Below are 55471 nucleotides of genomic sequence, written 5' to 3'. Positions count from 1 at the left end.
CACGATCTCCCAGATCTTCGACGGACGGAAGTAGAACTCGCGATAGAACTGCTCGAGATGGTGATAGATCTCGTCGCGCGACAGGTGCGGATAGCCGATCGCCGCGAGCTGCACGCCTTCCTTGCTGACCAGGTTGATGGTCTTGTTCTCCTCCATCCAGCCGTTCTCGACGGCCTGCTTGTAGAGCGTCGTGCCCGGATACGGCGCGGCGAGCGACACCTGGATCGTGTGCGGATTGATTTCCTTCGCGTACTCGATCGTCTTCTTGATGGTTTCCTGCGTCTCGCCCGGCAGGCCGAGGATGAAGGTGCCGTGGATCTTGATGCCGAGCTTCTTGCAGTCCGCGCTGAAGCGGCGCGCGAAATCGGTGCGCACGCCCTTCTTGATGTTCACGAGGATCTGGTCGTCGCCGGATTCGAAGCCGACCAGCAGCAGGCGCAGGCCGTTTTCCTTCATGATCTTGAGCGACTTGTACGGCACGTTGGCCTTCGCGTTGCACGACCAGGTCATGCCGAGCTTGCCCAGGCCGATGGCGATGGCTTCGGCGCGCGGCAGGTCGTCGGTGAAGGTGTCGTCGTCGAACATCAGTTCCTTCACTTCCGGCATGTTGTCGCGGATCCACTTTGCTTCCGCGAGCACGTTCTCGACCGAGCGCGTGCGGTAGCGATGGCCGCTGACCGTCTGCGGCCACAGGCAGAACGTGCAGCGCGACTTGCAGCCGCGGCCCGTGTAGATCGACACGTACGGGTAGTTCAGGTAACCGATGAAGTAGTTGTCGATCTTCAGGTCGCGCTTGTAGACGGGCGCGACGAACGGCAGCTCGTCCATGTTCTCGAGGATCGGACGCGCTTCGTTGTGCTCGATCGAGCCGTCCTTCGCGCGCCAGCTCAAGCCCTTGATCTCGGGGAACGGCTTGCCTTCGGCGAGTTCCTTGCAGGTGTAGTCGAATTCCTCGCGGCACACGAAGTCGATTGCGTCGCTCGCCGTCAGCGAGTTGTGCGGATCGACCATCACCTTCGCGCCCACCATGCCGACCAGCATCGACGGCTTCATCTTCTTCAGGTCCTGCGCGAACATCGCATCGGTCGGGAACGACGGCGTGCTCGTGTGGATGATCACGAGATCGTAGTCGTTGGCGATCTTCAGCGTTTCCTCGACCGACAGGCCGTCGGCCGGCGCATCGACGACGCGGCTGCCCGGCACCAGCGCGGCCGGCTGCGCGAGCCAGGTCGGATACCAGAAGGAACGGATTTCGCGCTTCGCCTGATAGCGCGAGCCGGCTCCGCCGTCGAAGCCGTCATACGAAGGGGCCTGCAAGAACAGCGTTTTCATGAATGCTCCGGTAGCCTGCATAGTTCGATTCGATTCAACGATTCAGTCAAAAAAAACCGCGGGCCGCCGCTCGGGCGCCCGCCTCTCTGTCATGTCGTGCCGCAACGCTCGCGCGGCACGTCGCGGCCCGTCGGGCCGAATTCCGCCGGCGCACGGGCCCGCGCCCGCCATGCCGGCACGGAGCGGGCCTAACGGCCGTCGCCCCCTTCCACTGCGGCCGTCGCGCGTTCGCCGCCGACCACCGTCATCCTTGCGCCGCGCCACACGACGTGCGTGCCGAACGCGGCGACCAGCCATTCGAGCGCGAGCAGCGTGTCGCGCACCGCGACCAGCGGCAGGTCGCGCCAGAACGCGCGCCAGCCGTCCTCGCCGCGCGCGTGCAGCACGAGCCGGCCGAACGCGCCCGCGGCGGCAGCCCAGCCGGCCACCAGGCCCGCGACGGTGCCGTCCAGCGACAACGCCAGCGCCGCGCCGATCGCGAGCCACGGCGCGGTAAACGTGATGAACAGGAACGCGAAGCCGGCCGGGTTCAATGAACGGATCGTGCGCAGCCAGCGCGTCTCGCGGTGCCACAGCGGCCCGAACGACGCCTCGATCACGTCGGTCGCGACCTCGACCTCGGATAGCACGGTACGCCGCCCAAGGCGGCGCGGCAACTCGGCAAGCCAGAAATCGTCGGCCAGTTCGTCCTTCAGCGCCGACAGGCCGCCGATCCGGTCGAGCGTGTCGCGCGTGAGCGCCAGCGTCGCGCCGAAACCGAACCGGCTCGAACCGCCGAGATGCGTGATCCGCACCGACGGCGCGAACCAGGCATCGACGAACTGGGCGCCGATGCGCGTCCAGAAGCCGCCGACGCTGCGCGCATGATACAGGCAGGTGACGACGCCGACCGACGCGTCGGCGAGCGGCGCCGTCACGCGCTCCAGGTAGTCGGGCTTCACCGCGATGTCGCTGTCCGCGATCACGATGCGGTCGTACTTCGCACGCTCGGCGAGATTGATCAGGTTGCTGACCTTCAGGTTCTTGCCGTGCACGCGCGCGTCGATCACGAGCCCGATGTCGCACTCCGGATAGTCGGCGCGCAGCCGCTCGACGACCGCGATGGCCGGATCGGCCGCCGACGCGACGCCGAACAGCACTTCATGGCGCGGATGACGCTGCTCGCAGAAGGTCGACAGGTTCTCGTACAGATGCGGCTCCGCGCCGCACAGCGGCTTGAGCACGCTGACCGGCTCGAACCCGTCGCGCGCGGCCGTGCGCGGCGTGCGCGGGCGCGGCGCGAAAGCCGCGACGAGCGCATAGCCGGCCGCCGCCAGCGTGAACGCGATCAGGAGCCAGTCGAGCAGCGATACGGCAGGCGTCATGCGCAGCGCCCCCCGTCGACGCAGCCGAGCCGGCAGTCGATTGAGCGTGGTCCAGCTTGATTGGATGATCCGACAGCAACGAACGCGGGCACGACCCGACTCCTTGTTCCAGCAGCGTCTGTGTATTTGAGGGAGGCTCGGCCCATTTTCCCGACGGCGGCCATGCCCTGTTTCGGGCGGCGCGAGCCACTTCGCGCGGCACCCGGACGGGGCGCGAGAAGATCGAATGGTTGCCATCGGCACAACATGGACAGGCGCCGGATTTTAACAGTCCACGGCACCCCGCGCTTGGCACTGCGCGAAACGCACTGGTGCAATTCCCGCAAAGCTGTCCGGCCGGCGAATCCTTTCGACGCCACCACGTTCACGTTAGCGTAAGCGCTTTGCAGGCGTATTGCAGTCTTGAAAATCAAACGTTTCGTGCAATTTTGTATGTCGATGCGGATTCGCGTCCAATCCCGGTAAAGACTCGTAATAAACCGGCGATTGGATCGATTTTCGCAACAATCGCATCGAGCCACGCGGCAGCCCTGCGGGTCGCATGGGTATCGATGCGCCGCCAGCGCGTTCCGGAACCCTTTGGCAAAATCACACGCATCTGTTGCGTATGCGCATCACCGCACGCCCCTTCGAAGGCCATCCGATGACACCGTTCTCCGTACTCGACCTCGCCCCCATTCCCGCCGGCGCCGACGCCGCGCAGGCGTTCCGCAACACGCTCGATCTCGCGCAACATGCGGAACGCTGGGGTTACCGGCGCTACTGGCTTGCCGAGCACCACAACATGCCCGGCATCGCGAGCGCGGCCACCGCGGTCGTGATCGGCCACGTCGCGGGCGGCACGCGGACGATCCGCGTCGGCTCCGGCGGCATCATGCTGCCGAACCACGCGCCGCTCGTGATCGCCGAGCAGTTCGGCACGCTCGCGTCGCTCTATCCGGGACGCATCGACCTCGGCCTCGGCCGCGCGCCCGGCACCGACCAGACCACGTCGCGCGCGCTGCGCCGCGACCTGATCGGCAGCGCCGACTCGTTTCCGGACGACGTCGCCGAGTTGCTGCGCTACTTCGCGGAACCGGCGCCCGGCCAGCGCGTGCGCGCGGTGCCCGGTGCGGGGCTCGAGGTGCCGGTCTGGCTGCTCGGCTCGAGCCTGTTCAGCGCGCAGCTCGCCGCGATGATGGGCCTGCCGTTCGCGTTCGCGTCGCACTTCGCGCCGGACTACCTGATGCGCGCGCTGGAGATCTACCGCGCGCAGTACCGGCCGTCGGCCGCGTGGCCGAAGCCGCATGCGATGGTCGGCGTCAACGTGTTCGCGGCCGATACCGACGAGGAAGCGCGGCGGCTGTTCACGTCATTGCAGCAGCAGTTCATCAACCTGCGGCGCGGCACGCCCGGCAAGCTGCCGCCGCCGGTCGACCTGCTCGAGGCGAACGAGCTCGAACTCGCGAACGTCGCGCATTCGCTGTCGTTCGCGGCGGTCGGCTCGCGCGACACGGTGCGCGACAAGCTGCGCGCGCGGATCGCGCAGACGGGCGCGGACGAGCTGATCGTCACCGCGCAGATCTACGACCACGCGGCGCGGCTGCGCTCGTTCGAACTGACCGCGCAGATCCGCGACGAGCTCGCGAACGAAGCGCGCTGACGGCCGGGCCGCCGCCGCGCGTCGCGCAGCGGCGCCGCGTCACTGCGTCACTGCGGATGCACGGCCTCCAGCCCGTCGAGCAGCGCCTTGTGGAACGCGTCCGGATCCTGGATCTGCGGCGCATGCCCGAGCGTCGGGAATTCGACGAGCTGCGCACCGGGAATCGCGGCCTGCGTGCGCTTCGCGAGCTCCGGATAGTGGCCGAGCTTCGCGTGCACGTCGGGCGGCGACACGTCCTTGCCGATCGCGGTCGTGTCCTTGTCGCCGATCAGCAGCAGCGTCGGCACGCGGATCGCGCCGAGCTCGTAGACGACCGGCTGCGTGAGGATCATGTCGTAGATCAGCGCGGAGTTCCACGCGACGATGTCGCGGCCGGGGCCGCGGTACATCCCCGCGAGCATCTGCACCCAGCGCTCGTACGACGGCGACCACTTGCCCGCGTAGTAGGTCGACTGCTCGTAGCGGCGAATCCCGTCCGCCGTCGTCTTCAGCTCGCGCGCATACCAGTAGTCGACCGACAGCGGCGGCACGCCGAGCGCCTTCCAGTCCTCGAGGCCGATCGGGTTCACGAGCACGAGCTGCTCGGTCGCCTTCGGATACATCAGCGCGTAGCGCATCGCGAGCATCCCGCCGGTCGAGTGGCCGACGATCGTCGCCGACTTCACGCCGATCGATTCGAGCAGCGCATGCGTATTGCGCGCAAGCTGCTGGAAGCTGTACTGGTAGCGCTCGGGCTTCGACGACTTGCAGAAGCCGATCTGGTCCGGCGCGATCACGCGGTAGCCGGCGCGGCTCAGCACGCCGATGGTGTCTTCCCAGGTGCCCGAGCAGAAATTCTTGCCGTGCAGCAGCACGACGGTGCGGCCGTTCGGGTGCGCCGGCTGCACGTCCATGTACATCATCTCGAGCGTGTCGCGCTGCGACGTGAACGCGTAGCGGTGCACGGGCGCCGGATAGGTGAAGCCTTCCAGGCGCGGGCCATACTCGGGCCCGTCGTTGCCGGCGGCAGCCGGCGCGGCCGCCCCCGCGGGCGTCGCGGCGCAGGCAACGGCAACGCCCGCGCCGAGCAGCGCGGCGCGCACGACGGACAACATCTTGCAGATCGGAATCATGACGGTCACGGTAATTGAAGACGCTCGCGGGCAGCCGATCGGCGCCGCGCCCCGCGATTCTACGCGCCCGACGCTGACGACGGCGCGCAACACCCGGGCCGGCGCGACTTCCGCGCGCGCGGCGAACTCGGGTATCGTGTGACGTGACCCCTGAAACGCGTGCAGGCGAATTCCCATGAAAAACGTCCTCAGCATTCAGTCGCACGTCATCTACGGCCATGCCGGCAACAGCGCGGCCGTGTTTCCGATGCAGCGCCTCGGCGTCAACGTCTGGCCGCTCAACACCGTCCAGCTGTCGAATCACATGCAGTACGGCCACTGGGCGGGCAGCGCGATCGACGCCGCGAAGATGGAGCAGCTCGTCGACGGCATCGCCGCGATCGGCGCGCTCAAGCGCTGCGACGCGGTGCTGTCCGGCTTCGTCGGCTCGCCGGCGCAGGCGCGCGCGACCGTCGACATCGTGCGCGCGGTGAAGGCGATGAACCCGAACGCGTGGTACTTCTGCGATCCCGCGATGGGCCAGACGGGCGGCATCCGGCCCGAACCCGGCGTCGAGGAGTTCATCGTCCACGAAATGCCGGCGCTCGCGGACGGCATGTCGCCGAACCACACCGAGCTGCAGAAGCTCGCCGGGCGGCGCATCGAGACCGTCGCCGAAGCCGTCGACGCGTGCCGCACGCTGATCCGCCGCGGCCCGCAGATCATCCTCGTCAAGCACCTGCACGACCGCAACAGCCCCGCCGACCGCTTCAACATGCTCGCCGTCACCGAAACCGAGGCGTGGATCGGCCAGCGGCCGCTGTACGCGTTTCCGCGCCATCCGGTGGGCGTGGGCGACCTCACCAGCGCGATCTTCGTCGCGCGCCGGCTGCGCGGCGACTCGGTGCGCGCCGCGTTCGAGCACACGCTCGCGGCCGTGCACGCGGTCGTCAAGGCCACCTACGACGCGCGCCGCTACGAACTCGAACTCGTCGCCGCGCAGGACGAAATCGCCCGGCCGAGCGAATGGTTCGGCGCGTGGGTGACCGACGCCTGACGGATCCGCGCCGCGCGCGCCGCCGCCGCGCGCCCGTCTTCCGCCCCGCTTTCCGCCCGCTTTCCCGCCCGCTTCCCCGCCCGCGTTGCGCAGCCGACGTGCCGCGACCGCGCCGGAACGTTGCAAAAAGCCGCTCCCGGGGTCGCGCGTGCAAACGTTTTCGGACTTCACATGAATGACACCGATTCCTCGCTATGCTCGCGGCGGCACGACCCGGCGCAGCCGCATCCTGCGCCGCGGGCCGTCCATTCCCGCAGGTCCCGCCAATCGGCTCCCTCCTTTACCGCACGATAACGACCATGACCCGATCGAACCGTCGTGACTTCCTGCGCGTCGCCGCCGGCACTGCCGGCGCCGCCGCGCTGAACCTGTTCCCGCCCGTGATCCGCGATGCGCTCGCGATTCCCGCGAACCGCCGTACCGGCACGATCCGCGACATCGAACACATCGTGATCCTGATGCAGGAGAATCGCTCGTTCGACCATTACTTCGGCACGCTGCGCGGCGTGCGCGGCTTCGGCGATCCGCGCCCGCTGCGCCTCGCGAACGGCAAGTCGGTGTTCCATCAGCCGGTCGGCCCGGCCGAGGTGCTGCCGTTCCATCCGGGCGCCGACAAGCTCGGCCTGCAGTTCCTGCAGGACCTGCCGCACGGCTGGCAGGACATGCACGCGGCGTGGAACAAGGGCCGCTACGACCAGTGGGTGCCGAACAAGGGCACCACGACGATGGCCTACCTGAAGCGCGACGACATCCCGTTCCACTACCAGCTCGCCGACGCGTTCACGATCTGCGACGCGTACCACTGCGCGATCCCGAGCTCGACCGACCCGAACCGCTACTACATGTGGACCGGCTACGTCGGCAACGACGGCGCGGGCGGCGGCCCGGTGCTCGGCAACGAGGAAAAGGGCTACGGCTGGACGACCTATCCGGAAGTGCTCGAACAGGCCGGCGTGTCGTGGAAGATCTACCAGGACGTCGGCACGGGGCTCGACGCGAACGGCTCGTGGGGCTGGACGCAGAACCCGTACATCGGCAACTACGGCGACAACTCGCTGCTCTACTTCAACCAGTACCGCACCGCGCTGCCCGGCACGCCGCTGTACGACAAGGCGCGCACCGGCACCAACATCAGCGCCGGCGGCACGCTGTTCGACGTGCTGCAGCAGGACGTGAAGAACGGCACGCTGCCGCAGGTGTCGTGGATCTGCGCGCCGGAGGCGTATTCCGAGCATCCGAACTGGCCCGCGAACTACGGCGCGTGGTACATCGAGCAGGTGCTGCAGACGCTCGTGTCGAACCCGGACGTGTGGAGCAAGACCGCGCTGTTCATCACCTACGACGAGAACGACGGCTTCTTCGACCACGTGCCGCCGCCGTTCGCGCCGCAGTCGCGCGACAACGGGCTGTCGACGGTCGCGACGACCAACGAGGCGTTCCCCGGCGACGCGTCGCACATGGCGGGCCCGTACGGGCTCGGGCCGCGCGTGCCGATGCTGGTCGTGTCGCCGTGGACCAAGGGCGGCTGGGTCTGCTCGCAGACCTTCGATCACACCTCGCTGCTGCAATTCATCGAGGCGCGTTTCGGTGCGCCGGCCGGCAACGTGTCGCCGTGGCGGCGCGCGGTGTGCGGCGACCTGACGTCCGCATTCGACTTCGCGACGGCCGACGCCGGCGTGCCGACGCTGCCCGACACGAGCGGCTACGCGCCGCCCGATCGGCTGCGCCATCCCGACTACATCCCGGTGCCGCCGCTGCTGCAGACGCTGCCGAAACAGGAAGCCGGGCTGCGTCCGGCGCGCGCGCTGCCGTACGAACTGTTCGTGCACGGCCGCGTCGATACGCCCAACGGCCCGTTCCGGCTCAGCTTCGCGAATACCGGCCGCGTGGGCGCGGCATTCCAGGTGCAGTCGCGCAACCGTCTCGACGGCCCGTGGACCTACACCGTCGAAGCCGCCAAGCGACTCGCCGACACGTGGAGCGCCGCGGCCTCGCTCGGCCTGTACGATCTCGACGTGTACGGCCCGAACGGCTTCTACTGCCGCTTCCGCGGCCCGTTCGCGACCGGCATCGGCGAGGCGAGCGTGAACCCCGAGGTGATCTACGGGTACGACGTCGCGAACGGCAACATCACGCTGCGCCTGATGAACCGCGGCCACAAGACGGTGCGGCTCAAGGTCGCGAACGCGTACGGCCACGGCGCCGCGCGCACCTTCGAGCTGGCGCCGGGCGCGCAGGTCGACGACTACTGGGATCTGCGCAGCAGTCACGGCTGGTACGACCTGACCGTCAGCGACGGCCGGCTGCTCGGCTTCCTGCGCCGCTTCGCCGGCCACGTCGAAACCGGCCGCCCGAGCATGAGCGACCCGCTGATCCGCACGAGCGCATCCGCGCACGACCTCGACGCGGCCCCGGACGCCCTGTCCGAATCGTCGGCCACGGCCGCCTCGTCGTCCGACTGACGGCGACGGCGCGGCGCGGCCCCGCGAGGCCGCGCCGCGCACCTTTCCCGACTGCCGCCTTTCCCCGCCCTTTCGCGGCGGGAAACTCCCGATACCGGCCTCCCGCGCACGCGCGGAAGCTATGCGCAAATCCGCATCGAATGCGCGGCAAACAGCCAAGACCCACGCATATCGGCGACCTATATATCGAGGCGATCGGGGCTCACCGACGAGCCTGACGGGGGCAGCTTCCGAGAAGCATCATGCCGGCCTCCCCGCCCGATACCGAGAAGCGGTCGAACCGCCCGCCCGCCGCACGCGCCCGGCCGCGTGCGCTACCCACCGCTGGTGTCGAACAAGAGGATCGAACATGAAATTCCGTCATTCGCTGTTGTCCGTGTCGATTGCATCCGCGCTTGCCCTCTTCGCGCAGCAGGCCGCACAGGCCGCCGACGAGACCGTCGTGAAGGTCGGCTTCGCCGCACCGCTCACCGGCGTGAACGCCGGCTACGGCAAGGACCTGCAGAACGGCGTCCAGCTCGCGCTCGACGACGCCGTCGCGCAGAAGGTGCAGATCGCCGGCAAGCCCGCGCACTTCAACCTGGTCGTGCAGGACGACCAGGCCGACCCGCGCATCGGCGTGCAGGCGGCGCAGGCGCTCGTCGACCAGAACGTGTCGGTGGTGATCGGTCATTTCAACTCGGGCACGACGATTCCGGCCTCGGTCGTCTACGACAAGGCCGGCATCCCGGTGATCGATCCGGCCGCAACCAACCCCACGCTCACGTCGCGCGGGCTCGCCAACATGTTCATGGTGATCGCGACCGACGGCCAGAACGCCGGCAACGCGGGCAAGTACGCGGTCGACGTGACCAAGGCGAAGCGGATCGCGATCATCGACGACCGCACCGCGTTCGGCCAGGGCGAGGCCGACGAGTTCGAGAAGGCGGTGAAGGCCGCCGGCGGCACCATCATCGGCCGCGAGTTCACCAGCAACCAGGCGGTCGACTTCCGCGCGCAGATCACCAGCCTGAAGGGCAAGAACCCCGACCTGATCTTCTTCGGCGGCCTCGACTCGCTCGCCGCGAACTTCATCAAGCAGATGCGCCAGCTCGGGCTGAACGCGCAGTTCGTCGGCGGCGGCGGCGTGAAGGACAACGAGTTCATCAAGATCGCCGGGCCGGCCGCGGAAGGCGCGATGGCGTGGGAATACGGGCGCCCGCTCGACGAGCTGCCGCAGGGCAAGGACTTCGAGCAGCGGTTCAGGAAGCGCTTCGGCGTCGACGTGCTGTCGTACGCGCAGTTCGGCTACGACGCGACCTGGGCCGCGATCAAGGCGATGCAGGCGGCCGGCTCGACCGATCCGAAGGTCTATCGCCCTGCCTTGAAGAAGGTCGACTTCGAGGGCATCACGGGCCGCATCTCGTTCGCGAACGACGGCTCGCTGAAGAGCGGGATGTCGACGCTGTACCAGGTGAAGGGCGGCGCCTGGAAGACGATCGTGACGAAGGGGGGTTGAGCGGCGGCGCGCGAAACGTGAACGGCCGGGCGGGCCGGCGGCGCGTATTGCCGCCGCCCCGCCCGGCCATCGATCGTCGAATGTCCGCCGATCTCGTATGACGACTGACGTTATTGCGTCACGTCGCCTGCGTATCGCGCTCCGCCTCGGCCGCCTCGTGCGCACGGCGCAGCCGTTCGCGGCTGTTGGTCAGGTGCGTGCGCATCGCGGCGCGCGCGGCCTCGGGATCGTGGCGCGCGATCGCCTCGTAGATGTCCTCGTGCTCGTGGTTCAGGCGACCGACGTAACGCTCGAGGTCGTCGCCGGCAAAACGCGCGGAATTCACGCGCGTGCGCGGAATGATCGAGGTGCCGAGCTGCGTCATGATGTCGACGAAATAGCGGTTGCCGGTCGACTGCGCGATCTGCAGGTGGAACTGGTAGTCGAGCTGCGCGGTGTCGCGGCCGCCGCCGGCTCCCGCCGCGATCGCGTCGAGCGCGCGCCGCAGCGCGGCGAGATCGGCGTCGTTCGCACGCTGCGCGGCAAGGCTCGCACATTCGCTCTCGAGGCTGATGCGCAGCTCCAGCACCGCGAGCACGTCGCGCAGCGTCGTGATCGTCGCGGGATCGATGCCGAGCGCCTGGCGGCGCGACGGCTCCAGCACGAAGCTGCCGATGCCGTGCCGCGTCTCGATCAGGCCGCTCGCCTGCATCCGCGAGATCGCCTCGCGCACGACCGTGCGGCTCACGCCCTGCGCCGCCATCACTTCGGTTTCGGTCGGCAGCTTGTCGCCAGGACGCAGCGTGCCGTTTTCGATCTGGGCGGTCAGCGCGTCGACGACATCTTGTGCGAGGCTGCGCGCGCGACGGCGCGGCGCTGCGGGAAGCGTTGGCACGGACATGAGGCCGGTTCCTTTTTTGAATGATCTGATGTGAGCCGAGGGTTTACGCGGGGTTTGAGCGAAAGCCGATGTTTCATTATACTGCGTCACAAGTCATCCGACGACTGATGATCGCTGTATTCGTCTCCTGTCGGCCGGCGCAAACGCAGTCACGCCTGCGCCGGTCCCGGGTTTCGCGCACGGCCGGGACACGCACATCGCGTGTTGCGGCCGGGTGCGAAGCCGGCATCGAACGTATCGCCCCGCGATTCGGGGTTGCAGTGACATGCCGGCGCGTGACCGCGCACGTCGGTTGTCGAATGATCGCACCTCCTGCCGCGCGCGGCAAAGCTTTTGCCGCACGGCGCCGCCCACCCTATCGTCATCGCCGCCATGAACGCCGTCACTGCCTCGCCCTCCTACGACACGCCGCGCATCGTCGACCTGCAAGCGATTCCGGTCGCCGGCCACGACAGCATGCTGCTCAACCTGAGCGGCGCGCACGGCCCGTTCTTCACCCGCAACCTCGTGATCCTGAAGGACAGCGCGGGCCGCACCGGCGTCGGCGAGGTGCCGGGCGGCGAGAGCATCCGCCGCACGCTCGACGACGCGCGCGCGCTCGTCGTCGGCCAGCCGGTCGGCAACCATCACGCGGTGCTCAACGACGTGCGCCGCCGCTTCGCGGATCGCGACGCGGGCGGCCGCGGGCTGCAGACCTTCGACCTGCGCACGACGATCCACGCGGTCACCGCGCTCGAAGCCGCGCTGCTCGACCTGCTCGGCCAGCACCTCGGCGTGCCGGTCGCCGCGCTGCTCGGCGAAGGACAGCAGCGCGAGCGCGTCGAGATGCTCGGCTACCTGTTCTACGTCGGCGATCGCACCCAAACCGCGCTGCCCTATCGCGACGGGCGCGGCGCCACCGACGACTGGACGCGTGTGCGCGACGAGCCCGCGCTGACGCCCGAGGCGGTCGTGCGGCTCGCGGAAGCCGCGCATGCGCGCTACGGCTTCAACGACTTCAAGCTGAAAGGCGGCGTGTTCGAAGGCGCGCGCGAGGTCGAGGCCGTCACGGCGCTCGCCGAGCGCTTCCCGGACGCGCGCGTGACGCTCGACCCGAACGGCGCGTGGTCGCTCGACGAAGCCGTGCGGCTGTGCCGCAACCTCCATCACGTGCTCGCGTACGCGGAAGATCCTTGCGGCGCGGAGAACGGCTACTCGGGCCGCGAGGTGATGGCCGAATTCCGCCGCGCGACGGGGCTGCCGACCGCGACCAACATGATCGCGACCGACTGGCGGCAGATGGGCCACGCGGTGCAGCTGCAGGCGGTCGACATCCCGCTCGCGGATCCGCACTTCTGGACGATGCAGGGCTCGGTGCGCGTCGCGCAGATGTGCCGCGACTGGGGCCTCACGTGGGGTTCGCACTCGAACAACCACTTCGACGTGTCGCTCGCGATGTTTACGCACGTCGCGGCCGCCGCGCCGGGCAAGGTCACGGCGATCGACACGCACTGGATCTGGCAGGACGGGGAACGCCTGACGCGCGAGCCGCTGAAGATCGAGAACGGGCTCGTCGAGGTGCCGAAGCGGCCAGGGCTCGGCATCGACATCGACATGGATGCGGTCGCGCACGCGCACGAACTGTACAAGCAGCATGCGCTCGGCGCGCGCGACGACGCGGCGGCGATGCAGTATCTGATTCCGGGCTGGACCTTCGACAACAAGCGCCCCTGCCTCGTGCGGTGAAGGCGGGGCGGGACGGCTGGCGCGGGCCGCGTCAGCCGGCAGTGCCTAGCCGGTCGCACCTAGGCGGTCGCACCTAGCCGGCCGCACCTAGCCGGCCGCACCTAGCCGGTCGCACCTAGCCGGCCGCACCTAGCCGGCAGCGCCAATCCCCCTCGCCATCCCCGACGCGGCGAACACGATGACGATCACGAGCATCGCCTGCCAGTGGCCGATCCTCACATAGGTGCGGGCGCGCCCGATATCGGGCATCCGCTGCTGCCGCGCGGCGGCGCGCCAGCGGATCAGCCCGAGCATCGGTACGACCTCGAGCAGCAGGATCAGCACGAGCGCGGTCATCTTCAGGTGAAAAAGCGGCTCGTGCAGGTAGTAGGCGCTGCCTTTCTCGAACCCGCCGAATGCACGCGCGAGGCCGGTGGCGATCAGCACGAGCGCCGACAGCCCCCACACCGCATCGGCCTTGAATACGCCCGGCAGATCGGCGGCCTGCGCGGACGCGATCAAACGGCGCAGCGCACGGTTGCGCCCCGCGATCGCCGCGAACGCGACGCCGAATGCGCTCAGATGGACAGCCGCCAGCAGCCAACGGACAATCATCACGCCTCCTTCGACGCCCGCGCACCGTGCGCGGACCTTGTCAGACGATCTGCTTGAGCGCCGCGTCGAGCGCGAGCACCGCGACGCGGTCGCCCTCGGTCGCGAGCGGCGCGCGCATCACGATCTGCCGGTTGTGGCCGACGGCCGCCGGCGAATCCCACAGCAATTCCACCTTCGGCCGCCGGAACGGACCGCCGCGCGGCGGCAGCGCGGCCGCCGACGGAGCGTCGCCCGACGGAGCGTCGCCCGACGGTACGCCGCCCGACGGAGCGCCGCCCTGCGCCGCCCGGCCGGGCCAGCGCACCGACAGCTCGCGCGCATCGTACTGGCCGACCTTGCGGCTCTCCATCCACACGATCACGGTGCGCGTCAGCGTATCGAGCGAGATCGCGTAGCGGCCGACCGCGAAGCGGCGTGCCGCGACGTTGGTGCGCCACAGCGGGCGCGGCCGGCAGATCCACACGATGGCCGCATACAGCACCGGCGCGGCGACGAGCCAGCCGTTGGTGGCCGCCACCGCATGCAGCGCGCGCCGCCAGCCGGCCGCCCACGCGAACGCGCCGATCGACCAGACGGCGAACAGGAAACCGATCAGCGCCAGCAGGCGCAGCGCCTGGCGCAGCCACTGCGGCAGCGGATGGAACGGCCGCTCGGCGCGCGCGACGGCACCCGGCAGCGCGAGCAGCAGGAAGATCAGCACCAGATAGATGAACGCCCACGGCGAGGACACCATCGCGGACAGCGACGCGCGATAGCCCATCTCCGACATCGAGAACAGCCAGCGCGCGAGCAGCACGAGACCGATCGCGCGCAACGCGAAGATCACACCGGCGCCGGGGGCCGGCGCTGCGCGCGTGGTTTTCGTTCTCGCCAAGACTGCTCTCCTCTGGATGATCGTGCGGGGCCGGATTTCGCGGCACGGCCATTATAGGGACATTACCGTCTGGACAGACGCCAGGATGGGGTGCCGGCGCGCTTCCGGGGCCGTTCCCGGCATCGGGCGCGGCGAGAATACAACAGATCCGCGCCGCGGATGTGACAACGCCCCGCCGGAAACCCGGACGGGGCGTCGGTGACGGCCGCGCAGCGAGCGGCCGGCGGCCCGGCTGTCAGCCTGCGTTGACTTCGCGCAGCACCGTGCGGCGCTTCTGCCGCAGCAGTTCCTCGTAGCCCTTCACGTAGTTCTGCGCCATCACCTTCGACGAGAAGCGCGCTTCGAACGCGGCGCGGACCTTCTCGCGCGGCAGCGTGTCCAGGCGCTTGAGCGCCGCGACGGCCGACAGTTCGTCTTCGACGACGAAGCCCGACACGCCGTTGTCGATCACTTCCGGCACCGAGCCGCGCTTGAACGCGATCACCGGCGTGCCGCACGCCATCGCCTCGATCATCACCAGGCCGAACGGCTCCGGCCAGTCGATCGGGAACAGCAGCGCGTGTGCGTTGCCGAGGAATTCGGTCTTCTCGGCTTCGCTGATTTCACCGATGTACTCGACGTGCGGCAGCGAGAACAGCGGCTTGATCTTCTCTTCGTAGTACGCGCGGTCGGCCTTGTCGAGCTTCGCGGCGATCTTGATCGGCAGGCCGGCCTGCTCGGCGATACGGATCGCCGTGTCGACGCGCTTCTCCGGCGAGATGCGGCCGAGGAACGCGAGGTAGCTCGGCTTCACGTTCGGGATCGGCGTCAGCAGGTTTTCCGGCAGGCCGTGGTACACGGTCGACAGCCAGTTCGCCTGCGGCAGCGGGATGCGCTGGTTGTCGGAGATCGACACGACCGGCACGTCGCTGAACGCGTTGAAGATCGGCTGCAGTTCCGGCAGGTCGAGACGGCCGTGCATCGTCGTCAGATGCGGAACCGGCTGGCGCGAGAACAGCGAGAACGGGTAGTAGTCGATATGGCAATGCAGCACGTCGAACTCTTCCGCGCGGCGGCGCACCTGCTCGAGCAGCAGCATGTGCGGGGCCATCACGTCGCGGATCGTCGGGTCGAGGCGCAGCGCCTGCGGCCAGCAGGCTTCGAGCTTCGCGGAGGTTTGCGAATCGCCGCTCGCGAACAGCGTGACGTCATGCCCCATCTCGACGAGCGCTTCAGTCAGGTAGGACACCACCCGTTCGGTGCCGCCGTACAGCTTCGGGGGTACCGCTTCGTGCAACGGAGCGATTTGGGCGATTCGCATGCGTAACTCCTAAAAAATCGGCTAAAAACCAGGCTTGGGTCGGCAACCTGCCGGCGATCCGGGCTGGGTGCATTTCGTCCGACCGTCGGACGAATCGGCCTGCCAGGGAGCGTCGAACCCGCGCTGCTCAAGGAGCGCCGGCGACGCGACAGGCTTAGAACGTTTGAAACGAAGACCCGTTGACAGGGGTTCGTAAATAAACCTGGATTCGAACCCGGAGCCGATTATCTAGGGTTTATCCCAATACGGCCCATGACATTTCAAACTCTTTACTTTGTTACAAAGGTGCAACACTTTGCAACCCGCGGACTCGGGTGTCCGTTCTAGAGTGGAAGGCCTTTTGGCACTCCCGCCGCCCTGCGCGGCTTCCGGCATCGGCTGCCGGCCCGCGCGACGCAGGACGGGATGCCGGATTTTATCTCAAAATTGATCGCGAGCCGCGGGCCACGGCAAGATTCGCGCAGCGCCAGGCGTGGCCTTGTTTACAATGCCGGATTAACGTCCGGGTCAGGGCCGGCACGCGATCCGGCCGCAACGCTCAATCACCGAATCACCGCACGCATATTTTGGAATCTCTCACCCCCGCCCAGCGCAACGCCCACAACGCGAAGCTGTCGAGCTACGCGCATCGGCCGATCGCGTTCCTGTTCCGCTACATCCGCCTGCATCCCGTCGCGCACCTGGTCGTGCTCGTCAGTGTGCTGGCCGCCGTCGGCTGCGCGCTCGGCTCGCAATATGCGATCAAGCACCTGATCGACGTGCTCGCGACCGGGCGCCACCATCCGGGCCCGCTGTGGAGCGCGTTCGCGCTGCTCGTCGGGCTGATCGCCGCCGACAACCTGCTGTGGCGCGTCGGCGGCTGGGTCGCCGCGCATACGTTCGTCGCGGTCACCGGCGACCTGCGGCGCGACCTGTTCCAGTACCTGATCGGCCATTCGCCGACCTACTACTCGGAGAAGCAGCCCGGCACGCTCGCGAGCCGCATCACGGCCACCTCGAACGCCGTCTACACGTCGGAGAACACGATGGCGTGGAACGTGCTGCCGCCGTGCATCGCCGTGATGGGCGCGATCCTGATGATCATCGTCGTCAATCCGCTGATGGCGGCCGGCCTGCTCGGCTGCTCGGCCGTGCTCGCGATCGTGCTGTTCAAGCTCGCCGGGCGCGGCTCCGCGCGCCACCATGCGTTCGCGGCGAAGGCCGCGGCGGTCGACGGCGAGCTCGTCGACGTGATCGGCAACATGGGCCTGGTGCGCGCGTTCGGGATGACGCTGCGCGAGCAGAAGCGCTTCGGCGCGACCGTCAAGGCGGAAATGGACGCGCGCCAGCAAAGCCTGCTCTATCTCGAAAAGCTGCGCCTGCTGCACGCGGTGATCACCGCGATGCTGTCCGCGGGCCTGCTCGGCTGGGCGCTGTGGCTGTGGGATCGCGGCCAGGCGACGTCGGGCGACATCGTGCTGGTCAGCTCGCTCGGCTTCACGATCCTGCACGGCACGCGCGACCTCGCGGTCGCGCTCGTCGACGTCACGCAGCACGTCGCGCGGCTATCTGAAGCCGTGAAGACGCTGCTCGAGCCGCACGGGATGCCGGACCGCTCGGACGCGGTGCCGCTGTCGGCCAAGGGCGGACGCGTCGATTTCGAGCGCGTGACGTTCGCGTATCCGCACCGCCGCGCGATCCTCGACCATTTCGACCTGCATATCGAGCCGGGCCAGCGCGTCGGGCTGATCGGCAAGTCGGGCGCCGGCAAGTCGACCGTGCTCGCGCTGCTGCAGCGTTTCTACGATACGCAGGACGGCACCGTGAAGGTCGACGGCCAGGACGTGAAGACGATCACGCAGGACAGCCTGCGCCATGCGATCGCGCTGGTGCCGCAGGACATCTCGCTGCTGCACCGGACGATCTACGACAACATCGCGTACGGCCGCCCCGACGCGACCCGCGAGGAAGTGCTCGCCGCCGCGCGCGACGCGCGCTGTGCGGAATTCATCGAGGCGATGCCGGAAGGCTATGACACGATCGTCGGCGATCGCGGCGTCAAGCTGTCGGGCGGCCAGCGCCAGCGCATCGCGATCGCGCGCGCGATCCTGAAGGACGCGCCGATCCTGCTGCTCGACGAAGCGACGTCCGCGCTCGACAGTGCGTCGGAGGAAGCGATCCAGAGCGCGCTCGACCGCCTGATGGTCGGCCGCACCGTGATCGCGATCGCGCACCGCCTGTCGACGCTGCGCAACTTCGACCGCATCATCGTGATGAACAACGGCAAGGTGATCGACGACGGCAGCCCCGACGTGCTGCGCAATCGCCCGGGCCTGTATCGCGACCTGCTCGCGAAGCAGCACGGCCGCCATCACGCGGCGGACGGCAGCGCGCCGACCGGCGAACGCGTGGCCTGACGGCCGGCGCCGGTCCGACAAAAAAGCCGCCGTGCGCGATGCACGGCGGCTTTTTTTTCATCGCGACGCGCCGCGCGGCAAGCCGCGCACGCCGTCACACGCGCTGCAGATCGCGCAGGAAGTGGTCGCGCCACACCGACACGTTGTTCTCGCGCAGCTGCGCGATCATGTCCGCATAGCGCGCGCGCCGCTCGGCGAGCGGCATCGTCAGCGCCTGCGACAGCGCGTCGGCCATGCCCTCGATATCGATCGGATTGACGATCAGCGCGCCCGTCAGCTCGCGCGCGGCGCCCGCGAAACGCGACAGCACGAGCACGCCCGGATTGTCCGGATCCTGCGCGGACACGTATTCCTTCGCGACGAGGTTCATGCCGTCGCGCAGCGGCGTCACGAAGCCGACGCGCGCGAGCCGGTACAGCGCGGCGAGCACCTGCCGCTCGTACTGCCGGTGGATATACAGGATCGGCGCCCAGTCGAGCTCCGCATAACGTCCGTTGATGCGCCCCGACTCCGCCTCGAGCTGCAGGCGGATGTCCTGGTACGCGCGCAGGTCCGCGCGCGTGGACGGCGCGATCTGCAGGAACGACACGCGATTGCGGAACGATGCCTGGTGCTCGAGCAGCTTCTCGAACGCGCGGAACCGCTCGACCAGCCCTTTCGAATAGTCGAGCCGGTCGACGCTCATGATCAGCTGCCGCCCGCGCAACGACGTCGCGAGCGTGCGCACGGCCTTGCCGTTCTCGCCCGCCTGCGCGAGCGACGCGATCTCGTCCGGATACACGCCGATCGGATAGGCGGCCGCACGCAGCGTCTGGCCGAACGCGCGCACGCGCACCGTGCGGCCGTCGCGCTCGACCTCGCCGCCCGCCTCGAACTCGACGTAGTCGCAGAACGCGCGCAGGTCGGGCTCGGTCTGGAAGCCGAGCAGGTCGAACGCGCACAGCGACTCGACGAGCTCGCGATGCGGCGGCACGTTGACGAGCACCTGCGCGGCCGGAAACGGGATGTGCAGGAAAAAACCGATGCGGTTCTTCACGCCGGCCGCGCGCAGCGCGCGCGCGAACGGGATCAGGTGGTAGTCGTGCACCCAGATCACGTCGTCGTCCTGCAGCAGCGGCACGAGCTGCTGCGCGAGCCACACGTTGACGCGGCGATACCCGTCGAACTCGTGACGGTCGTACTGGATCAGGTCCGCGCGGTAATGGAATGCGGGCCACAGCGTCGCGTTCGAGAAGCCGCGGTAATACTGGTCGTAGTCGCGACGCGACAGGCCGATGGTCGCGAAAGTCACGGGCCCGTGCTCCTCGACGCGCATCTGCGGCGCGCCGGACGCGACGACTTCGCCGCTCCAGCCGAACCACATGCCGCCGGTCTCCTTCAGCGCGTCGTACACGCCGATCGCGAGGCCGCCCGCCGCCGGTTCGCCTTCCGAGATCGGTGCGACGCGGTTCGAAACGATGATGAGCCGGCTCATGCGCCGGGCTGCCCGGCACCGAGCCAGCGCGCGAGCTGCGCATGCAGGGCGTCGACCGAGTCGAGCCGCATGCGCGCCGAGGTCTCGCCGGCGCCGATCTTGATCGACAGGCCGCCGCGCGCGTTGACCACCGCGAAGCCCTTCTCGTCGGTCAGGTCGTCGCCCGCGAACAGCGGCACGCGGCCCGCGAACGGCGGTTCGTCGAGGAACGCGGCCAGCGCGCGCCCCTTGTCGACGCCCTTCGGCTTGATCTCGAACACCATCTTGCCGGGCTGAAGCACGTATGCGTCCGCGTATTCGGCGACGAGGCGCTCGGCCGCTTCACGCGCCACCGGCTCGAGCTCGGGCGCGTTGCGGTAATGCAGCGCGACGGCCGCGCCCTTGATTTCGAGCAGCATGCCCGCGTGACGGTCGACCACGGCCGCGAGCTCGCGCTCGATGCGCAACAGCCGCGCATCGTTGAAGCCGACGCGCTGCGTGTCGCCGTTTGCATCGCGGCGCTCGGCGCCGTGCAGGCCGGCGACCGGCAGGTCGGGCATCTTCAGGAACGTGTCGATGCTGTCGATGCCGCGCCCGGACACGATCGCGACCGCGCCGTGCGAGCGGCGGCGCAACTCGTCGAGCAGCGTCGGCAGCGGTGGCCGGACATGAATGCTGTCGGGGGTCGGCGCCAGCTCGACGAGCGTGCCGTCGAAGTCGAAGAAGAACGCGGTATCGGTCAGAGACAGGGAGGCCGGAACGGATTGCATCGATTCGATAGTCTGAGGGCGGCCGCGTGGCCGCCGCTGCGCATGGAATTGTGCGCATCTTACCGCGCCTCGGCGCGGAAATGGGCGAAACCGGTACGTCGCAAGCGTCGTGCCACGCTGCGCGTCAACTGCGACATATTGCCCCGCTGGCTGGCGCCGTACGGGTTTCGAAAGGACGCCGGCGCGGGAATTGCGCTACAGTCGCAACCGCCGGCCGCGCGACGCATGGCGCCGCGCCGGCCGACACCATTCCGTCCGGTCGGGCTCGCATGCGCGCAGGCCCGCGTCGCGATGGACTGCCCAGGCCAACGCCCGACGGGCCTTCCCCTGGAGCGCACTTTTTACTTTGGGGTTGCCACGCTTGCAACCCATATGGAAACAGACCCCGAGATGTCGTCTGCCCTTCCGGCGCCGCACCGGCGCCTGTCCCGCCTGATCCGCGCAGCCGCGGCCGTTGCCGCCGCCGCGACGCTTGCCGCGTGCTCGCACGACGAGCCACGCTGGCACCTGACCGACGTCACGGGCCACCTGCCCGACCTGTCGTTCACGCTGACCGGCGGCGACGGCCGCCCGGTCGACGCCGCCGCGTTCCGCGGCCACGTCGCGCTCGTCTACTTCGGCTACACGCATTGCCCGGACGTCTGTCCGGAAACGATGGCGAGGCTGATGGAGGTGCTCGCGAAGCTCGGCCCGCAGGCGAAGGACGTGCGCATCCTGTTCGTGTCGGTCGATCCCGCACGCGACACGCCGCAGGCGATGCAGTCGTATGTCGCCGCGTTCGACGCCGAACACGCGCGCGGCCTGACCGGCACCGACGGCCAGATCGAGTCGCTCGCGAAGCGCTATCGCGTCGCCTACCAGATGGAAAAGCGCGACGCGTCGGGCGGTTACGAAGTCACGCACAGCTCGGCGGTCTACATCTTCGACGCGAACGGCCGCGCGCGCCTGCTCGCGACCGACCGCGACTCGCCCGACGCCATCGCCGACGACGTGCGCCGGATCATCGCCCCCGCCTCCACTACCTGAATCCCGACATGAAGACGACTCTCAAGACCCTCGCCCTCCTTGCCGCACTGTGCGCCGGCGCCCAGGCCTATGCGGCCGGCGCGATCACCGCACAGGGCGCGTGGGTGCGCTGGCTGCCGAACAAGCTGCCCGCCGGCGGCTACGTGACGCTCGTCAACACGAGCGACAAGCCGATCGATCTGGTCGACGTCGACAGCCCCGACTACGGGATGGCGATGCTGCACCAGACCGTGTCGAACGGCTCCACGCAGAAGATGGAGATGGTCGACAAGCTGACGATCCCCGCACGCGGCAAGGTCGACATCGCGCCGGGCGGCTACCACTTCATGCTCGAGGAGCCGCAGCACGCGATCAAGCCGGGCGACACCGTGCACCTGCGCCTGAAGTTCTCCGACGGCGAGACGCTCGACACGCCGTTCGCGGTGAAATCGCCGGCGCAGGCAAAGTGATGCGCGCGCGATGAACCTCCTGTACTGGCTCGATCCGTGGGAACCGTCGCCGACCGTGGTCGTCGCGGTGCTGACGGCCGCCGTGCTGTTCGCGCGCGGCGTGAAGAAGGCGAAGGTGTCGCCGCTGCGGCAGTTCTCGTTCTGGTTCGGGCTGACTGCGCTCTACGTCGCGCTGCACACGCGGCTCGACTATTTCTTCGAGCATGAATTCTTCATGCACCGCGCGCAGCACCTGGTGCTGCATCACCTCGGGCCGTTCTTCATCGCGCTCGCGTATCCGGGCGCGGCGATCCGCGCCGGCATCCCGTTTGGCTGGCGGCAGCGCTTCGTGCGCCCCGCCCTCGCGTGGGCGCCGGTGCGCGCGACGCTCGACGTGCTGTTCCATCCCGTCGTCGCGGTCGTGCTGTTCGTCGGGCTGATCTATTTCTGGCTGCTGTCGCCGATCCATTTCGTCGCGATGCTCGACTGGCGTCTTTATCGCGTGATGAACTGGAGCATGGTGATCGACGGGCTGCTGTTCTGGTGGCTCGTCGTCGACCCGCGCCCGGCGCCGCCCGCACGGTTGTCGCCGGGGCGCCGGATCCTGATCGTCGTCGCGGCGATTCCGCCGCAGATCGCGCTGGGCGCACTGATCTTCTTCACGCCGCACGAGCTGTATCCGATCTATTCGATCTGCGGCCGCGCGTTCACGTGGCTGAGCCCGCTGCGCGACCAGCAGATCGGCGGGCTGCTGCTGTGGATTCCGGGCTCGATGATGAGCGTGATCGGCGCGCTGATCGCGCTGCGGCACTGGCTGCGGCTGTCCGCCCGCGGACGCCTGATCGACGAACGGGCCGCGCGGGCGCGCGCGGAAAATCCGGCGGCCGCACGGCCCGCACACTGAGCGCGCCGCCGTGTGCGGTCACGCGCGCGCGCTGCGCATCCACACGTGCGGGATGCCGTCCTCGTCGTGCACGTCCGAACTCGGCGCGAAGCCGAATGCGCCGTAGAAGCGCTGCAGATGGGCCTGCGCATGCAGGCTCACCGGCACGCCCGGCCACTGCTCGCCGATATGCGCGAGCGCGCGCGACAGCAGCCCGTTGCCGAGCCCCGCGCCGCGAAACGCGGCGGTCGTCAGTACGCGGCCGATGCGCACGTCGGTATTGTGCGCATCGGGCAGCAGCACGCGCAGATAGCCGGCCAGACGCCCCGCCGGATCGTATGCGGCCAGATGCCAGGCGGCCTGGTCCTCGTCGTCGATGTCGCGATACACGCAGTTCTGTTCGACGACGAACACGGCGCTGCGCGCCTCGAGGATCGAATAGACTTCACGCGCCGTCAGCGCGTCGAAGGATTTCCAGCGCCACTCGAGATCGGCAGCGGTCGTCTGGGCGGCGGAGGCGGAAGCATTCATGTGCGGTCCTGATTCATGGCGCGCCGGCCGGCGCGCGGCAATCGACGATTATGCCTCGAAGCGCCCGCGGCGCGCGACGGCCTGCCACGCGCAAAAAAAGCCCCGCATTGCGCGGGGCCCTGGTCATCCAGCCGGGAACCGGTCCGATCGGCCGATCAGCCCGGCATCCGGCCGAAGCTGCCGCTGTTGAAGTCGTCGATCGCCGTGCGGATCTCGGCTTGCGAGTTCATCACGAACGGCCCATAGCCGACGATCGGTTCGTCGATCGGCTCGCCGCTCAGGATCAGCAGCTTCGCATCGCCGTTCGCCTCGATCTCGACGTCGCGGCCATCGCGGCTCAACTGCACGAACTGCGCTTCGCGCGCGACCGTCTCGCCGTTCACGAGCACCGTGCCGCCCAGCACGACGACTGCGAGCGTGCGCCCTTCCGCGACCGGGAACCGCGCCCGACCGCCCGCGACGAGCCGCACGTCCCATACGTCGATCGGCGTATGCGTGCGGGCCGGACCGCGCCGCCCGTCGAGTTCGCCCGCGATGATCCGCGCACGCCCCGCGCCGTCCGGCAGCTCGACGGTCGGGATATCCGCGTTCAGCAGCGTCTGGTAGCCGGGCTCGCCCATCTTGTCGGCTGCAGGCAGGTTCACCCACAGCTGCACCATTTCGAGCGGGCCGCCGCGCTTCGTGAACGCGTCCGAGTGGAATTCCTCGTGGAGGATCCCGCGCGCGGCCGTCATCCACTGCACGTCGCCCGGGCCGATCACGCCGCCCGCGCCGGTCGAGTCGCGGTGCTCGACTTCGCCGTCATAGACGATCGTCACCGTTTCGAAGCCGCGGTGCGGATGCTGGCCCACGCCGCGCCGCGCGGACGCCGGCTCGAACGTCGCCGGCCCCGCGTAGTCGAGCAGCAGGAACGGGCTCAGATGCGCGCCGTGCGACTGGTAGCTGAACATCGAGCGCACCGGAAAACCGTCGCCGACCCAATGGCCGCGCGGCGCACTGTACACACCCTGGATCTTCTTCATTGCCCTTCTCCGTATTGCGGCGAAACCCGTGTTTCGCATCCTGGGTAGGAATATAGTGGTGGAACGATCGATCCGGTAGACTGCGAAAATCACACTCAGCGTTCTATTTGATGAACGATAAAGCACGGGATCTGAACGATCTCTATTACTTCGTGCAGGTCGTCGAGCATGGCGGCTTCGCGCCGGCGGGCCGGGCGCTGAACCTGCCGAAGTCGAAGCTGAGCCGCCGCATCGCGCTGCTCGAGGCGCGGCTCGGGATGCGGCTGATCCAGCGCTCGACGCGCCGCTTCACGATCACCGACGTCGGCCAGACCTATTACGCGCACTGCCGCGCGATGCTCGTCGAGGCCGACGCCGCCGACGAGGCCATCGCGCTGATGCACGAGGAGCCGCGCGGCATCGTGCGCGTCAGTTGCCCGATCGTGCTGCTCGATTCGCTGGTCGGCGCGATGATCGCGGCGTTCATGGCCGCGTGCCCGCGCGTCGAAATCCATCTGGAGGCGACCAACCGGCGCGTCGACCTGGTCGGCGAAGGGATCGACGTCGCGATCCGCGTACGCCCGCCGCCGCTCGAGGACAGCGATCTCGCGCTGCGCGTGCTGGCCGAGCGCGGCCAGTGCCTGGTCGCGAGTCCCGCGCTGCTGCGCGAGCGCGGCGTGCCGGCCGTTCCCGCCGATCTCGCCCGCCTGCCGAGCCTCGACCACGGCGCGCCGCAGGCCGCGCATGTGTGGAAGCTGCGCGGGCCCGACGGCGCGCACGCGGAGATCCATCACCAGCCGCGCTTCGTGACCGGCGGCATGCTAGCGCTGCGTGCGGCGGCCGTCGCGGGTGTCGGCGTCGTGCAATTGCCGACGATGATGGTGCGCGACGAAGTCGCGCGCGGCGAACTCGCGACCGTGCTGCCGGACTGGGCGCCGCGCCGCGAGATCGTCCACGCGGTGTTCGCGTCGCGGCGCGGCCTGCTGCCCGCGGTGCGTGCGCTGCTGGATTTCCTCGCCGAGCGGTTCGCGGAGCTCCAACCCGATTGAGCGTCCTGCACGGCGGCCGCGCGTGCCGTAGACTGCGGGACGCGCACCGTGCGCTTTCGCAACCTCCTTTGCCTTTCAGTCATGTTCACGCTGTCCAACGACCCTCACGCCTCCAAGGCCGAACACTATGCGACGCTCGTCGAGCAGGCGCGCGCGCTCGTCGAATCCGAACGCGACCTGATCGCGAACGCCGCGAACTTCTCGGCGCTCGTCTATCACTCGCTCGACCGCCTCAACTGGGCCGGCTTCTATTTCTTCGACGGCACCGAACTCGTGGTCGGCCCGTTCCAGGGCAAGCCCGCCTGCGTGCGAATCGCGCTCGGCAAGGGCGTGTGCGGCACGGCCGCGCAGACGCGCGAAACGCAGGTCGTACGCGACGTGCATGCGTTCCCCGGCCATATCGCCTGCGATGCGGCGTCGGAATCGGAAATCGTCGTGCCGCTCGTCGCGAACGACGGCACGCTGATCGGCGTATGGGACGTCGACAGCCCGGTCGCCGCGCGTTTCGACGACGAGGACCGCAACGGGATGGAGGCGCTGTGCCGCGTGTTCGTCGAACACGCGTGGCAGAACGCGCGCGGGTAAGGCCGCCGGCGTCGCGGCCGGCGCCGGCCGCCGCGCCGCCCGCGCGGGCGACGGCCCGGCCCCGCGCGATGCAGTGCGTCAGGCGACGTGCGCGCCGGGCAGATCGGCGAACGTCTGCGGCTTTACGTCCTCGGTCAGCACCTCGACGCCCTGTTCCGTCACGACGACCATGTGCTCCCATTGCGCCGACAGCGAATGGTCCTTCGTGATGACCGTCCAGCCGTCGCCGAGCACGCGCGTCTCGCGCTTGCCCGCATTGAGCATCGGCTCGATCGTGAAGATCATCCCCGGCTGCAGCGGCAGGCCCGTGCCAGGGCGGCCGTAGTGCAGCACCTGCGGTTCGTCGTGATAGACGTCGCCGATGCCGTGCCCGCAATACTCGCGCACCACGCTGAACCCCTCACGATGCGCGACCTGCTGGATCGCGTAGCCGACGTCGCCGAGCGTCGCGCCCGGACGCACCGCGCGAATGCCCGCGTGCATCGCCTCGTAGGTCGCCGCGACCAGGCGCCGCGCCAGCTCGCCCGGCTCGCCGACGAAGTACATGCGGCTCGTGTCGCCGAACCAGCCGTCCTTGATCACCGCGATGTCGAGATTCACGATGTCGCCGTCGCGCAGCGGCCGCGACGACGGAATGCCGTGACAGACGACGTGATTGACCGACGCGCATACCGTCTTCGGATAGCCGTGATAGCCGATGTTCGCCGGAATCGCGCCGAGCACGTCGACGATGTAGTTGCGGCAAAGCGCGTCCAGGTCATCGGTGGAGACGCCCGGCTTCACGTGCTCGGTGATCATCGTCAGCACCTGCGACGCGAGCTTCGCGGCCTCGCGCGACTTGGCGATTTCTTCGCTGCCGCGGATCGGGATATCGCGCTTCGCCATTACGCCACCTGCTCGATGCGGTGCGCGACCGGCTCCGCGTGCCCCGCTTCGCCGCCGCGGGCCTCGGCGTCGATCAGCATCTTGCAGATCTCGCCGTAGGACAGCGCGGGATTGAGTTCCGCCAGCATCCCGACGCGCAGCCAGTGCTCGGCCTGCGCATTGATCGAACGGCTCAGCGCCGTGCTCGTCGAGCGCAGCCGCTCGTGCATCTGTTCGGAGATCTTGATGATTCCCATATGGCACCAATTAAACGAAATATAGTCGTTCCGTATAATACGCTGCGCGCGCCGGCCCGGCAAGCCGGTTCGCTCGCCGGTTCGGCAACGACTCGCGTTGACACCCGATTCCACTTTGCTGGAAAATGAATCCATCATGCAGGAATCCATCTCCACCGACGAAGCCGGCATCAACGCGCGCATTGCCCGCCGCGTGCGCGACCTGCGGACCGGCCAAGGCTACACGCTCGATGCGCTGGCCGCGCGTTCCGGCGTCAGCCGTTCGATGATCTCGCTCATCGAACGCGCGTCGGCCAGCCCGACCGCCGTCGTGCTCGACAAGCTCGCGGCCGGGCTCGGTGTCTCGCTGGCCGGGCTGTTCGGCGGCGAGCGCGACGATGCGCGGGCCGAGCCGCTGGTGCGCCGTGCGCAGCAGGCGGAATGGCGCGACCCGGCGTCGGGCTATGCGCGGCGCAACCTGTCGCCGCCCGGCTGGCCGTCGCCGTTCCAGCTCGTCGAGGTCGATTTCCCGCCCGGCGCGCGCGTCGCGTACGACACCGGCGGGCGCGAAAGCGCGATGCACCAGCAGGTGTGGGTCGTGCACGGACGCATCGACGTGACGCTCGGCAGCCAGCTTCACGTGCTTCACGAAGGCGACTGCCTGGCGATGCAGCTCGATCAGCCGCTGATTTTCAGCAACCCGTCGCCGCACGCCGCGCGGTATCTCGTGGCGATCTGCGACGCGCCCGGCGGCGCGCGCAGCGCGTGACGCGCGGATCGCGGCGCGCGGCGCGCGGCGCATGCGCACCCCGTTCAAAGCACCAAGGAGCCCGAATGAATTCCCCGACACAGCGCGACGACGTGCGACTGATCGATTGCACCGAGGCCGAGCACGCGCCGGCCATTCTCGAGATCCTGAACGATGCGATCGTCAATTCGACCGCGCTGTACGACTACCGGCCGCGGCCGCCGGAGGCGATGGTCGCGTGGTTCGCGGCCAAGCGCGCAGGCGGGTTTCCGGTCGTCGGCGCGGTGGATGCGGCGGGCACGCTGCTCGGCTTCGCGAGCTGGGGCACGTTCCGCGCGTTTCCCGCGTTCAAGTACACGGTCGAACACAGCGTCTACGTGCATCGCGACCAGCGCGGACGCGGGCTCGGCGAGTTCCTGCTGCGCGAGCTGATCCGGCGCGCACGCGAAGCCGACGTGCACCTGCTGGTCGGCTGCATCGATGCGACCAATGCCGGCAGCATCGCGCTGCACACGCGGCTCGGATTCGTGCACTCGGGCACGATCGCGGAAGCGGGATTCAAGTTCGGGCGCTGGCTCGACGCGGCGTTCTACCAGCTCAAGCTGGACACGCCGGCGCAGCCGGTAGACGGCTGATTGCCCGCTTGGTTGCGTACGCAACGAGACCGCCGCCGGCGCGTCAACGCTTCGGATACACCTGCGGCCCGTCGGCATCGCCGATGAATTCCACCGTGTCGCAGACGCCCGACAGCCAGTCGTACATCGCCTGCCTGGTGGCTTCGCCGGGCGAAGGGATCTGGACCTGCGCTGCGGCGAGAATGGGCCGAAACGGCAGGCGGTTCAGCGCGCCGACCAATGCGGGAAAATCGCCGGGTTCGCTCATGGCCGGCCACGGCGTCAGGCGCCGGTAGCGGAGCTGCTCGGTGTCGACCGACGTGAGTCCGGGCCGCCAGTCGATCGAGAACAGGCCGTCATGCCGCTTCAGGTGCGCCACCCACGGCGTGAACGAGCGCACCGACAGCGACAGCAGCATGTCGTCGGGCTGCAGTTTATTGCGCCGGCTGACCCAGTCATAAATCGGGCGGGTCCCCATCGTCACGACGATTTCCCAGGCCGCATATCGGCTCGCGTCCCAACCGAGGCGGCTCGCCCACGCGGCGCCGTCCTCGATGCGCTTCGACTGCGGGTCGGCCATTTTCCGCGACGCGAACCAGTTCATCGCACGCGCGCGACCGCCTGAACGAACGACTGGCCGTTCTCCGTCAGGCACGGACGCCGGCGCCGCTGCCCATTTCTTCCAGTGCCACCAATTGGTGCTCAAGCAGCGCGTTGAGATCCTCGCGGTCGAGATCGATCTGGTCCGGAGCAGACTTGACGAGCATGAGCGTTGCAAATTCGTGAGCGCTGAGCATAGTTGTTCCGTATATAGTCTGATTTAAGGCGGCGGAAGACAAATAAATCCCTCTCCGATCGAAATCGGCGATTTCCAAATTGACCCCGCCCCGCAATTAACCAAACAACAAATCCAGGCCGCCCATATTAACAACTCTCAGTATTTGAAACACGCGAATTTCTCTCATGGATTACACGAAGAGGATTCAATGCTTATGGTAATACCATATTAGCAAGGGCTCGCGATCGACATGCGAGACGAGCCGACAGCCCGGGAGCCGGCCCCGCGCGGGGCGAGCAAGCCTTGTGTCAGCGATATGAAGGGGCAGTTCGCGTGGCCGGTTTACCCGGAAATCCGGAATCGTTTTCAGGGCGCGATTGCCCCATCGGGTCACCCTGCAAAATCAATCGAGCGAATAGTTTCATATACGCCAACCAAAATTTCCATACCGATAACAACCCGAATTTATCGGCAATTATTCCCTGCCAACACTCGTCAGCCGCAATAATTGCTCGGCGCAGATAAAAATCGAATGGCCATGTTTCGGCGGTCGCCGGGATCGATTGGGATTGTTGCTGGCGGGTCGCGGTCGGCATCTTCAGGCTTCTGCACGAGCGCATACACGCTCAGGCCCTTCACCACGTTCACCGTCACGCCCGGCGACAGATAGACAACCGTGCCCGCCGTTAGCCAGGCAGTCATTCGATTGCGAGGACGAGCGGTCATGATGGCGGGTCAGTGGAAGCGGCTGCATTCCAGCTGAAACGGGTGATGACGACGACGCTGAAATTTCCGATATACCGCTGGCGGTGCAACACGACAAACCGGCATTGCGAACGTCCATGGACGGCCCGTCGTGGAAGATCCCCGGAGCAGAGCTGACGCGCGCAGTCCACGAATATGCCATTGCCTGATCTGCGCCGACCGTCGACGAGCCAGGTCCGACAATTCGATTTCCGGCATTTCCTTTGGTGTTAGCATTCGTCCGATGCAGCCCCCCCCTTTCCCGGCGGCTGTCATTCTGCGGCTCCTGAAGTTTCGTCATCGCGGTGAACTTTCGTTGAGAGGGATTTCACATGGACAGACGCGAAGCGCTGGTCGGTACCGGAATGCTTGCCTTTGCAGCGTTGGCGGTTGCAGAGCGGGCCTCGGCCCAGGAGAGTCCTCACATGCATCATGGCGGCCACTACAAGACGTTGGCTGATGTTGCCGGGGCGTGCGTGTCGAAGGGGCAAGTCTGCCTGAATCATTGCCTCGACCTTTTGAGCGGCGGCGATAATGACCTGGCCGGATGCGCCAAAAGCGTGTCACAGATGCTTTCCCTTTGCACCGCGCTACAAGGGCTCGCCAATCAGGATTCGCGCTATCTTCCGGGTCTCGCGAAGGTCGCGATGGATGCGTGCAACGATTGCGCGCAGGAATGCACGAAGCATGCTGACAAGCACGAGCCCTGCAAGGCATGCCTGGAGTCGTGTCGGGCATGCGCCAAAGAGTGCAAGGCGCTGGCCACCTGAATTGTCGAAAGCGCCGCCGGGAAACCCGGCGGCAGGACCGCTTTCACGTTCCACACGTCGATTTCGGTGTTCCAATACCGGCCGGTCCGCGCCCGTTTGAACTGACGCACGAACTCCTCCGGGCGATGCGGCACGACGCGATCTAGATCGGTCAGTTCGCCGTTGACGTCGTCGATCACCTCGGCCTTTGCGGGCGGTCGCATGAAGCCGCCGCGCAAAGCCGGCCGCCATCGACGAGGCCGGTCGCCATGCGGTGACGCAAACTCGCCTATACGGCCAAAGAGCCGATTGAGGGGTGGTTATGCGTGTGTCTCGGGTGGTTGGAGGCGACTGTGCACCGCCCTTGGCGACGTTCCTGCAAGAGCGAAGCAGGGCCGGAAAAAGAAAAAGCCCTGATTTCTCAGGGCTTTTTCTCTTCCTACCTGGAGGCGCGAGCCGGAGTCGAACCGGCCTAAACGGCTTTGCAGGCCGCTGCATAACCGCTTTGCTATCGCGCCAAAAGCGGACTGCCGGATGCCATCGCGACACACGGCAGATTTTTCATTCGACGGCCGTCAGGCCATCAAATAAAAAGGGAAGCACGGCTTCCCCATTTGCTGGAGCGGGAGACGAGTCTCGAACTCGCGACCTCAACCTTGGCAAGGTTGCGCTCTACCAACTGAGCTACTCCCGCATTGTCCTGCATGCGCAGCGCTTTGCCGTACGACACGCTGCCGAAAAATCTGGAGCGGGAGACGAGTCTCGAACTCGCGACCTCAACCTTGGCAAGGTTGCGCTCTACCAACTGAGCTACTCCCGCATTGTCCTGCATGTGCAGCGCTTCGCCGTACGACACGCTGCCGGAAAATCTGGAGCGGGAGACGAGTCTCGAACTCGCGACCTCAACCTTGGCAAGGTTGCGCTCTACCAACTGAGCTACTCCCGCATGTGTACTGCGCTACTGCTTCCCCGCTACATTCGCTTCGTCGTGCAGCGGAGAAGCGAGATTATGTCGAAGGCACATTCGTATGTCAAGGGCTTTTCGCGCCCTTTTTCCAAAAAACTTCCGCGCCGCGACCGCTGCATCCGCATCACGACGCGCCGCCGCGCTCGCGAATCTGCGGCCACGCGAGCTTCATGTAGTAGAGCATCGACCAGATCGTCAGCACCGCGGCCAGATACATCAGCCACTCGCCCCACACGCGCGTGTCGATCGTCGCAAAGCCGAGCGGCAGCGGCCCGAAGTACAGCAGCATCGGGATCGCGACCATCTGGCACGCGGTCTTGAACTTGCCGAGCTGGTTCACCGCGACGCTCTTCGATGCGCCGATCTGCGCCATCCACTCGCGCAGCGCCGAGATCGCGATCTCGCGGCCGACGATCACCAGCGCGATCGCCGCGTCGACGCGGGAAATCTGCACGAGGATCAGCAGCGCGGCCGTCACCATCAGCTTGTCGGCCACCGGATCGAGAAACGCGCCGAACGACGAGGTCTGGTTCCACTTGCGGGCAAGAAACCCGTCGAACCAGTCGGTCAGTGCGGCGAGGATGAAGATCGCCGCCGCCGCGATATTGCGCTGCGCGCCGCCCATCACCGTGTCCGGCAGATAGAACACGCCGACGACGAGCGGAATCAGCACGATCCGCACCCACGTCAGGAAAATCGGGAAATTGAACGGCATGGCATCCGGGACAGTAAAGGATTCGCAATTGTGCCGTGTCGACCGGCCCGCCACAAGAACGCGGGCAATACGGCCGGTCGCGCGGCCATATCAGTGAAGCTGCTTGTAGATCTGCTCGGCAAGCGCGTGCGAAATGCCGTCCACGCTCGCGAGTTCCTCGACGCTCGCCGCGACGACGCCGCGCAATCCGCCGAAGCGCGCCAGCAGCCGCTGGCGACGCTTCGCGCCGACCCCTTCCAGTTCCTCGAGCCGCGAGGTCTGGCGCGCCTTCGCGCGCTTCGCGCGCATCCCGGTGATCGCGAAGCGGTGCGCCTCGTCGCGAATCTGCGCGACCAGCATCAGCGCCGCGCTCTCCTTGCCGAGTTCGAGCGGCGCGCGGCCGTCCGCGAACACGAGCGTCTCGAGACCGACCTTGCGCCCCTCGCCCTTCGCGACGCCGACCAGCATCGACGTGTCGAGGCCGAGCTCGGTAAACACCTGGCGCGCGATCTCGACCTGACCCTTGCCGCCGTCGATCAGCACGATGTTCGGCAGCAGGCTCGAAGCCTCGGCCTGGCGCGTCGACTCGCCGTCGATGCCGGCCGCGTCGTCGGCGGCCGCCGCCTGCGCGGCCTGCTCGACCATCTTCTCGTAGCGGCGCGTCAGCACCTGCCGCATCGCCGCGTAGTCGTCGCCCGGCGTGATGCCCGCGATGTTGTAGCGGCGGTACTCGCCCGACTGCATCTTGTGATGGTGATAGACGACGCACGACGCCTGCGTCGCCTCGCCCATCGTATGGCTGATGTCGAAACACTCGATGCGCAGCGTCGCGAGATCGTCGCATTCGAGGCCGAGCGTCTCCGCCAGCGCGCGCGTGCGCGCCTGCTGCGAGCCCTGCTCGGACAGCAGCCGCGCGAGCGCGATCTGCGCATTCTGTTCGGCCATCGACAGCCATGCGCGGCGCTGCCCCTGCGGCTGCCGCACCAGCGACACCTTGTGACCGGCCTGCTCGGACAGCAGTTCGAGCAGGTCGCGGCTCGCGGGCGCATGGCTGACCACGAGCACCGGCGGCACGCGGTTGCCGAGGTAGTGCTGCGCGATGAACGCGTCGAGCACCTCGGCCTCGACCGACGCGGCCGCGCCGCGCGCGCCGCCGGCGTCTTCCGCGGGCCGATCGGGCTGCGCATCGTCGGCGATGTCAGCCAGCCCGGCCGCTTCGGCTTCGTCGCCGAGACCGCCTTCCGCGAGCGTCAGCGCGCTCTCGACGTGCGTCGGGAAATACGCCTTGTCGCCGAGGTGCCGGCCGCCGCGCACCATCGCGAGGTTCACGCACACGCGGCCGCCCTGCGCGACGACCGCCAGGATGTCGACGTCGCTGTCGCTGCCGACCTCGATCGCCTGCTGATGCAGCACGGTCGCGAGCGAGCTCATCTGGTTGCGCACGGCCGCCGCCTGCTCGAACTTCAGCTCGGCCGCGAACGCGTGCATCTTCTGCTCGAGTTCCTTCATCACCTCCGATTGCCGGCCGAGCAGGAAACGCGCGGCATTCGACACGTCGACCGCGTAATCGGCTTCGGAAATCGCGCCGACGCACGGCGCGGTGCAGCGCCCGATCTGGTGCAGCAGGCACGGCCGCGTGCGGTTGTTGAAGACCGAATCCTCGCAGGTGCGCAGCTGGAACACGCGCTGCAGGATCTGGATGCTCTCGCGCACCGCCCATGCGCTCGGGAACGGCCCGAAATACTGGTTCTGCTTGTCGACCGCGCCGCGGTAGTACGCCATTCGCGGAAAACGGTGCGCGGTGAGCTTCAGGTACGGATACGACTTGTCGTCGCGAAACAGGATGTTGTAGCGCGGCGCGAGTGCCTTGATCAGGTTGTTCTCGAGCAGCAGCGCCTCGGCCTCGGAACGCGTGACGGTCGTCTCGATGCGCGCGATGCGCGTGACCATCATCGCGATGCGCGGCGACAGCTGCGTCTTCGTGAAATAGCTCGACACGCGCTTTTTCAGGTCGCGCGCCTTGCCCACGTAGAGCACGGCGCCCGCCGCGTCGTAGTAGCGGTAGACGCCCGGCATGTGCGGCAGTTGCGCGAGGATCTTCTTCGGTTCGAACGGGGTGTCGGAAGCTTCTGGGGATGTCATGCGTGATCCGGGCGCCGCCAGGCGCGGAACGGGTCCATTAGAATCGCCAGTTTAGAGCATTCACCGCGCCGCTTCGATGTCCGTCACCGTCCCTGCCCCCGTTGCCCCGGCGCCGCTCGCGCCGAACGAACCGATCGCCTGCGACCTCTTCTGCACGGTGATCGACAACTTCGGCGATATCGGCGTGTGCTGGCGCCTCGCGCGCCAGCTCGCGCACGAGCACGGCTGGCAGGTGCGCCTGTTCGTCGACGACCTGCACACCTTCGTGCGCCTGCTGCCGGGTGTCGACCCCGACGCAACGCGGCAGACCATCGACGGGATCGCGATCGAGCACTGGCACGCGCAGATCGGCGACACGCTCGAGATCGCCGACGTCGTGATCGAGGCGTTCGCGTGCGAGCTGCCCGCCGCGTATCTCGCGGCGATGGCGCGCCGCGCGCGCCGTCCCGTCTGGATCAACCTCGAATACCTGAGCGCCGAGGATTGGGTCGCCGATTTCCATCTGCGGCCGTCGCCGCATCCGCGCTACCCGCTGCTGAAGACGTTTTTCTTCCCGGGCCTGTCGGCGGGCACCGGCGGCGTGCTGAAGGAGCGCGACCTCGACGCGCGCCGCGCCGCGTTCGAAGCCGATGCCGAGGCCCGCGCCGCGTGGTGGCGGCGCGCGACCGGCGGCGCGCCGCCGGCGCCCGGCACGACGGTCGTCAGCCTGTTCGCGTATGAAAACCCGGCCGTCGACGCGCTGCTCGCGCAGTGGCGCGACGGTGCGTCGCCGGTGGTCGCGCTGGTGCCGGCCGGCCGCCTGTCGCCGGCGCTCGCGCGCTTTTTCGGAGTCGCGTCGTTCGGCGCGGGTTCGCATGCACGCGCCGGCAACCTCACCGCGCACGGGCTCGCGTTCGTCCCGCAGGCCGACTACGATCCGCTGCTGTGGGTCGCCGATGTCAACTTCGTGCGCGGCGAGGATTCGTTCGTGCGCGCGCAATGGGCGCGCAAGCCGTTCGTGTGGCACATCTACCCGCAGGCCGACGATGCGCACCTGCCGAAGCTCGACGCCGCGCTCGCGCACCTGTCGGCCGGCCTCGGCGACGCGCCGCGCGCGGCGCTCGAGCGCTTCTGGCATGCGTGGAACGGCGCCGGCACGCCCGACTGGGCCGATTTCCGCCAGCATCACGCGGCACTGCACGCGAATGCGGGCCGCTGGGCCGACGCGCTCGCGGCCGTCGGCGATCTCGCTGGAAAGCTGGCCGAATACGCAAAATCTCAGTTAAAATAAGCGGTTATCCGACGGCTGACCATGCAAGCGCTCGCTTTTGGCGCCCACCGGACCCCACGCTTGCGCCGTCAGCCGTTGTGCAACGCTCAGGCACCTATTTATTTGATTTGATCAGGACAGTTTTTTTATGAAGACCGCACAGGAACTCCGCGTAGGCAACGTCGTGCAGATCGGCAGCGATGCCTGGGTCATCTCGAAGACGGAATACAACAAGTCGGGCCGTAACGCCGCCGTCGTCAAGATGAAGATGAAGAACCTGCTGACCAACGCAGGCCAGGAATCGGTGTACAAGGCCGACGACAAGTTCGACGTCGTCGTGCTCGACCGCAAGGAAGTGACGTACTCGTACTTCGCCGACCCGATGTACGTGTTCATGGACGCCGACTACAACCAGTACGAAGTCGAAGCGGAAATGATGGGCGACGCGCTGAACTACCTCGAAGACGGCATGGCGTGCGAAGTCGTGTTCTACAACGAGAAGGCGATCTCGGTCGAACTGCCGACGATCCTCGTTCGCGAGATCACCTACACCGAGCCGGCCGTCAAGGGCGACACGTCGTCGGGCAAGGTGCTGAAGAACGCGAAGCTCGCGACCGGCTTCGAACTGCAAGTGCCGCTGTTCTGCAACACCGGCGACAAGATCGAAATCGACACGCGCACGCACGAGTACCGCAGCCGCGCGTAATCGCCAGCGATGCCCGCATCGAACAAAGCGCCCTTCGGGGCGCTTTTTGTTTGTCCGCCGTCAACAGCGCTCGTGCGCGGGGGACAGATGCAGCACAAAATCCACCGGTAAAGATATTCAATTTGTATCATCGGTAACTGTTTTATAGCGGGAGGGAAATAATGCGCGTCAGGCGTGCGACGGGGCATAAAATCAGTCTTTAATCTCATCTCGAAATGCGGCTGCGGATTGACGGCCCGCCTCTCTTGAACCGACTCGCGTCCACCATGCCACACGCCCTGATTGTCGAAGACGATCCCAACAGCCTGTCCGGCCTCACCGCGCTGCTTGCCGCAGACGGTTTCTCGGTCGACACGGCCACATCGCTCGCCGAGGCGCGCAACGCGCTCGGCCGCTCGATTCCCGACGTCGTCCTCGTCGACCTGAACCTGCCGGACGGCAGCGGGTTCGACCTGCTCCAGCACCTGCCGCAGCAACAGCCGAACGGCTCGCTGCCCGTGATCGTGCTGACCGGCAACGCGACGGTCGAAAGCGCGATCGAAGGCCTGCGTCACGGCATCTGGGACTACCTGCTGAAGCCGATCAACATTCCGCGGCTGCGCAGCCTGCTCGCGCGGATTCCGCGCCCCTACGAACTGATCGACGAAGTGCAGGCGCTGCGCGCGTCGCTGCGCCACCTCGGCCGCTTCGGCGCGCTGGTCGGCCGCAGCGAGGCGATGCAGCACGTCTACGACATGATCGAGCACAACGCGCGCACCGAAACGGCCGTGCTGTTCTCGGGCGAAGCCGGCACCGGCAAGAAGCTCGCCGCGCGCACGCTGCACGAGTTGAGCCGCCGCCGCAAGGGGCCGTTCGTGTCGTTCGACTGTCGCACGCTCGCCCAGGCCGGCCGCCACGGCGCATCGCTCGACAGCGTGCTGTTCGGCCATGAGCGCGGCGCGTTCGACGGCGCCGAACGGCGCGAGACCGGCCTGTTCGAGCAGGCCGGCGGCGGCACGCTGTTCCTCGACGAAATCACTGCGCTGCCGCTGGTGCTGCAGGAAGCGCTGCTGCACGCGCTCGACTCGCAGAACTTCATGCGGATCGGCGGCACGAGCGCGATCGCGAGCGACTTCCGACTGATCGCGAGCACGCGCCGCCCGGCACGCGAGGCGGTCGCGAACGGCACGCTGCGCGAGGATCTGTGGCTGCGGCTGGACGCGGCCTCGATCACGATGCCGCCGCTGCGCGAGCGCGACGGCGATGCGCTCGCGATCGCCGACGCGCTGATCGACGATCTGAACCGCGACGCGCGCGCGACCGGCCGCAGCACGACCGACAAGCGCGCCGCGCCGGGCTTCGTGCGCGAATGCGTGTCCTACGAATGGCCCGGCAACGTGCGTGAATTGCAGGAACGCGTGCGCTTCGCATACGACGCGTCCGGCGATTTCATCGAAACGCTGCGGGCCGGCGAGGCGAGCTTCGCGGCCGGCGCCGCGCTGAACGGCAGCAGCGTGCAGATCAAGGTCGGCACGCCGCTGTCCGACGTCGAGGATCTGCTGATCCGCGCGACGCTCGACGCGGTCGGCGGCACGCGCCATCGCGCCGCGACGCTGCTCGGCATCAGCCCGAAGACGCTGTACAACAAGCTGCAGCGGATGAAGGTGAACTGAGCGGGCGACGGGCGATTCGGGGCAGCGGTCGGCACGGACCGTTAGTTGCGTTCAAGACGATCCCCGCGCATCGCATCGCCACGTGCGTACGTTCCATGCAAAAGCCGCGCAAATGCGCGGCTTTTCCGTTTCTTTCGGCGAACCGAAGCAGCGCGGCCCGCGCCGCCCTGCTCGCCTGCTATGCCAGCGCGCTGGCCAGCAGCGCCTGCGCGCGCAGATACTCGGGCTGCGCGATCAGCTTGTCCCACTTGAGCGGCTTGCCGCGCGCGCGCATGCGCTTGATGCGCCGCACCGATTCGGCCGACGGCTGCGTCTTCAACCCGTTCAGCACGACCTCGGCCGCGTCCGGCTGGTTGCAGACGAGCACCATGTCGCAGCCGGCGGCGAGCGCGGCCTCGGCGGCCTGCGTCAGCGTGCCGCCTTCGCGCGCGGCCTCCATCGACAGGTCGTCGCTGAAGATCGCGCCGGTGAAGCCGAGCCGCTCGCGCAGGATGTCCTGCAGCCACACGCGCGAAAAGCCGGCCGGCCGCGAGTCGACCTGCGTATAGATCACGTGTGCCGGAATCACGGCCGACAGCGACAGCCCCAGCCAGTCGTACGGCGCGACATCCTGCTTGAGGATCGCGTCGAGCGGCCGGTCGTCGGTCGGCAGCGCGACGTGCGAATCGGCTTCCGCGAAGCCGTGCCCGGGAAAGTGCTTGCCGCAGTTCGCCATGCCGGCGAGCGCGAGCCCGTGGTTCAGGCTCTTCGCGAGCAGCGTGACGACGCGCGGGTCGCGATGAAACGCGCGATCGCCGATCACCTTCGAATGGCCGTAGTCGAGATCGAGCACGGGCGTGAAGCTCATGTCGATCCCGCACGCGCGCAGCTCGGCGGCGAGGATGTAGCCGACCGCGGTCGCGACCTGCATCGACAGCAGCACGTCGCGATCCCACAGTTCGCCGAGCCGGCGCATCGCCGGCAGCACCGTGAAGCCGTCGGTACGGAACCGCTGCACGCGCCCGCCTTCGTGATCGACGGCGATCAGGATGTCCTCGCGCACCGCGCGGATCGAATCGGTCAATGCGGCGAGCTGCGCGCGGTTCTGGAAGTGCCGCGCGAACAGGATCACGCCGCCGGTGTTCGGATGCGCGAGACGCCGCGCATCGTCGCGCGACAGGGCCGTGCCGACGACGTCGAGCATGACCGGGCCGGGAGTCGTTTTCATCGAATCGGGAATTCCGTCAGGGAGTGGTTCGGGAAACAGGTGCGGCCGGCGCATCCACCGCGGGAGAATCGGTCTCGGCAATCACGAACGACACCGCATAGTCGCGCTCGTCGCTGACCGTCACGCGCGCGGTGATGCCGCGCGCCGCCAGCCAGTCGGCCAGCTCGCCCGACGCGACGACGTAGGGCTCGCCGCTCGACCGGTTCAGCGTCTGCAACGCGCGCCACGTCATCGGCCAGTGCATGCCGAGGCCGATCGCCTTCGAGAACGCTTCCTTCGCGGAAAAACGCGTCGCGAGAAACGCAATGCCGCGTGCTTCCGAGCGGGCGCGGCGCGCGCGGAACACGCGCAGTTCGTCGGCGCCGAGCACCTTCTCGGCGAAGCGGCCGTCCGTGCGTTCGAGCACGGCCGCGATGCGGCTCACCTGGACGATGTCGGTGCCGATACCGTAGATCGCCATGTCAGCCACGCCCGTCCGACGAACGGCCGACAACCCGTGCGCGCAGCGCCGCGTTCATCTTCAGCGCGCGCCGCCGTGCAGCGCGGCGACGCGCGCCGCGACCATGATCGCCTTCATCTCGCGCACCGCGTTGTCCCAGCCCGCGAAGATCGCGTGCGCGACGATCGCGTGGCCGATGTTCAGCTCGACGATACCGTCGATCGCGGCGATCTGCTGCACGTTCGTGTAATGCAGCCCGTGGCCTGCGTTGACCTTCAGGCCAAGCTGCGCGCCGGCCTGCACGCCCGCGACGATGCGCTCGTATTCGCGCTGCTGTTCGGCTTGGTCGTGCGCGTCGGCGTAGCGCCCCGTGTGCAGCTCGATCACCGGCGCGCCGGCTTCGTGCGCCGCGCGAATCTGCGTTTCGTCCGGGTCGATGAACAGCGACACGCGCACGCCCGCATCGGCCAGCTGCCGGCATGCGGCGCGCACGACCTCGAAGCGGCCCGCGACGTCGAGGCCGCCTTCGGTCGTCAGCTCCTCGCGCTTCTCCGGCACGAGGCACGCGTCGTGCGGACGCACTTCGCATGCGATGTCGAGCATCTCGGCCGTCACCGCGCATTCGAGGTTCATCCGCGTCTTCAGCAGCGGGCGCAGCTTGCGCACGTCCGCGTCGACGATGTGGCGGCGGTCCTCGCGCAGGTGCAGCGTGATCGCGTCGGCACCCGCCTCTTCGGCGGCCAGCGCCGCGCGGATCGGATCGGGATAGGTCGTGCCGCGCGCGTTGCGCAGCGTCGCGACGTGGTCGATGTTCACGCCGAGGTCGATGGCGGTCGGCGTAGTCAGGAAGAAGCTCATAGGTTTTGCAGGTCGATCAGGATCTGTCGCGTGGCGAGCGGCGTACCGCCGAGATAGGTGTTCAGCAGGAAGCGCATCAGCGTCTTGCTCTGCGCGACCGTCTGGGCTCGATGGTAATCGTCCTGCTCCATGTCGAGCAACGTCTGCCCGGAAATCACCGGCCAGTGCGACGGCACGTCGTCGTCCGCATTGCGCACGCCCCGCTCGGGGTCGAACACGTAGCGGCGCTCGGGCTCGACCGCGCGGCGCGCGACCGTGCGGTTCAGCGCCATCGCATAGCCGGTCTCGCGCAGCAGCACGCGTTCGAACGAGCGCAGCACCTGCACCGCCGGTTCGCCGTGCGCGAGGCGCGTGAGCGTCAGCACGTAGTGATTGAACAGCGGCGGCTGCGGATCCTCGCGCGCGCAGAATTTCACGAGCAGTTCGTTCGCGTAGAAACCGCACAGCAGCGCGTCGCCGCCGAGCGGCAGCATCCCGCCGACCCACTCGGCGCCCGTCAGCGTGCGCACTTCGGACTTGCCGGACCACGACAGCAGCAGCGGCTGGAAGGTCTGCAGCACGCCGCGCAGCGCGGAGTGCGGGCGCTTCGCGCCCTTCGCGACGAGCGCGAGCCGGCCGTGATCGCGCGTCAGCACGTCGATGATCAGGCTCGTCTCGCGATACGGATAGCTGTGCAGCACGAACGCCGGCTGCTCGGCGACGCGGAAATCGGACGTGCGGGACGTCGCACGCCGCGCCTTCTTGCGCGGCGGTTCGGGCGGTGCGGGCAGCGGCGCGTCGTTCGCGCCCGCGCTCACCGCATCTTCGGTCGACGTCAGCGCGTCATTCGTACCCATAGGCGCGCAGCCCCGCCTCGTTGTCGGCCCAGCCGCTCTTCACCTTCACGAAGGTCTCGAGGTACACGGGGCCGTCGAACAGCTTTTCCATGTCCATCCGCGCCTCGGTGCTGATCTGCTTGAGCTTCGCGCCCTTCTTGCCGATCACCATCGCCTTGTGCGTGTCGCGCTCGACGAGGATCGTCGCGAAGATGCGCTTCAGGCGCCCCTCCTCCTCGAACTTGTCGATCACGACCGTGCTCGTGTAAGGCAGCTCGTCGCCGGTCCAGCGGAACACCTTCTCGCGCAGGATCTCGGCGGCGAGAAAGCGCGAGCTGCGGTCGGTCAGGTCGTCCTCGCCGTAGATCGGCTCGCCTTCCGGCAGGTACGGCTTGATCGTCTCCAGCAGGCGCTTGATGTCCTCCGGCTGCTTGGCCGACAGCGGCACGATCTCGGCGAACTCGCGCAGCGTGCTCATCTGCTGCATGAACGGGAACAGCGTGTCCTTGTCGCCGACGCGATCGAGCTTGTTCGCGATCAGCAGCGTCGGCGTGCCGGGCGGGATCAGGTCGAGCACTTTCTGATCGTCGGGGCCGAAGCGGCCGGCTTCGATCACGAACAGGATCGCGTCGACCGAGGTCAGCGTCGACGTGACCGCGCGGTTCAGCGAGCGGTTCAGCGCGGTACTGTGACGGGTCTGGAAGCCCGGCGTGTCGACGAAGATGAATTGCGCGTCTTCGGTCGTGTTGATGCCGGTGATGCGATGACGGGTCGTCTGCGCCTTGCGCGACGTGATGCTGATCTTCTGGCCGACGAGCGCGTTCATCAGCGTCGACTTGCCGACGTTCGGACGGCCCACGATCGCGATCATGCCGCAGCGGAAACCAGTAGGAGCGGGAGCGTTCATATCGATTGGGAGACAGGTTCGGAACCGGCCGCGCGGCGCGCGGCACGATCGATGGGCGATTCAGTGGTCGGCATCGGCGGCGCGCGCCCGCGCGCCCACGACACTGGCCGCACCCGGCGACGTATCGGGGCCGGCGGCGGCGACATCGAGCACGCGCGGCGCCGCGCGCGAAGCGGAATCGGCGGCGGACTTGTCGGTGCTGCGCGCGCCCGCGTCGGCGGACGAAGCCGCCGGATCGGCCGCGTGTCCCGACGACTTGTCGGTCGTACGTGGCGCAGCGTCGCCGCGATCGGCCGGCTTGTCAGTCGCCGGCTTGTCAGTCGCTGACTTGTCGGCAGCCGCCGGCTTGTCGGCCGCCGGTTTCGCCGCCCGCTCGGCCTTGTCGGCCGTCGTTTCGACGTGCGCCGCGCGAATCGCGGCCAGCGGTGGCTGGGCCGCCCGGTCGACCGGCTCCGCCGCACTGCCGGCCGCGGCCTGGGCCGCCTGCGCCGCCTTGGCCTCGCGCGCCGCCGCGCGTTCCTTGCGCTCCGGCGAGCGCAGGTCGAGCGCCTCCTGCACGCCCTTCACGCCCGGCACGATTTCCGGCTCCGCATGCTTCGCCGCGCGCGCATTCTTCGAGCGCTTCGGCTTGGCCGCCAGCATCGGCGCGGCCGCCATCACCTCGTCGAGCGCCTTCTTCGCGGCGGCCTGCTCGGCCGCACGCCGGCTTGCGCCGGAACCCGACACCTTCACGTCGAGCTTCGGCACCGTGCATTCGACCTCGAACTGCTGATTGTGCGCCGCACCATGGGTCGCCACGACCGTATAGGTCGGCAGCGCGATCTTGTGCCCCTGCAGGTACTCCTGCAGCAGCGTCTTCGCGTCCTTGCCGAGCGTGCGCGGGTCGATGTGGTCGAGGATCGGGATATAGAGCCGCTTGATGACCCCTTGGGCGGCTTCGAAGCCGCCATCGAGGAATACGGCCCCGATGATGGCTTCGAACGCGTCCGCGAGGATCGACGGGCGGCGGAAGCCGCCGCTGCGCAGTTCGCCCTCGCCGAGCCGCAGGCCCTCCGAAATATTCAGGGCCTGAGCAATTTCGTACAGCGACTGCTGTTTGACGAGATTGGCGCGTACGCGCGACAGGTCGCCTTCGTCCAGTTTGCTGAAACGCTGGAACAAAAGCGCGGCCACCGCGCAATTCAGAACGGAATCGCCGAGAAACTCGAGCCGCTCGTTGTGCGTGGCACTGTGACTACGATGGGTCAAAGCCTGGCGCAACAATTCCGCATTGCGAAATTCGTAGCGCAGCCGGCTTTCCAACTGGGATAGGGGCATGTGCAGGAGTATAACGCGGGCGCCGGTCGCGCCGAAACGGCGCAGCCGGACCCGAAAAGGCGTGACGAAGCGGTGTTACCGCCGGTTCTTAAAGTAGTTCGACAATACGCGGCGCGGCCCGTGCGCCGCGTATTGCGTGTGCATCGAAGGCGCTCAGTGGAAGGAACCGATGCGCTTCAGGTCGCCGAAGTTCATCCAGATGAAGAACGCGCGGCCGACGATGTTCTGGTCCGGCACGAAACCCCAGTAGCGGCTGTCCGCGCTGTTGTCGCGGTTGTCGCCCATCATGAAGTAGTGGCCCGGCGGCACCTTGCAGATCACGCCGCGGCTGTTGTACGTGCAATTGTCGCGATACGGATAATCGTACGCGCCCATCACGAACGGCGGCACTGCGGGGTTGTTCAGGATCGCGTTCTTCCGGTTGCCGTCGATCGTTTCCTCGAACTGCTTCGCGTAGTTCTGGCGCTCGTCGTCGAAGTAGTCGGGCAGCGGCGTTTCGGGCACCGGCTGGCCGTTGATCGTGAGCTGCTTGTCCTGGTAGGCGACGGTGTCGCCCGGCAGGCCGATCACGCGCTTGATGTAGTCGACCGACTCGTCCTTCGGATAGCGGAACACGACGACGTCGCCGCGCGACAGCGGGCTGCCCTGCGTGATCTTCGTGTTCGTGATCGGCATGCGCAGCCCGTACTCGAACTTGTTGACGAGGATGAAGTCGCCGACGAGCAGCGTCGGCACCATCGAGCCCGACGGAATCTTGAACGGCTCGACGACGAACGAGCGCACGACGAACACCGCGAGAATCACCGGGAAGAAGCTCGCCGTGTACTCGAGCCACCACGGCTGGCGCAGTTTCTCGTCGCGCAGCTTCGAGCGCGTCTGCACCGCGTTTTCATCCGCGAAACGCTTGTCGATGCGCGACTGCTGGCGGTCGAACTCCTCGATCGCCGCGTCGGCTGCCTTGCGTCGCTTCGGCAGGAACACCAGTTTGTCCAGCACCCACGCCACGCCCGTCACGACGACGAGCACAAAAAGAATCAGCGCAAAATTCATAAAAGGATCAGTCCTGTTATTTGTCTTCGACGCGCAAGATCGCGAGGAACGCCTCCTGCGGGATCTCGACCGAACCCACCTGCTTCATGCGTTTCTTGCCTTCCTTCTGCTTCTCGAGCAGTTTCTTCTTGCGCGTGATGTCGCCGCCGTAGCACTTCGCGAGCACGTTCTTGCGCAGCGCCTTGATGTTCTCGCGCGCGACGATGTGCGCGCCGATCGCGGCCTGGATCGCCACGTCGTACATCTGGCGCGGAATGATCTCGCGCATTTTCGCGGCCACTTCGCGGCCGCGATACTGCGACTGCGAACGGTGCACGATGATCGACAGCGCGTCGACCTTGTCGCCGTTGATCAGCATGTCGACCTTCACGACATCCGACGTGCGGTATTCCTTGAACTCGTAGTCCATCGACGCATAGCCGCGCGACACCGACTTCAGGCGATCGAAGAAGTCGAGCACGATCTCGGCCATCGGGATCTCGTACGTGAGCTGCACCTGGCGGCCGTGATACTGCATGTTGATCTGCGAGCCGCGCTTCTGTTCGCACAGCGTGATCACCGAGCCGACGTAGTCCTGCGGCATGTACAGGTTCACGGTGACGATCGGCTCGCGGATCTCGGCGATGCGCGCCGGCTCCGGCATCTTCGCCGGGTTCTCGACCATGATCGTCGAGCCGTCGCTTTGCACGACCTCGTAGACGACCGTCGGCGCGGTCGTGATCAGATCCATGTCGAACTCGCGCTCGAGCCGCTCCTGCACGATTTCCATGTGCAGCAGGCCGAGGAAGCCGCAGCGGAAGCCGAAGCCGAGCGCCTGCGACACTTCGGGCTCGTACTGCAGCGATGCGTCGTTGAGCTTCAGCTTCTCGAGCGATTCGCGCAGCGCGTCGTACTGGTTCGCCTCGACCGGATACAGGCCCGCGAACACCTGCGGCTTCACTTCCTTGAAGCCCGGCAGCGGCTCGACGGCGGCCTTGGTCGCGTGCGTGACGGTATCGCCGACCTTCGCGGCCGTCAGCTCCTTGATGCCGGCGATGATGAAGCCCACCTGCCCCGCCGACAGCGATTCGAGATTGCGCGACTTCGGCGTGAACACGCCGATGTGCTCGACCGGGTACTGCGCGCCGGTCGCCATCAGCTTGATCTTGTCCTTCGGACGCAGCGTGCCGTTGACGATGCGCACCAGCATCACGACGCCGACGTAGTTGTCGAACCACGAGTCGATGATCAGCGCCTGCAGCGGCGCGTCGGGGTCGCCCTTCGGCGGCGGCACCTTCGCGATCAGCGCTTCGAGCACGTCCTCGACGCCGAGGCCCGTCTTCGCGCTGCAGCGCGTCGCATCGGTCGCGTCGATGCCGATCACGTCCTCGATCTCCTCGATCGCGTTCTCGGGGTTCGCGGCCGGCAGGTCGATCTTGTTCAGCACCGGCACGACCTCGACGCCGAGCTCGATCGCCGTGTAGCAGTTCGCGACCGTCTGCGCCTCGACGCCCTGGCTCGCATCGACGACGAGCAGCGCGCCTTCGCATGCGGACAGCGAGCGGCTGACCTCGTACGAGAAGTCGACGTGCCCCGGCGTATCGATCAGGTTCAGGTTGTAGACCTTGCCGTCGCGTGCGCGATACGACAATGCGGCCGTCTGCGCCTTGATCGTGATGCCGCGCTCGCGCTCGATGTCCATCGAGTCGAGCACCTGCGCTTCCATTTCACGGTCGGCGAGCCCGCCGCAGACCTGGATGATGCGATCCGCGAGCGTCGACTTGCCATGGTCGATGTGCGCGATGATCGAGAAATTGCGAATATGATCCATTCAGTGCCGATCAAGCGAAAAAGGCGCGCTCGACGACTGCGGAGCACGCCTTGTAAGTCGGTGAAAAAACGGCTTATTTTAGCCGAAAAGGCCTTTGCCGGGCGGTATTTCGGACGGCCGCGCCGAGCGGCCGCCACGGACGCCCGGCCGCCGGCGCACGGCGCAGGCGCTGTGCGCCGCCCTGCCTGCCGCCGCCCGCGCCGAAATCAGCGCCGGAGCGCCAGCGCGGCCCGCACCTTCGCGTCGTCGAACCGGTGGCGGCACACCTCCACCCCGTCCAGCAGCAGCACCGGCACGTCCTCGTCGTAGCGGGCGACGAGCGCCGGATCGGCATCGATGTCGACATGGTCGACCGCAACGCCGAACTCGGCCGCCAGCGGCGCCAGCGCGTCGCGCATGTCGTCGCACAGGTGGCACCAGCCGCGGCCGTAGAGCGTAAACATCGGCGCGTTACTTCTGCCGCGGCCGCACGGGCACGTACTGCGTGTTGTCGCCGCGCCGCACGAGCACCGCGACGGGCTTCTGCGGATCGAGCTGCGAGGTCACGTCGGCGAACTGCTTCGCGCTCGTGATGTCGGTGTCGCCGACCCGCAGCACGATGTCGCCGCGCTGCAGGCCCGCCCGCGACGCCGGGCCGTCGACGCCGTCGACCTGCACGCCGTTCTTCAGCTTCAGCGTCTTCAGCTGGTCGGCCGACAGGTCGCTGACCGTCAGGCCGAGCGCGTTGCTCTGGCGCGGCTTCTGCGGCGTGCTCTTGCGCTGGTCGGCCTTCGCGGTCGTATCGGACGGCGTTTCGGCGATCACGATCGGCACGTCGCGCGACTGGCCCTTGCGCCAGACCGTGACGGTCGCCTTCGTGCCGGGCTTGGTGTCGCCGACCATGCGCGGCAGGTCCGATGCGGCATCGACCGAGCGCCCGTTGAACTTCAGGATGATGTCGCCCGGCTGGATGCCCGCCTTGTCGGCCGGGCCGCCCGGCTCGACGCTGCTGACCAGCGCGCCTTCGGCCTTCGGCAGCCCGATCGAGTCGGCGACGTCCTTCGTCACCTCGCCGATCGCAACCGCGATCCGGCCGCGCGTGACCTTGCCGGTCGCCTTCAGCTGGTCGGCCACGCGCATCGCCTCGTCGATCGGGATCGCGAACGAGATGCCCATGAAGCCGCCGGTGCGGCTGTAGATCTGCGAGTTGATGCCGATCACCTCGCCCTGCATGTTGATGAGCGGGCCGCCCGAGTTGCCGGGGTTCACCGCGACGTCGGTCTGGATGAACGGCAGGTAGTCGCCGGTGTTGCGGCTCTTGGAGCTGACGATGCCGGCCGTGACCGTATTGTCGAGGCCGAACGGCGAACCGATCGCGACGACCCATTCGCCCACGCGCACCTTGTTCGAATCGCCGATCGCGACGACCGGCAGGTTCGACGCCTGGATCTTCACGACGGCGACGTCCGTGCGGTCGTCGACGCCGATCAGCTTCGCCTTGAATTCGCGCTTGTCGGTGAGCGTCACGTAGATGGTGTCCGCATCGTCGACGACGTGCGCATTGGTCATCACGTAGCCGTCGGCCGATACGATGAAGCCCGAGCCGACGCCGCGATTCTGCTCGATGTCGGGCGGATTGTCGGGTGCGGGCGCGTTTTTCGGATTATTGCCGGGCGCCTGCGGCAGCGGAATGCCGAAGAAGCGCCGGAAGAATTCCGACATGTCGCCGTTGTCGAAACCCGGCGGCAAGCCGCCGCGCGGGCCGGCGGTCGGCACGTTGGCGGTGGTGCGGATGTTCACGACAGCCGGCCCGACCTTTTCGACGAGGTCGGCGAAATCGGGCAGGCTGGCAGCGGCGGCCGCAGTGGGGGCCGCCGCGGCGGGATGCGACGCGAGCGGCAGGCAGGCAGACAGCGCCGCCGCCGCAAACCAGTTGCGCAGCGTGGGTTTCATCATGTCGGAAGCCGTAGCGTTACTTGGAAGCCTTGTATTCTATGGCAGACGCGAACTGCTGCAACGTGGCCGGCGGCACTTCGCCGAGCACGGTGATCCAGTAGTCGCCGCGGCGCTTCACGAGCACGTGCGTTGCGCCGGTACTACCCGCGCCTTCCTTGCGCGTATTCTTTTCGGCCGGTTCGACGAACACGGAGATCGTCGCGAGGCCGTCGGTGAACACGGCCTGGTCGACTGCGATCGGCGGATCGCCCGGGTCGCGCGCGGCCATCGGCCGGCGCACCTCGCGAATCTTCTGGAAGCCGGCGACGCCCGGCGCGAGCTGCCAGCCCTGCGCTTCCATGTCGACCGTCGCCACCGGCGGCCGCACCACCGTCCAGCCGGCGAGATTGCGCATGCCGGCCGCGATCGCGTTCCGGTCGCCGGTCGCGCCGCCCGTCTGCAGCTGCGAGAACGCGATCTGCTCGAGCACGTGATCGTCCGCGTCGAGCGTCTGCGAGCGCAGCAGCAGCCCGGTGCGGGCGTCGGCCCACAGCTTGTAGGTAAAGCGGTAAGCGTCTTTCGGCACGAGTTCGACGACCTGCGCGTCGATGCCGGCCACGCGATCCTTGCCGAGCAGCTTCGCGTCGTAGACCGACATCACGTGCTCGCCGCTCGCGCCGAGCAGCGCGGGGAACGAATCGCGGGTCTGGCGGCGCTCGACCACGCACAGCTTGCGCTCCGGCACGAACGTATACAGCTCGTCGTTATGCCGCAGCACCTTGCGCGGCTTGCCGTCGAGCGTCTCGATCCGCTCGAACTCGCCGTCGCGGGACGCGACGTGCGCGATGCGCGACGACTGCACGTACCCGCCGCGCTGGTAAACGAACGTCCCTTCGTAGTTCTGCTGCTGCGCGGCCTGCTGGATGCGGTCGAGCCAGTCCGCGGCGCCCTTGCGGGTCGCGACGGGATCGTCCGGTTGCTGGGCGCTGGCAGGAAGGGATTGAACGGACAACAGGGCGGCTGCGCAAAGCAGGAGGGCCGGCAGCCGCTTCCATCCGGAGATGGCGTGATTCAACTGCAATGTCCGCATCGGGTTTATTGGCCTGGCGTGGTGGTCACGGCTGCGCGGATCAGCGGCATCGAACCCGTGACGACGGGCTGCTGCGCGAATTGCTGGTGCGCTTCAAGATATTGGTCGAGGCTCGCGTCGCGGATGATGTTGACGTCCTGCAGGCCCGGCTGGGCCGATGCCTGCGCAACCGTCACGCGCTGCAGGCTGCCGTTTTGCGGCGCGCCGACCGATGCGACCTGCACCGCGCCCGGCGCACCGGCCGTCTGCATCTGCGGGACGACGATCCAGGTCAGCGTGGCCGCCGCCGCAGCCACTGCGAACGCCGGCACGACGCGCCGGCGCAGCGACAGCAGCGTCCGGGCGGCCGGCTTGCGCGCGGCCGGCGCGAGCAGGTGCGGCTCGGCTTCGAGCGCCGCCGACATGCGCGCCGTGAACGTCGCGCTCAACGCGGGCGACAGCGCGAGCTCGTCCGAGCGCAGCGCATCGCCGATCAGGTGGTAATGGGCCCACGCAGCGCGATCCGCGCGGTCGAGCTCAGCCAGAAACTGCCCGTGATCCGGGCCGTCGAACATTTCGCCGTCGACCAGAGCGGAAAGGCGCTCGCCGCGCGAGCACGCTTGCGACTGCGTATTGACCGACCCCATGATGCTCCCCATCTTGCACACCCCGTCGTGACTTCACGACTCTATCCGTAACTAGACCCCGACCCGCGTCGTTCGCCCGGCGTCGCGCTTACCAGCGCTTGCCTTCAGGCGTATCGAGCAGCGGACGCAATTTCGCAGCGATTGCCTCGCGCGCCCGGAAAATTCGCGACCGGACCGTCCCGATCGGACAGCCCATCATTTCCGCGATTTCCTCGTAGCTCAGCCCTTCGATCTCGCGCAGCGTGATCGCCTGGCGCAATTCCTCGGGCAAGGCGGCCATTGCAGTGTTGACCGTCTCGGCAATCTGCTTGCTCATCAACATCGACTCAGGCGTGTTGATATCCCTTAGTTGGTCTGCGTCGGAGAAAGTTTCCGCTTCCTCGGCATCGGCCTCGGTGGAGGTCGGCGCCCGGCGACCCTGCGTCGCAAGGTAGTTCTTCGCCGTATTGACGGCAATCCGGTACAACCACGTGTAGAACGCGGACTCGCCGCGAAATTGCGGCAGCGCACGATACGCCTTGATGAACGCGTCCTGGGCCACATCCTCGACCTCGGCGGGATCCCGCACGAGGCGCGAGATCAGCCGGATGATCTTGCGGTGGTATTTGGAGACCAGGAGTTCGAACGCCGCCTTGTCGCCCTTCTGTACGCGCTCGACCAGAGCCTGATCGATTTCTTTTTCACTCACCTGACAAATCCGTTAACTAGGGATGCAACGCGGAGCGCTATTGTAGCGTTCCCGCGCCGGCCGCTGATTACGACCCGTAACAGCCGCGCCGTCATGCGCGCCCGGCCCGGCCCGCGGTTCGCGCGAGCACCGCGAGCGCGCTGAACGACGCGGCGTCGAGCGCATCGGCCGGAATCAGCAGCGGCCGCGCCCGCCGGGCGCCCTGCCCGACCGTCAGCACGAGCAGCAGGCTGCTCCAGTGCGCATGGCCCGTCACGCGGCCCCGGGCAAGCAGCCGCCCGGTGCGGCCAAACGCCGCGACTTCCCCGAACGCATCGATCCGCAACTCGGCCGGCAGCCGCCGCGCGCACGCGCGGGCCGCACCCATCGCGAGCAGCGCAGCCGTCGCGGCCGCGACGCACGCGCCAGTCAGCGCCCCCGCGCGCGGCGCGCAGAACAGGTGCACCGACACGGCAGCGGCCGCGACGAACACGGCCAGCACGAGATACGACACGGCCGAGGCCCGCAATGCAAAGCACTGCGGGCGCCCGGCCGGAGCATCGAATGGACTCGTCAAGCGATTGCGGCGTCAGACGCGCTTGAACACCAGCGTGCCGTTGGTCCCGCCGAAGCCGAAGTTGTTCTTCACGGCGACGTCGATCTTCATGTCACGCGCGGTGTTCGCGCAGTAATCGAGATCGCACTCCGGGTCCTGGTTGAAGATGTTGATGGTCGGCGGCGACACGTTGTTGTGCAGCGCCAGCACCGAGAACACCGACTCGAGGCCGCCCGCGCCACCCAGCAGGTGACCCGTCATCGACTTCGTCGAGTTCACGACCATCTTGTACGCATGCTCGCCGAAGGCCGCCTTCACCGCGTCGGACTCGTTCTTGTCGCCCAGCGGCGTCGACGTGCCGTGCGCGTTCAGGTACTGGACCTCGTCCGGGTTCACGCCGGCGTCGCGCAGCGCCGCGACCATGCAGCGGCGCGGGCCGTCCATGTTCGGCGCGGTCATGTGGTACGCGTCGCCGGTCATGCCGAAGCCCGCGACTTCCGCGTAGATCTTCGCGCCGCGCGCCTTCGCCGCTTCGTACTCTTCGAGCACCATCACGCCGGAGCCTTCGCCCAGCACGAAGCCGTCGCGGTCCTTGTCCCACGGACGGGACGCGGTGGCCGGATCGTCGTTGCGGGTCGACAGCGCGCGAGCCGCGGCGAAACCACCGATGCCGAGCGGCGACACCGTCGATTCGGCGCCGCCCGCGACCATCACGTCGGCGTCGCCGGCCTGGATCAGGCGCGCCGCGAGGCCGATGCTGTGCAGGCCGGTCGTGCACGCCGTCACGGCGCCGAGGTTCGGGCCCTTCAGGCCGAACATGATGCTCAGGTGGCCCGAGATCATGTTGATGATCGAACCCGGCACGAAGAACGGCGAAATGCGGCGCGCGCCGCGATCGACGTAGGTCTGGTGCGTGTCCTCGATCATCGGCAGGCCGCCGATGCCCGAGCCGACCAGCACGCCGATGCGCTCCGCATTGGCTTCGGTCACTTCCAGCCCGCTGTCCTTCAGCGCCTGGACGCCGGCCGCGATGCCGTAATGGATGAACGTATCCATGTTGCGGGCTTCCTTCGCCGGGATGTACTCCTCGGCGCTGAAACCCTTCACTTCGCCCGCGAAATGGCAGGCGAGGTTCGACGCATCGAACTTGGTGACGGTGGCGATACCGGACTTGCCGGCGACGAGATTGGCCCAGCCGTCGGCAACATTATTGCCAACAGGCGAAATCAGCCCCAGGCCTGTAACGACAACACGACGGCGGCTCACGGTAACCTCTTTTCCATTGGATGACAAAAACAAAAGCCACAGTGGCCACAGGAATCAGCCCTGCGAGCCCTGTGGCTGTTAGCCCGTCCGGCGCGAATGCCGGCAGGATGGCGCGTCAAACGCGAAAATCGCGGCGACGTGGCGGACAAGCGCGCTGCGCTTACGCCTTGACGTTCGCGCGAGCGTAGTCGATCGCTTGCTGAACCGTCGTGATCTTCTCCGCTTCCTCGTCCGGAATTTCCATGCCGAACTCGTCTTCGAGAGCCATCACCAGTTCGACGGTGTCGAGCGAGTCGGCGCCCAGGTCGTTCACGAACGAAGCTTCGTTCTTGATCTCGGCTTCCGCGACGCCCAGTTGTTCGGCGACGATCTTCTTGACACGTTGTTCGATGTTGTCCATTACCCCTCCGAGGGAAAGTTCAGTTTTACAAGTGCGCGCATTTTATCAGGTTTGCTGAAGGCAAAACGCGCGTTGGCCTGATGGTCGATCAAGCGCCGACCCGCCTGAAAAACGGGGCACGGCGCGGATGGTAAACGAAAATCCTTACGACATGTACATGCCGCCGTTCACGTGCAGCGTCGTGCCGGTAATGTAACCGGCCTGCGGCGATGCGAGGAACGCGACGGCATGGGCGATGTCCTCCGGGCTGCCGAGGCGGCCGAGCGGAATCTGGGTCTTGAGCGCGGCCTGCTGTTCTTCCGGCAGCGTCTTCGTCATGTCGGTGTCGATGAAGCCCGGCGCGACGCAGTTCACGGTGATGCCGCGGCTGCCGATCTCGCGTGCGAGCGCGCGCGTCATGCCCGCGACGCCGGCCTTCGCGGCCGCGTAGTTCGCCTGGCCCGGGTTGCCGGCCGAGCCGACCACCGACGTGATGTTGATGATGCGGCCGCCGCGCGCCTTCATCATCGGGCGCAGCACCGCGCGCGACAGGCGGAACACCGACTTCAGGTTGGTGTCGATCACCGCGTCCCAGTCCTCGTCCTTCATCCGCATCGCGAGTTGGTCCTGCGTGATGCCGGCGTTGTTGACGAGCACGTGCAGCGCGCCGAACTCCTTCACGGTCGCGTCGATCAGCGCTTCGGCCGCCGCCGCGTCGTTGACGTTCAGCACCGCGCCGCGGCCCGTCACGCCCGCTTCCGCGAACGCCGCGGTGATCGCGGCTGCGCCCGACTCGCTCGTCGCCGTGCCGATCACCGTCGCGCCCGCGCGCGCCAGTTCGAGCGCGATCGCCCGGCCGATGCCGCGCGATGCGCCGGTCACGATCGCAACCTGTTTATCGAGAGTCTTTTCCATGAATCGAATATCCGTCTCTGGTGGAACGGCGCCGCGTTACGCGGTCGCCAGCTTGAGCGCTTCGTCGAGCGACGCCGGGTCGAACACCGACGCGCCCGTCAGGTTGCCGTCGATGCGCTTCGTCAGGCCGGCGAGCACCTTGCCCGGGCCGCACTCGATCACGTGCGTGACGCCCGTGCCCGCGATGTGCTGCACGCATTCGACCCAGCGCACCGGACCTGCGGCCTGGCGCACCAGCGCATCCTTGATCGCGGCCGGATCGGCGACCACCGCGACGTCGATATTGTTGACCACCGGAATCTGCGGCGCCTTCACGTCGACGCTGGCGAGATAGTCGCGCAGCTGATCCGACGCCGGCTTCAGCAGCGACGAATGGAACGGCGCCGACACCGGCAGCGGCAGCGCGCGCTTCGCGCCCTTCGCCTTCGCGACTTCGCAGGCCTTCTCGACGGCCGCCTTCGCGCCCGCGATCACGACCTGCGCCGGCGCGTTGAAGTTGACCGCCTCCACGACGCCTTCGCTCGACGCTTCCGCGCAGACCGCGCGCACCGTGTCGTCGTCGAGGCCGAGGATCGCGGCCATGCCGCCCTGGCCGACCGGCACGGCCGTCTGCATCGCCTGCGCGCGGAACCGCACGAGCGGCACCGCGTCGCGGAACGCGATCGCGCCCGCGGCGACGAGCGCCGTGTATTCGCCGAGGCTGTGGCCCGCGACGATCGACGGCGCCGGGCCGCCCGCCTGCTGCCACGCGCGGTAGCACGCATACGCGGCCGTCAGCATCACGGGCTGGGTGTTGGTGGTGAGATTCAGTTCTTCGGCCGGACCTTCGGCGATCAGCTTGCCGAGGTCCTGGTTGAGCGCATCGGACGCTTCCTGGAGCGTCTCGCGCACCACGGCCAGATCGGCGAATGCGTTGAGCATGCCGACCGACTGCGAGCCCTGCCCCGGAAAAACGAATGCAAATTTCATATCGTCCCCAATTGAATCGGTTCGAACGGCGCGCGCGAACGGCGCGCCGCGTGGGAATGCGCGCGCGACGCGCGCGCGGCGGATCAGTAGCGGAAGACCGATGCGCCCCAGGTAAAGCCGCCGCCGACGCCTTCGATCAGCACGTGCTGGCCGCGCTGGATGCGGCCGTCGCGCACCGCGGCGTCGAGTGCGAGCGGGATCGACGCAGCCGATGTGTTGCCGTGCTCGCCGACCGTCACGACCATGCGCTCCTGCGGCAGGCCGAGCTTGCGGCAGGTGCTGGTCATGATGCGGATGTTGGCCTGGTGCGGGATCAGCCAGTCGATCTGCTCGGGCGCGAGATTCGCCTTCGCGAGCGCCTCGATCGCGACTTTCTCGAGCACGTTGACCGCGAGCTTGAACACGGCCTGCCCATCCATGTGCAGGAAGGCGCTGCCGTCGATCACGCCGCGGTTCACGTTGCCCGGCGTGCACAGGATGTGCGAATAGCTGCCGTCCGCGTGCAGCGCGCTGCCGAGCACGCCCGGCTCTTCCGATGCGGACAGGATCACCGCGCCCGCGCCGTCGCCGAACAGCACGCAGGTCGTGCGGTCCTTGAAGTC

General features: G+C 67.6%; 54 protein-coding genes, 4 tRNA genes and 2 pseudogenes (2 of these 60 cut by a window edge). 17 read left to right on the top strand and 43 right to left on the bottom strand.

What is annotated here, in order from left to right; all coding sequences use genetic code 11:
• The 3 genes from hpnJ to WS57_RS37245 form a co-directional block, all read right to left on the bottom strand.
• Nucleotides 1–1353, bottom strand: the 5' portion of a protein-coding gene (gene hpnJ / locus WS57_RS23490) for a hopanoid biosynthesis associated radical SAM protein HpnJ (RefSeq protein WP_310722223.1). It extends 90 nt beyond the left edge of the window; 1353 of the gene's 1443 nt are visible here — the first part of the coding sequence; the start codon lies at nt 1351–1353; its stop codon lies beyond the left edge, outside the window.
• A 167-nt stretch (nt 1354–1520) separates the two neighbouring features.
• On the bottom strand, nt 1521–2696 hold the full coding sequence (gene hpnI, locus WS57_RS23485) for a bacteriohopanetetrol glucosamine biosynthesis glycosyltransferase HpnI (protein WP_040126980.1): 1176 nt from the start codon (nt 2694–2696) through the stop codon (nt 1521–1523).
• 409 nt (nt 2697–3105) lie between these two features.
• The gene (locus WS57_RS37245) at nt 3106–3336 is read right to left on the bottom strand and encodes a hypothetical protein (protein ID WP_155741164.1); all 231 of its coding nucleotides are present in this window, start codon (nt 3334–3336) and stop codon (nt 3106–3108) included.
• A 3-nt stretch (nt 3337–3339) separates the two neighbouring features.
• On the opposite strand from WS57_RS37245, the gene WS57_RS23480 reads away from it, so the two are divergent.
• Nucleotides 3340–4338, top strand: coding sequence for an LLM class flavin-dependent oxidoreductase (locus WS57_RS23480; protein ID WP_069245468.1), 999 nt, complete (start codon nt 3340–3342; stop codon nt 4336–4338).
• Between the two features lie 47 nt (nt 4339–4385).
• Here the strand turns inward: WS57_RS23480 and WS57_RS23475 are convergent, their stop codons facing one another.
• Complete coding sequence (locus WS57_RS23475; RefSeq protein WP_059515471.1) at nt 4386–5450, bottom strand: alpha/beta fold hydrolase; 1065 nt, start codon at nt 5448–5450, stop codon at nt 4386–4388.
• 175 nt (nt 5451–5625) lie between these two features.
• Here WS57_RS23475 and pdxY point away from each other — a divergent pair, with 175 nt between their 5' ends.
• The 3 genes from pdxY (at nt 5626) to WS57_RS23460 (ending at nt 10446) form a co-directional block, all read left to right on the top strand.
• The gene (gene pdxY / locus WS57_RS23470) at nt 5626–6486 is read left to right on the top strand and encodes a pyridoxal kinase PdxY (protein ID WP_009689410.1); all 861 of its coding nucleotides are present in this window, start codon (nt 5626–5628) and stop codon (nt 6484–6486) included.
• A gap of 299 nt (nt 6487–6785) precedes the next feature.
• Nucleotides 6786–8948, top strand: coding sequence for a phosphocholine-specific phospholipase C (locus tag WS57_RS23465; protein WP_069244902.1), 2163 nt, complete (start codon nt 6786–6788; stop codon nt 8946–8948).
• 349 nt (nt 8949–9297) lie between these two features.
• A complete protein-coding gene (locus tag WS57_RS23460) occupies nt 9298–10446 on the top strand; it encodes a branched-chain amino acid ABC transporter substrate-binding protein (protein ID WP_059605564.1) in 1149 nt (382 codons plus the stop codon).
• A 118-nt stretch (nt 10447–10564) separates the two neighbouring features.
• On the opposite strand, the gene WS57_RS23455 is transcribed toward WS57_RS23460, so the two are convergent.
• Nucleotides 10565–11326: a FadR/GntR family transcriptional regulator gene (locus WS57_RS23455; protein ID WP_009689415.1), complete on the bottom strand. Its 762-nt coding sequence runs from the start codon at nt 11324–11326 to the stop codon at nt 10565–10567.
• Between the two features lie 372 nt (nt 11327–11698).
• Between WS57_RS23455 and gudD the strand changes: the two genes are divergently transcribed.
• Nucleotides 11699–13051 (top strand): glucarate dehydratase, encoded by a 1353-nt coding sequence (gudD, locus tag WS57_RS23450; RefSeq protein WP_059515466.1) that lies wholly within the window; start codon nt 11699–11701, stop codon nt 13049–13051.
• A gap of 129 nt (nt 13052–13180) precedes the next feature.
• Here the strand turns inward: gudD and WS57_RS23445 are convergent, their stop codons facing one another.
• The 3 genes from WS57_RS23445 to WS57_RS23435 all read right to left on the bottom strand — a co-directional run bounded on the left by WS57_RS23445 (nt 13181) and on the right by WS57_RS23435 (nt 15819).
• Nucleotides 13181–13645: a DUF2214 family protein gene (locus tag WS57_RS23445; protein WP_040126975.1), complete on the bottom strand. Its 465-nt coding sequence runs from the start codon at nt 13643–13645 to the stop codon at nt 13181–13183.
• A 40-nt stretch (nt 13646–13685) separates the two neighbouring features.
• On the bottom strand, nt 13686–14519 hold the full coding sequence (locus WS57_RS23440; protein ID WP_059605562.1) for a hypothetical protein: 834 nt from the start codon (nt 14517–14519) through the stop codon (nt 13686–13688).
• Nucleotides 14520–14754: 235 nt separating this feature from the next.
• On the bottom strand, nt 14755–15819 hold the full coding sequence (locus WS57_RS23435; RefSeq protein ID WP_009693853.1) for a glycosyltransferase family 4 protein: 1065 nt from the start codon (nt 15817–15819) through the stop codon (nt 14755–14757).
• Between the two features lie 566 nt (nt 15820–16385).
• On the opposite strand from WS57_RS23435, the gene WS57_RS23430 reads away from it, so the two are divergent.
• A complete protein-coding gene (locus WS57_RS23430; protein WP_040126973.1) occupies nt 16386–18215 on the top strand; it encodes an ABC transporter ATP-binding protein in 1830 nt (609 codons plus the stop codon).
• A 94-nt stretch (nt 18216–18309) separates the two neighbouring features.
• Here WS57_RS23430 and otsA read toward each other — a convergent pair whose 3' ends face one another.
• Together otsA and otsB are read right to left on the bottom strand one after the other, a co-directional pair.
• Nucleotides 18310–19689, bottom strand: a complete 1380-nt coding sequence (gene otsA, locus WS57_RS23425) for an alpha,alpha-trehalose-phosphate synthase (UDP-forming) (protein WP_009693856.1) — start codon at nt 19687–19689, stop codon at nt 18310–18312.
• Complete coding sequence (otsB, locus tag WS57_RS23420; RefSeq protein ID WP_069244901.1) at nt 19686–20438, bottom strand: trehalose-phosphatase; 753 nt, start codon at nt 20436–20438, stop codon at nt 19686–19688. The genes otsA and otsB overlap by 4 nt, the downstream gene beginning before the upstream one ends.
• 390 nt (nt 20439–20828) lie before the next feature.
• On the opposite strand from otsB, the gene WS57_RS23415 reads away from it, so the two are divergent.
• Genes WS57_RS23415 through WS57_RS23405 form a run of 3 tightly spaced genes read left to right on the top strand, consistent with a single transcriptional unit; the run spans nt 20829 to nt 22796 of the window.
• Nucleotides 20829–21464, top strand: coding sequence for an SCO family protein (locus WS57_RS23415; RefSeq protein WP_040128784.1), 636 nt, complete (start codon nt 20829–20831; stop codon nt 21462–21464).
• Nucleotides 21465–21472: 8 nt separating this feature from the next.
• Nucleotides 21473–21913 carry a copper chaperone PCu(A)C gene (locus WS57_RS23410; RefSeq protein ID WP_059515463.1) on the top strand — a complete coding sequence of 147 codons (441 nt, stop codon included), beginning with the start codon at nt 21473–21475 and terminating at the stop codon, nt 21911–21913.
• Nucleotides 21914–21923: 10 nt separating this feature from the next.
• Nucleotides 21924–22796: a cytochrome c oxidase assembly protein gene (locus WS57_RS23405; protein WP_009693861.1), complete on the top strand. Its 873-nt coding sequence runs from the start codon at nt 21924–21926 to the stop codon at nt 22794–22796.
• 18 nt (nt 22797–22814) lie between these two features.
• Here the strand turns inward: WS57_RS23405 and WS57_RS23400 are convergent, their stop codons facing one another.
• Both WS57_RS23400 and WS57_RS23395 read right to left on the bottom strand, forming a co-directional pair.
• Nucleotides 22815–23306, bottom strand: coding sequence for a GNAT family N-acetyltransferase (locus tag WS57_RS23400; RefSeq protein ID WP_040126969.1), 492 nt, complete (start codon nt 23304–23306; stop codon nt 22815–22817).
• Nucleotides 23307–23461: 155 nt separating this feature from the next.
• The gene (locus WS57_RS23395) at nt 23462–24328 is read right to left on the bottom strand and encodes a pirin family protein (protein WP_009693864.1); all 867 of its coding nucleotides are present in this window, start codon (nt 24326–24328) and stop codon (nt 23462–23464) included.
• 110 nt (nt 24329–24438) lie between these two features.
• Here WS57_RS23395 and WS57_RS23390 point away from each other — a divergent pair, with 110 nt between their 5' ends.
• Entirely contained in the window at nt 24439–25356 is a 918-nt protein-coding gene (locus WS57_RS23390) for a LysR family transcriptional regulator (RefSeq protein ID WP_069244900.1), read from the top strand.
• Nucleotides 25357–25437: 81 nt separating this feature from the next.
• Entirely contained in the window at nt 25438–25941 is a 504-nt protein-coding gene (locus tag WS57_RS23385) for a GAF domain-containing protein (RefSeq protein WP_059515457.1), read from the top strand.
• Nucleotides 25942–26019: 78 nt separating this feature from the next.
• On the opposite strand, the gene map is transcribed toward WS57_RS23385, so the two are convergent.
• Nucleotides 26020–26826 carry a type I methionyl aminopeptidase gene (gene map, locus WS57_RS23380; protein WP_040126965.1) on the bottom strand — a complete coding sequence of 269 codons (807 nt, stop codon included), beginning with the start codon at nt 26824–26826 and terminating at the stop codon, nt 26020–26022.
• A complete protein-coding gene (locus WS57_RS23375) occupies nt 26826–27062 on the bottom strand; it encodes a ParD-like family protein (RefSeq protein WP_060254974.1) in 237 nt (78 codons plus the stop codon). The genes map and WS57_RS23375 overlap by 1 nt, the downstream gene beginning before the upstream one ends.
• 136 nt (nt 27063–27198) lie before the next feature.
• Between WS57_RS23375 and WS57_RS23370 the strand changes: the two genes are divergently transcribed.
• Together WS57_RS23370 and WS57_RS23365 are read left to right on the top strand one after the other, a co-directional pair.
• Nucleotides 27199–27810, top strand: coding sequence for a helix-turn-helix domain-containing protein (locus WS57_RS23370; protein WP_069244899.1), 612 nt, complete (start codon nt 27199–27201; stop codon nt 27808–27810).
• Nucleotides 27811–27875: 65 nt separating this feature from the next.
• On the top strand, nt 27876–28424 hold the full coding sequence (locus tag WS57_RS23365; protein ID WP_009691486.1) for a GNAT family N-acetyltransferase: 549 nt from the start codon (nt 27876–27878) through the stop codon (nt 28422–28424).
• Between the two features lie 43 nt (nt 28425–28467).
• Here the strand turns inward: WS57_RS23365 and WS57_RS23360 are convergent, their stop codons facing one another.
• From WS57_RS23360 to WS57_RS36130, 3 genes and pseudogenes are all read right to left on the bottom strand, one after another.
• The gene (locus WS57_RS23360) at nt 28468–28983 is read right to left on the bottom strand and encodes a hypothetical protein (RefSeq protein WP_155741163.1); all 516 of its coding nucleotides are present in this window, start codon (nt 28981–28983) and stop codon (nt 28468–28470) included.
• A gap of 20 nt (nt 28984–29003) precedes the next feature.
• A pseudogene (locus WS57_RS23355) lies at nt 29004–29200 on the bottom strand (hypothetical protein).
• A 476-nt stretch (nt 29201–29676) separates the two neighbouring features.
• Nucleotides 29677–29883 carry a hypothetical protein gene (locus WS57_RS36130; protein ID WP_081056750.1) on the bottom strand — a complete coding sequence of 69 codons (207 nt, stop codon included), beginning with the start codon at nt 29881–29883 and terminating at the stop codon, nt 29677–29679.
• Nucleotides 29884–30257: 374 nt separating this feature from the next.
• On the opposite strand from WS57_RS36130, the gene WS57_RS23350 reads away from it, so the two are divergent.
• Nucleotides 30258–30695: a four-helix bundle copper-binding protein gene (locus WS57_RS23350; RefSeq protein ID WP_059515450.1), complete on the top strand. Its 438-nt coding sequence runs from the start codon at nt 30258–30260 to the stop codon at nt 30693–30695.
• Between the two features lie 77 nt (nt 30696–30772).
• On the opposite strand, the pseudogene WS57_RS38095 reads toward WS57_RS23350, so the two are convergent.
• From WS57_RS38095 to uvrC, 7 genes and pseudogenes are all read right to left on the bottom strand, one after another.
• A pseudogene (locus tag WS57_RS38095) lies at nt 30773–30901 on the bottom strand (DNA adenine methylase); the annotation flags it as partial.
• A 217-nt stretch (nt 30902–31118) separates the two neighbouring features.
• A tRNA-Cys gene (locus WS57_RS23345) sits at nt 31119–31192 on the bottom strand.
• A gap of 100 nt (nt 31193–31292) precedes the next feature.
• Nucleotides 31293–31368 (bottom strand) — tRNA-Gly (locus tag WS57_RS23340).
• 50 nt (nt 31369–31418) lie between these two features.
• Nucleotides 31419–31494, bottom strand: a tRNA-Gly gene (locus tag WS57_RS23335).
• Nucleotides 31495–31544: 50 nt separating this feature from the next.
• Nucleotides 31545–31620: transfer RNA gene (locus WS57_RS23330), tRNA-Gly, on the bottom strand.
• 145 nt (nt 31621–31765) lie between these two features.
• Nucleotides 31766–32356: a CDP-diacylglycerol--glycerol-3-phosphate 3-phosphatidyltransferase gene (pgsA, locus tag WS57_RS23325; protein ID WP_040126960.1), complete on the bottom strand. Its 591-nt coding sequence runs from the start codon at nt 32354–32356 to the stop codon at nt 31766–31768.
• Nucleotides 32357–32446: 90 nt separating this feature from the next.
• Nucleotides 32447–34477 (bottom strand): excinuclease ABC subunit UvrC, encoded by a 2031-nt coding sequence (gene uvrC, locus WS57_RS23320; RefSeq protein WP_069244898.1) that lies wholly within the window; start codon nt 34475–34477, stop codon nt 32447–32449.
• A gap of 76 nt (nt 34478–34553) precedes the next feature.
• On the opposite strand from uvrC, the gene earP reads away from it, so the two are divergent.
• The 3 genes from earP to WS57_RS23305 all read left to right on the top strand — a co-directional run bounded on the left by earP (nt 34554) and on the right by WS57_RS23305 (nt 38084).
• Nucleotides 34554–35747 carry an elongation factor P maturation arginine rhamnosyltransferase EarP gene (earP, locus tag WS57_RS23315; protein WP_060335187.1) on the top strand — a complete coding sequence of 398 codons (1194 nt, stop codon included), beginning with the start codon at nt 34554–34556 and terminating at the stop codon, nt 35745–35747.
• 127 nt (nt 35748–35874) lie between these two features.
• Nucleotides 35875–36432, top strand: coding sequence for an elongation factor P (gene efp / locus WS57_RS23310; protein WP_009691657.1), 558 nt, complete (start codon nt 35875–35877; stop codon nt 36430–36432).
• Nucleotides 36433–36698: 266 nt separating this feature from the next.
• A complete protein-coding gene (locus WS57_RS23305) occupies nt 36699–38084 on the top strand; it encodes a sigma-54-dependent transcriptional regulator (protein WP_009691658.1) in 1386 nt (461 codons plus the stop codon).
• Between the two features lie 178 nt (nt 38085–38262).
• Here WS57_RS23305 and nagZ read toward each other — a convergent pair whose 3' ends face one another.
• The 19 genes from nagZ to WS57_RS23210 form a co-directional block, all read right to left on the bottom strand.
• Entirely contained in the window at nt 38263–39291 is a 1029-nt protein-coding gene (nagZ, locus tag WS57_RS23300; protein ID WP_059605553.1) for a beta-N-acetylhexosaminidase, read from the bottom strand.
• Nucleotides 39292–39307: 16 nt separating this feature from the next.
• Nucleotides 39308–39751, bottom strand: a complete 444-nt coding sequence (gene acpS / locus WS57_RS23295) for a holo-ACP synthase (RefSeq protein WP_059515442.1) — start codon at nt 39749–39751, stop codon at nt 39308–39310.
• Between the two features lie 60 nt (nt 39752–39811).
• On the bottom strand, nt 39812–40588 hold the full coding sequence (gene pdxJ / locus WS57_RS23290; RefSeq protein WP_059605550.1) for a pyridoxine 5'-phosphate synthase: 777 nt from the start codon (nt 40586–40588) through the stop codon (nt 39812–39814).
• Nucleotides 40585–41424, bottom strand: a complete 840-nt coding sequence (gene recO / locus WS57_RS23285; RefSeq protein ID WP_009691662.1) for a DNA repair protein RecO — start codon at nt 41422–41424, stop codon at nt 40585–40587. Before recO ends, pdxJ begins: the two co-directional genes overlap by 4 nt.
• The gene (gene era, locus WS57_RS23280) at nt 41411–42310 is read right to left on the bottom strand and encodes a GTPase Era (RefSeq protein ID WP_009691663.1); all 900 of its coding nucleotides are present in this window, start codon (nt 42308–42310) and stop codon (nt 41411–41413) included. The genes recO and era overlap by 14 nt, the downstream gene beginning before the upstream one ends.
• 60 nt (nt 42311–42370) lie before the next feature.
• Nucleotides 42371–43627 carry a ribonuclease III gene (rnc, locus tag WS57_RS23275; RefSeq protein ID WP_059605547.1) on the bottom strand — a complete coding sequence of 419 codons (1257 nt, stop codon included), beginning with the start codon at nt 43625–43627 and terminating at the stop codon, nt 42371–42373.
• Nucleotides 43628–43780: 153 nt separating this feature from the next.
• A complete protein-coding gene (lepB, locus tag WS57_RS23270; protein WP_009687350.1) occupies nt 43781–44677 on the bottom strand; it encodes a signal peptidase I in 897 nt (298 codons plus the stop codon).
• Between the two features lie 16 nt (nt 44678–44693).
• Entirely contained in the window at nt 44694–46487 is a 1794-nt protein-coding gene (lepA, locus tag WS57_RS23265; protein ID WP_009687349.1) for a translation elongation factor 4, read from the bottom strand.
• Nucleotides 46488–46693: 206 nt separating this feature from the next.
• Complete coding sequence (locus WS57_RS23260) at nt 46694–46930, bottom strand: glutaredoxin family protein (RefSeq protein WP_009688825.1); 237 nt, start codon at nt 46928–46930, stop codon at nt 46694–46696.
• A gap of 7 nt (nt 46931–46937) precedes the next feature.
• Nucleotides 46938–48422 carry a DegQ family serine endoprotease gene (locus tag WS57_RS23255; RefSeq protein ID WP_040126953.1) on the bottom strand — a complete coding sequence of 495 codons (1485 nt, stop codon included), beginning with the start codon at nt 48420–48422 and terminating at the stop codon, nt 46938–46940.
• Nucleotides 48423–48438: 16 nt separating this feature from the next.
• Nucleotides 48439–49491, bottom strand: a complete 1053-nt coding sequence (locus WS57_RS23250; RefSeq protein WP_040126952.1) for a MucB/RseB C-terminal domain-containing protein — start codon at nt 49489–49491, stop codon at nt 48439–48441.
• Between the two features lie 5 nt (nt 49492–49496).
• The gene (locus tag WS57_RS23245; RefSeq protein WP_059515479.1) at nt 49497–50117 is read right to left on the bottom strand and encodes a sigma-E factor negative regulatory protein; all 621 of its coding nucleotides are present in this window, start codon (nt 50115–50117) and stop codon (nt 49497–49499) included.
• Between the two features lie 88 nt (nt 50118–50205).
• Entirely contained in the window at nt 50206–50805 is a 600-nt protein-coding gene (rpoE, locus tag WS57_RS23240) for an RNA polymerase sigma factor RpoE (RefSeq protein ID WP_009687541.1), read from the bottom strand.
• 91 nt (nt 50806–50896) lie between these two features.
• On the bottom strand, nt 50897–51361 hold the full coding sequence (locus tag WS57_RS23235) for a hypothetical protein (RefSeq protein WP_059515437.1): 465 nt from the start codon (nt 51359–51361) through the stop codon (nt 50897–50899).
• A gap of 12 nt (nt 51362–51373) precedes the next feature.
• Nucleotides 51374–52606, bottom strand: coding sequence for a beta-ketoacyl-ACP synthase II (gene fabF, locus WS57_RS23230; RefSeq protein WP_009692227.1), 1233 nt, complete (start codon nt 52604–52606; stop codon nt 51374–51376).
• A 160-nt stretch (nt 52607–52766) separates the two neighbouring features.
• Nucleotides 52767–53006, bottom strand: coding sequence for an acyl carrier protein (gene acpP, locus WS57_RS23225; RefSeq protein ID WP_004197638.1), 240 nt, complete (start codon nt 53004–53006; stop codon nt 52767–52769).
• Nucleotides 53007–53150: 144 nt separating this feature from the next.
• Entirely contained in the window at nt 53151–53900 is a 750-nt protein-coding gene (fabG, locus tag WS57_RS23220) for a 3-oxoacyl-ACP reductase FabG (protein WP_009692228.1), read from the bottom strand.
• Between the two features lie 36 nt (nt 53901–53936).
• On the bottom strand, nt 53937–54869 hold the full coding sequence (gene fabD, locus WS57_RS23215) for an ACP S-malonyltransferase (RefSeq protein WP_009692229.1): 933 nt from the start codon (nt 54867–54869) through the stop codon (nt 53937–53939).
• Nucleotides 54870–54952: 83 nt separating this feature from the next.
• Nucleotides 54953–55471: the 3' portion of a beta-ketoacyl-ACP synthase III gene (locus WS57_RS23210; RefSeq protein WP_040126949.1), read on the bottom strand. The gene runs 471 nt beyond the window's last position; only the last 519 of its 990 coding nucleotides appear in the window; its start codon lies off the right edge, out of view — the gene reads right to left on this strand; its stop codon occupies nt 54953–54955.

Origin of the sequence: Burkholderia pseudomultivorans (assembly GCF_001718415.1) — a bacterium.
Classification (GTDB): Bacteria; Pseudomonadota; Gammaproteobacteria; order Burkholderiales; family Burkholderiaceae; genus Burkholderia; species Burkholderia pseudomultivorans_A.
This window is presented reverse-complemented; position numbering and strand designations above follow the sequence as displayed.

What these genes read in the sequence shown, in the direction of transcription:
- WS57_RS23445 (WP_040126975.1), bottom strand. Translation starts at nt 13,645, where the DNA reads ATGATTGTCCGTTGGCTGCTGGCGGCTGTCCATCTGAGCGCATTCGGC.
- gudD (WP_059515466.1), top strand. Translation starts at nt 11,699, where the DNA reads ATGAACGCCGTCACTGCCTCGCCCTCCTACGACACGCCGCGCATCGTC.
- WS57_RS23255 (WP_040126953.1), bottom strand. Translation starts at nt 48,422, where the DNA reads ATGATGAAACCCACGCTGCGCAACTGGTTTGCGGCGGCGGCGCTGTCT.
- pdxJ (WP_059605550.1), bottom strand. Translation starts at nt 40,588, where the DNA reads ATGAGCTTCTTCCTGACTACGCCGACCGCCATCGACCTCGGCGTGAAC.
- WS57_RS23360 (WP_155741163.1), bottom strand. Translation starts at nt 28,983, where the DNA reads ATGGCCGACCCGCAGTCGAAGCGCATCGAGGACGGCGCCGCGTGGGCG.
- WS57_RS23435 (WP_009693853.1), bottom strand. Translation starts at nt 15,819, where the DNA reads ATGCGAATCGCCCAAATCGCTCCGTTGCACGAAGCGGTACCCCCGAAG.
- WS57_RS23465 (WP_069244902.1), top strand. Translation starts at nt 6,786, where the DNA reads ATGACCCGATCGAACCGTCGTGACTTCCTGCGCGTCGCCGCCGGCACT.
- pdxY (WP_009689410.1), top strand. Translation starts at nt 5,626, where the DNA reads ATGAAAAACGTCCTCAGCATTCAGTCGCACGTCATCTACGGCCATGCC.
- WS57_RS23350 (WP_059515450.1), top strand. Translation starts at nt 30,258, where the DNA reads ATGGACAGACGCGAAGCGCTGGTCGGTACCGGAATGCTTGCCTTTGCA.
- fabD (WP_009692229.1), bottom strand. Translation starts at nt 54,869, where the DNA reads ATGAAATTTGCATTCGTTTTTCCGGGGCAGGGCTCGCAGTCGGTCGGC.
- otsA (WP_009693856.1), bottom strand. Translation starts at nt 19,689, where the DNA reads ATGAGCCGGCTCATCATCGTTTCGAACCGCGTCGCACCGATCTCGGAA.
- WS57_RS23480 (WP_069245468.1), top strand. Translation starts at nt 3,340, where the DNA reads ATGACACCGTTCTCCGTACTCGACCTCGCCCCCATTCCCGCCGGCGCC.
- WS57_RS23365 (WP_009691486.1), top strand. Translation starts at nt 27,876, where the DNA reads ATGAATTCCCCGACACAGCGCGACGACGTGCGACTGATCGATTGCACC.
- hpnI (WP_040126980.1), bottom strand. Translation starts at nt 2,696, where the DNA reads ATGACGCCTGCCGTATCGCTGCTCGACTGGCTCCTGATCGCGTTCACG.
- recO (WP_009691662.1), bottom strand. Translation starts at nt 41,424, where the DNA reads ATGGGTACGAATGACGCGCTGACGTCGACCGAAGATGCGGTGAGCGCG.
- map (WP_040126965.1), bottom strand. Translation starts at nt 26,826, where the DNA reads ATGGCGAAGCGCGATATCCCGATCCGCGGCAGCGAAGAAATCGCCAAG.
- uvrC (WP_069244898.1), bottom strand. Translation starts at nt 34,477, where the DNA reads ATGACATCCCCAGAAGCTTCCGACACCCCGTTCGAACCGAAGAAGATC.
- nagZ (WP_059605553.1), bottom strand. Translation starts at nt 39,291, where the DNA reads ATGAAAACGACTCCCGGCCCGGTCATGCTCGACGTCGTCGGCACGGCC.
- lepA (WP_009687349.1), bottom strand. Translation starts at nt 46,487, where the DNA reads ATGGATCATATTCGCAATTTCTCGATCATCGCGCACATCGACCATGGC.
- WS57_RS37245 (WP_155741164.1), bottom strand. Translation starts at nt 3,336, where the DNA reads ATGGCCTTCGAAGGGGCGTGCGGTGATGCGCATACGCAACAGATGCGT.
- WS57_RS23390 (WP_069244900.1), top strand. Translation starts at nt 24,439, where the DNA reads ATGAACGATAAAGCACGGGATCTGAACGATCTCTATTACTTCGTGCAG.
- WS57_RS23245 (WP_059515479.1), bottom strand. Translation starts at nt 50,117, where the DNA reads ATGGGGTCGGTCAATACGCAGTCGCAAGCGTGCTCGCGCGGCGAGCGC.
- WS57_RS23305 (WP_009691658.1), top strand. Translation starts at nt 36,699, where the DNA reads ATGCCACACGCCCTGATTGTCGAAGACGATCCCAACAGCCTGTCCGGC.
- WS57_RS23405 (WP_009693861.1), top strand. Translation starts at nt 21,924, where the DNA reads ATGAACCTCCTGTACTGGCTCGATCCGTGGGAACCGTCGCCGACCGTG.
- WS57_RS23385 (WP_059515457.1), top strand. Translation starts at nt 25,438, where the DNA reads ATGTTCACGCTGTCCAACGACCCTCACGCCTCCAAGGCCGAACACTAT.
- earP (WP_060335187.1), top strand. Translation starts at nt 34,554, where the DNA reads ATGTCCGTCACCGTCCCTGCCCCCGTTGCCCCGGCGCCGCTCGCGCCG.
- WS57_RS23400 (WP_040126969.1), bottom strand. Translation starts at nt 23,306, where the DNA reads ATGAATGCTTCCGCCTCCGCCGCCCAGACGACCGCTGCCGATCTCGAG.
- lepB (WP_009687350.1), bottom strand. Translation starts at nt 44,677, where the DNA reads ATGAATTTTGCGCTGATTCTTTTTGTGCTCGTCGTCGTGACGGGCGTG.
- WS57_RS36130 (WP_081056750.1), bottom strand. Translation starts at nt 29,883, where the DNA reads ATGACTGCCTGGCTAACGGCGGGCACGGTTGTCTATCTGTCGCCGGGC.
- rnc (WP_059605547.1), bottom strand. Translation starts at nt 43,627, where the DNA reads ATGCCCCTATCCCAGTTGGAAAGCCGGCTGCGCTACGAATTTCGCAAT.
- pgsA (WP_040126960.1), bottom strand. Translation starts at nt 32,356, where the DNA reads ATGCCGTTCAATTTCCCGATTTTCCTGACGTGGGTGCGGATCGTGCTG.
- WS57_RS23260 (WP_009688825.1), bottom strand. Translation starts at nt 46,930, where the DNA reads ATGTTTACGCTCTACGGCCGCGGCTGGTGCCACCTGTGCGACGACATG.
- era (WP_009691663.1), bottom strand. Translation starts at nt 42,310, where the DNA reads ATGAACGCTCCCGCTCCTACTGGTTTCCGCTGCGGCATGATCGCGATC.
- WS57_RS23375 (WP_060254974.1), bottom strand. Translation starts at nt 27,062, where the DNA reads ATGGGAATCATCAAGATCTCCGAACAGATGCACGAGCGGCTGCGCTCG.
- fabG (WP_009692228.1), bottom strand. Translation starts at nt 53,900, where the DNA reads ATGGAAAAGACTCTCGATAAACAGGTTGCGATCGTGACCGGCGCATCG.
- WS57_RS23415 (WP_040128784.1), top strand. Translation starts at nt 20,829, where the DNA reads ATGTCGTCTGCCCTTCCGGCGCCGCACCGGCGCCTGTCCCGCCTGATC.
- WS57_RS23250 (WP_040126952.1), bottom strand. Translation starts at nt 49,491, where the DNA reads ATGCGGACATTGCAGTTGAATCACGCCATCTCCGGATGGAAGCGGCTG.
- WS57_RS23455 (WP_009689415.1), bottom strand. Translation starts at nt 11,326, where the DNA reads ATGTCCGTGCCAACGCTTCCCGCAGCGCCGCGCCGTCGCGCGCGCAGC.
- WS57_RS23395 (WP_009693864.1), bottom strand. Translation starts at nt 24,328, where the DNA reads ATGAAGAAGATCCAGGGTGTGTACAGTGCGCCGCGCGGCCATTGGGTC.
- acpP (WP_004197638.1), bottom strand. Translation starts at nt 53,006, where the DNA reads ATGGACAACATCGAACAACGTGTCAAGAAGATCGTCGCCGAACAACTG.
- WS57_RS23460 (WP_059605564.1), top strand. Translation starts at nt 9,298, where the DNA reads ATGAAATTCCGTCATTCGCTGTTGTCCGTGTCGATTGCATCCGCGCTT.
- WS57_RS23475 (WP_059515471.1), bottom strand. Translation starts at nt 5,450, where the DNA reads ATGATTCCGATCTGCAAGATGTTGTCCGTCGTGCGCGCCGCGCTGCTC.
- WS57_RS23410 (WP_059515463.1), top strand. Translation starts at nt 21,473, where the DNA reads ATGAAGACGACTCTCAAGACCCTCGCCCTCCTTGCCGCACTGTGCGCC.
- acpS (WP_059515442.1), bottom strand. Translation starts at nt 39,751, where the DNA reads ATGGCGATCTACGGTATCGGCACCGACATCGTCCAGGTGAGCCGCATC.
- WS57_RS23370 (WP_069244899.1), top strand. Translation starts at nt 27,199, where the DNA reads ATGCAGGAATCCATCTCCACCGACGAAGCCGGCATCAACGCGCGCATT.
- otsB (WP_069244901.1), bottom strand. Translation starts at nt 20,438, where the DNA reads ATGCAATCCGTTCCGGCCTCCCTGTCTCTGACCGATACCGCGTTCTTC.
- efp (WP_009691657.1), top strand. Translation starts at nt 35,875, where the DNA reads ATGAAGACCGCACAGGAACTCCGCGTAGGCAACGTCGTGCAGATCGGC.